Genomic DNA, 56,738 nt, shown 5'->3' on the forward strand with positions numbered 1-56,738 from the left:
GCCGGCCCCTGGCCGGCAGCCTGGTGGAGCTGGGGGAGTGCAGTTGCCGGCCAGCGGCCGGCACTACCAGGTCGCGCGGGCGATTGGCGGCGTCTCAGTTCTCTGCGTCCTGCAGTGCTGCATGCAGTTTGTCGGTGATCTGCTGCAGCGCGGCCAGGTCATCGGCTGAGAGATGGTCGAGGAAATTCCGGCGCACGCTGGCGACGTGTACCGGCCGCGCTGCGCTCAGCTGGGTGCGGCCTTCTGCGGTCATGCGGATCACCACCACGTTGTCACTGTCGGTGTCGCGCTCGATCAGGCCACGGCCGGCCATGCGGGTGAGCTGGTGCGAGAGCCGGGTTTTGTCCCATTCCAGGTAGTCCAGCAGTTCGCGCTGGCGGCGGCAGCGGTCCTTGGCCTTGCTCAGTTCCATCAGCACGACAAAGTCGGCACTGGAAAGCCCGGTGCTGCGGGTGATGTCGTGGACGATGCGGCCGGAGGTGATCTCGGCCATGCGCCGGAAGCCGCGCCAAGCGGCCCACTCGTCAGGGGTGATGGTGGGTGGGGTCATGCGCTCACGTTGCCTGCGGTTGGTTGACGTGTCAACTCGAACGTTCTACGGTTGATGTATCAACCGACCAGCAGGCCACCTCATGCCGCACCCTCCACGTATCGCCATCATCGGCGCGGGCCCCGCCGGCCTGACGGCTGCGCTCATCCTGCATCGCGGTGGCCACCGCTTGAGCGTGTACGAGGGCGAGTCGTCCGGGCAGCAGCGCACCCAGGGCGGCACGCTGGACCTGCATGAGGATTCCGGCCAGGTGGCGCTGCAGCGCGCTGGTCTGCTGGAGGCGTTCCGGGCGGTGGCGCGCCATGAGGGCCAGGAGGCGCGGATGGGGGATCCGTGGTCCGGGGCGATTACCGCGGGTGGGTTCGGGCCGGAGGGAAGCATGGACAAGCCGGAGATCGACCGTGGCGACCTGCGCCAGCTGCTGCTGGATGCGTTGCCGGCCGACGCGGTGCAGTGGGGCCATTGCTTGAGCGAGATGGAACCTGCAGATGCCGGCCGCCACAACCTGCGCTTCGCCAATGGCGTGCAGGCCGAGGCGGACATCGTGATCGGTGCCGATGGTGCGTGGTCGAAAGTCCGCGCTGCGTTGAGTGCGTGCCAGCCGCTGCCGACCGGCATTACCTTCTTCGAAGGATGGATCGCGCAGCCTGCGGCGGATATCGCGGGCATGGTGGGGCAGGGCAGCTTGTTCTGCTTTGGCGGCGAGGAAGCGCTGTTCGGTCAGCGCAACAGCGGCGATCGATTCTGCGTGTATGCAGCGCTGAAGCGGCCTTCTGATTGGCTTGATGCGCAGATCGCGCAGCAAGGCATGCGCGCGCTGGTGACAGGCAGCTACACCGGCTGGGCACCGAACCTGCGGCGGCTGCTGGAGGCGTGCACTGACTTCGTGCGGCGGCCGATCTACAGCCTGCCGGCGGATTTCCGTTGGACACCGCGCAACGGCGTGACGCTGATCGGCGATGCTGCCCATCTGATGCCGCCGGTGGGCGTGGGCGTGAACCTGGCGATGCTGGACGCGTCGGATGTGGCGACGGCGTTGTGTGCGCAGCCGGATGCAGTGGGTGCCATTCGCCACGCCGAAGCCATTGTCTGCGAGCGTGCCAGCGCGCTGATGCCGGACGCTATCAACGGGTTCCAGCGCTGGTTCACTACCGAGGCGACCGCTGACGGCGGTTGAGGCCGCTGGAAACGCGATGACAACAAGCACCTGCGTCACTGCGTCGCAGTCTCTCTGCAGGATGCGGTACATCGGTTCGGCGCTAGAGTGGGGGCTACCCCATCCAGGAAGGAGACGCGCATGTACTACAGCAGTGGCAACTACGAGGCCTTCGCGCGCCCGCGCAAGCCGCAGGGCGTGGACAACAAGACGGCCTGGTTCGTGGGTTCGGGCCTGGCTTCGCTGGCCGGTGCGGCGTTCCTGGTGCGCGATGGGCGCATGCCCGGTGAGCGCATCACCATCCTGGAACAGCAGCAGATTGCCGGTGGCGCGCTGGATGGCCTGAAGGTGCCGGAGAAGGGTTTCGTGATCCGTGGTGGCCGCGAGATGGAAGACCACTTCGAGTGCCTGTGGGATCTGTTCCGCTCGATTCCGTCGTTGGAAATCGACGATGCCAGTGTGCTGGACGAGTTCTACTGGTTGAACAAGGACGACCCGAACTATTCGCTGCAACGTGCCACGATCAATCGCGGCGAAGATGCACATACCGATGGCTTGTTCACCCTGAGCGAGCAGGCGCAGAAGGACGTGATCGCGCTGTTCCTGGCCACCCGGCAGGAGATGGAGAACAAGCGCATCAACGAAGTGCTTGGCCGTGATTTCCTCGACAGCAACTTCTGGTTGTACTGGCGCACGATGTTCGCGTTCGAGGAGTGGCACTCGGCGCTGGAGATGAAGCTGTACCTGCATCGTTTCATCCACCATATCGGCGGGCTGCCGGATTTCTCGGCGCTGAAGTTCACCAAGTACAACCAGTACGAATCGCTGGTGCTGCCGCTGGTGAAGTGGCTGCAGGAGCGCGGCGTGCGGTTCCAGTACGGCACTGAAGTGACCGATGTGGACTTCGCGCTGCAGACGGGCCGCAAGCAGGCCACGCGCATCCACTGGACGCGGGATGGACAGGCCGGTGGCGTGGACCTGGGCGCGGACGATCTGGTGTTCATGACGATCGGCTCGCTGACCGAGAATTCCGACAACGGCGACCATGACACCGCCGCACGCTTGAATGAAGGCCCTGCACCGGCGTGGGACCTGTGGCGGCGCATCGCGGCCAAGGATGCCGCGTTCGGGCGCCCGGATGTATTCGGTGCGCATATACCGGAAACCAAGTGGGAATCGGCGACGGTAACCACGTTGGACGCGCGCATTCCGGCGTACATCGAGAAGATTGCCAAGCGCGATCCGTTCAGCGGCAAGGTGGTGACTGGTGGCATCGTGAGCGTGCGTGACTCGCGCTGGCTGATGAGCTGGACGGTGAACCGGCAGCCGCACTTCAAGAACCAGCCGAAGGACCAGATCGTGGTGTGGGTGTATTCGCTGTTCGTGGATACGCCGGGCGATTACGTGAACAAGCCGATGCAGGACTGCACGGGCGAGGAGATCACCCGCGAATGGCTGTACCACCTGGGTGTGCCGGTGGAAGAGATCGACGAGCTGGCGGCGACCGGGGCGAAGACGGTGCCGGTGATGATGCCGTACATCACCGCGTTCTTCATGCCGCGCCAGGCCGGTGATCGCCCGGATGTGGTGCCGGAGGGCGCGGTGAACTTCGCCTTCATCGGCCAGTTCGCCGAATCGAAGCAGCGCGACTGCATCTTCACCACCGAGTATTCGGTGCGCACGCCGATGGAAGCGGTGTACACGCTGCTGGGCATCGAGCGCGGCGTGCCGGAGGTGTTCAATTCCACCTACGACGTGCGCAGGCTACTGGCAGCGACCGGGCGTCTTCGCGATGGCAAGGAACTGGACATTCCGGGGCCGGCGTTCCTGCGCAACCTGCTGATGAACAAGCTGGACAAGACCCAGATTGGCGGGCTGCTGCGCGAGTTCGGGCTGGTGCAGGAGGACTGAGCGAGCGGGGCGTCGGGGGGCGCCGGGCCATGCCCGGCGGCTTCTTTTGGCGCGGCTTCGCTCGCCGGGCATGGCCCGGCGCTACCGCAACGCCGCGTTGTCGGTGGAGCGGCTGAGGTTCTCCCAGGCATCGATGCGTTCTGTCATGGCGGCCAGCTTGCCGCGTACCAGTTGCAGCGCGTCGCTGCCCAACAGCAGATGCGTGGGTGGGTTGGGGGTGTCGATCACCTGCAGCATGGCTTGCGCGGCCTTGATCGGGTCGCCCAGCTGATGGCCGCTCTTTTCCTCGCGTGCGCTGCGGATCGGATCGAACAGCGCGTCGTAGTCGCCGATGCTGCGCGAGGCCCGCACCATCGAACGGCCAGCCCAATCGGTGCGGAACGAGCCCGGCGCGATCGCGGTCACGTGGATGCCGAACGGCGCCACTTCCTTGCCCAGCACCTCGCTGATGCCTTCCAGCGCAAACTTGCTGCCGCAGTACCAGGCGATGCCTGGCAAGGTGATGAAGCCGCCCATGGAGGTGATGTTGAGGATGTGGCCGCGGCGGCGCGCGCGCATGTGCGGCAGCACGGCTTTGATCAGCGCGGCGGGACCGAACACGTTCACTTCGAACTGATGGCGCAGTTCGTCCAGCGTGGATTCTTCGAGGATGCCTTCGTGGCCGTAGCCGGCGTTGTTGACCAGCACGTCGATGGCGCCGATGTCGGCTTCGACGGTGGCCACCAGTGCATCGATGGCCGCGTCGTCGGTGACGTCCAGCAGGCGGCCGAAGGCGCGACCGGGGGCGAGCGCCGCAAATTGCTGGCGGGCAGATTCGCTGCGCACGGTGCCGACCACGCGATGGCCGGCCAGCAGGGCCTGCTGGGCCAGGGCGCGGCCGAAGCCGCTGCTGACGCCGGTGATGAGGAGGAGGCGGGATACGGTCATGGCTGAGGGCTCGTGGCTGGGGAGTTGCACGTTAGTGATTGAGCGCGCGGCCGCCCAGGCCTAAGCTTCGGGCTTTCTTGCCTATTCCTCTGGGACGCCCGATGCGGTCGGCCGATGATCCGCTGCAACATCCCGCACAGGCGCGCATGGTCGGCCTGCTGCAGGCGTTGGCCGTGGACGAGGGCTACACGCTGACGGCAGTGCCCGGGGTGCGGCTGCTGCGCTCCAACCGTCCCTTGGCGCGCACGCCGGTGCTGTACGACCCCGGCATCGTGATCGTCTGCCAGGGCGTGAAGCGTGGCTATCTGGGCGGGCAGGTCTATCAGTACGACGCGCAGCACTACCTGGCGGTGTCGGTGCCGGTGCCCTTCACCATGGAAACCGAGGCCACGGCCGAGGCGCCGCTGCTGGCGATCTACCTGCATCTGGATCTGCAGCTGGCCGCAGATCTGCTGATAGAACTGGGCGAGCGCACTGCCAGCACCGAAGCGCCGGCAAGAAGCATGATGTCCAGCCCGATGCAGCCTGCGATGCAGGCCACGGTGCTGCGATTACTGGAAGCGCTGGCCGATCCATTGGAGGCCGACGTGCTGGGGCCCTCACTGGTGCGCGAGCTGTATTTCCGGGTGCTGACCGGCGCACAGGGTGGGGCGCTGCGCGAGGCGCTGGCGATGCGCGGGCGCTTCGGCCGCATCGGCAGGGTGCTGCGGCATATCCACGCGGCCTATTCGACGGCGCTGGATGTGGATGCGCTGGCAGCGCAGGCGGAGATGAGCGTGGCCACGTTCCATGATCACTTCCGCAGCATTACCGGTACCTCGCCGATGCAGTACGTGAAGTCCACGCGGCTGCACCAGGCGCGGCTGCTGATGTTGCGGCAGGGCATGACGGCTGAGGCGGCATCGCTGGCGGTGGGGTACGCCAGCCCGTCGCAGTTCAACCGGGAGTTCAAGCGTTTGTTCGGGTTGCCGCCGGCGGCCGAGGTGGCGCGCATGCGGCGAAGTTTTGCGCTGCCGCCGGCGCCGGCCGATGCGCTGTATGTGTCTTCGCACTGACCGCTGCGCTCGCCGGGCATGGCCCGGCGCTACCAGGGAAGACCGTGTCAGGTAGCGCCGGGCCATGCCCGGCGAACGAGTCGGTTGACAGGGTGTCTACCTACTAGTAGGTTTGTACCCATGAAAGAGTCACTGTCCCCCAAGGCCCACGAGATCCTGGCCCACGCCCGTTCGCTGCTGGAAGCTGGTGGCTACAACGGTTTCAGCTATGCCGACGTGTCCGCGCGGGTGAACATCAGCAAGGCCAGCATCCACCACCATTTCCCCAGCAAGGCGGATCTGGTGCGGACGGTGGTGGAGCTGTACCGGGCAGAGGCACGGGAAGGCCTGGCGCTGCTGGACCGGCAGCTGGGCGATCCTTTGTTGGCGCTCAACGCCTACGTGGATTACTGGTCCAGCTGCATTGCCGGTGGCACCTCGTCGTTCTGCATCTGCGCGATGCTGGCGGCCGAAGCGCCGATGATCCCCGACGAGATTGCCGATGAAGTGCGCGGGCATTTCGAGGATCTGAGCGGCTGGCTGACGATCACGCTGGAAAAGGGTGCGGCGCAGGGGCGGCTGAGGCTGCAGGGCACGCCTGCGGATGAGGCCAAGGCGTTCATGGCCTCGGTGCACGGCGCGATGCTGGCCGCGCGTGGGTTTGGTGATGCGGCGACGTTCGCGGCGCTCGCACGGTTGTCGATTGCCCGGCTGGTGCCGGCGGTCTGAATGTTTCGACGAAGGCCTGCGTGGAGCGGGCCTTCTTTTTGTCCGTATAACCTACCTACTAGTAGGTTCAGAACTCCAGCAGAGGTCGCCATGAGTCATCCGCTTTCTTCCTTGGGCATCGTGCACACCGCGATCAGCCTGGTTCCCATCGCTGCCGGCCTGTTCGGTTTCATCCGGTATCGGGCCATTGATCCGGCTACACGCGCCGGCAAGCTCTATCTGCTGGGGCTGGTGCTGTCGGTGGTGACCTCGTTCACCGTCTCCAGCACCGGGGGCCTCAATCCTGGCCACGCGTTTGGTGTGGTGATTCTGCTGATTGCGTTGGGTGGGGTGTTGGCGGCTCGGTTGCGGTTCCTTGGGCGGTTGGCGCCCTATCTGTCCACGTTCGCGCTGTCTTTCAGCTTCCTGCTGTCGCTGGTGCCAGGCGTGAATGAAACGCTGACACGCTTGCCGGTGGCGCACCCGATTGCGGCTGCACCGTTGGCGCCGGTGATCCTGCAGACGTTGCTGGGGTGCGCGGTGGTGTTTGCGATCGGATTCGTGGCGCAGTGCTGGCGGATTCGCGCGCGGACACGACTCTGATGCGGTCGAACAGACGCTGTGCCCATCGCGGCAACGCTCTACAATCCTGTCCAGGGAAGCTGCTTATCCACGGATCAGGTGATGAGAAAGAGCGAACGACTAAAGTTGGCCTTGGAATTGTTCGAAGGAATGCCGCCAGCGCAGGACGCAGCGGCTGCGATGAAGCAGCTTGGCGAAGCGCTTCGGAGTGTGGAGGTTGAGCACTCCGGGTTTGCTGACTATTCCATCCAGCGCGGGTATGCCAACGCGCAGCTCCATTTGTTTCCCTACTACGCGGAAAGTCCGTTCTGGCGGCATCACCCTGACGCGGAGCACACCTTGGTCTGCCAGTTGACGTCGCACTATGCGGTGTTCGGCAGCGAGGGCGGCGTCGCCATTTTCACGCGCGACAACTGCGTCGGGCGGGACTTGGTGTTCTGCAAGCCGAGGGGCATGCTCCCGGTTGGCACACGCGATGTGCGTCTGTGGCCTGAATAACCGGGCGGCGCTCAGCAACCCACCAGCCGGTCGGCGCTGAGGCCACTGCGGTGCTGGTTGCGGTATTCGATGGGGCTGGCGTCGACCATGCCGCGGAAGTGCCGGCGGAACGATTCCTGCGATCCGAACCCGGCCTGTTCGGCCACCCATTGCAGCGGACGGTCGGTGGTTTCCAGCAGTTCGCGTGCGTAGGCCACGCGTTCGCGGATGAGCCAATCGATGGGCGACAGGCCGGTGGCTTCGAGGAACTGCCGCTGCAGGGTGCGCTGGCTGAGTGCGGCCTGTTCGGCCAGGCTGCCCAGCGAATGCGGCTCGCGCAGGTTGCGGCGCATCCATTCCATCAGTTTCGCCAGCCGCGTGGGCTCGCCCAGCGGGATCGCGCGGCTGACCCGCTGGCTGCGTTCGGCATCGCGCCAGGGTGCCAGCACCAGCCGTTCGGCCACCAGATTGGCCACGCGTGCGCCGTAATCCTTGCGCACCATGTGCAGCATCATGTCCATGCCGGTAGCCGAGCCGGCCGAGGTGATGATGCTGCCGGCGTCCACGTACAGCACATCGTCGCGCACGTGGATACGTGGGAACTCGCGGGCGAGTGTGTCGGTGAGCCGCCAGTGGGTGGTGGCCTGGCGACCATCGAGCAGGCCAGCCCAAGCGAGCACGAATGCACCGGAGCAGATGGACGTGATGCGTGCGCCGCGCGCGTGGGCGCGGGTGAGGGCATCAAGCAACGCCTGCGGTGGGCGCTCGCTGGGTTCGCGCCAACCGGGAATGACGATGATGTCGGCGTCGTCGACGGCGCTCAGATCGTAGGGCAGCTGCACCTGCGCGCTGCCGAGCATGCGCAGTGCACCGGGCTCGCCAGCGCAGAGCTGGGTGCGGTACCAGGCCACGCCCAGTTCAGGGCGGATGGGTGCGAACAGGCCGACCGCGCAGCCGAATTCGAACAGGCCCTGGCCGTGGCAGGCCACGATGGCGACGGTGGGCGCGGTCGGATCGGCAGGCAGGGTGGGCATGGCTTGATGCTACCGACGCAGGCACGTGCCGCTGAGTGGCGCGCGGGCATGAGGTGATGCCCGCAGGGTATATGGAGGCCTGGGTCAGATCCTTTCCGCAGGAAGGGCTCTGACCCTGCGGATTCGCGTGTATGGGGTCAGAGCCCTTTCCTTTGGAAAGGAATCCGACCCGGTGTGTGCAGGCTGCGTAAGGTCATTACCAGCAGTCATGTGGCTGGCGCGATGTGACGGTCACATGACGCGATATCCGCTGTTGCGTGTTGGGCGTGGGCTCTTGAATGGAGGCGTGTCTCCGGCCCACCCCCACGAGCCCCCATGCCTGCTGCCCACATTCCTGCGCTGTCCACGCTCTCCCTGCTGATTGCCGCCACTCTTGCCGCTGCCCCGGCGTATGCGGCTGAGGCCGATGCACCGTCGGCGACCACCGCCACCTCCGCCAACCTTGCCGCGTCCACGCTGGATGCGGTGGTGGTAACCGGTTCACGCACCAGCACGCGCACGGTGAAGAACAGCTCGACACCGATCGACGTGATCTCTGCCGAGGATCTGGCCGCGACCGGCCAGGCCAACCTGCTGGAAGCGCTGCAGCGCAGCCTGCCATCGCTGAGCCAGATCGGCGGTTACCAGAGCGACCAGGAAAGCCTGATCCGCGGTTACCAGCTGCGCAACCTGTCGCCGGGTTACACGCTGGTGCTGGTGAACGGCAAGCGCCGCAACGCCAGCGCGTATGTCAGTGGCGCCAACGGTGGCGGCTATCCCGGCCATGCCTGGGCCGATCTGGCGCTGATTCCGGTGTCGGCCATCGACCATGTGGAGGTGCTGCGTGATGGTGCTTCGGCCATCTACGGTTCGGACGCGATCACCGGAGTGATCAACGTGATCCTGAAATCGCAGGCACACGGTGGCGATGTCTCGGTGGAGAGCGGGCAGAGCACCGACGGCGACGGCAGCCGCACCAGCGTGCGCGCCAACATCGGCCTGCCGTGGGGCGAGGATGGCTTCATCAACCTGTCCGGCGAGAGCACGCGCCAGCACCATGCGATCCGCACGCGGCGCTACATCGACGGCTACCTGAGTTATCCCGCCGTGGATGGCAACGGCAACCTGGTGGCGCTGCGTCCAAACAACCGCTTGCCGGCTGGAGCGACGCCGAACCCGGCCGAGGCCGGGCGCGATGCCGAGGCCAACATCATCCTCAGCTCGCCGTCGTATGCGCTGAAGGCCTTCGCGGTGAACGTGGGCCATGGCCTGGGCGAGAACGCCCAGTTCTACGCCAATGCGACCGCCAGCGACCGCACCGCGCAGGCGATCCAGAACTTCCGCCTGCCGGCGACGATCTTCACCACCTACAAGGCGCCGGGCGTGCTGAGCGTGTTTCCCGATGGCTTCCTGCCGGTGCTGGAAACCAAGGAGAAGCAGTACACCGGCACGGCCGGGGTGAAGGGCCAGGTTGCGGGGTGGGACTACGACTTCAGCCTGACCGGCAACCGCAACACGGTGCGCACCTACACCCGCAATTCGGTGAACTACTCGCTGCCGTACCCCGGCTCGCCGACCGACTTCTATGACGGCAAGCTGGATTACCAGCAGGGCATCGCCAACCTTGATCTGCGTCGCGGCTTCGAGGTGGCGGCCTTCGCATCGCCACTGGAAGTGAGTGCCGGTGCCGAGTACCAGCACGAACAATACGAACGCGGGGCAGGGCAGTGGGAGTCGTACACCGGCTTCGGTGCGGCCGCCTTCGTGGGCTATTCGACCGCCGATGCGGTGAAGGCCACCCGCAACAGCAAGGCGGTGTACGCAGGTGCAGCCACCAACATCACGTCGCGCTGGTACCTGGATGCCGCCGCGCGCTGGGAAGACCACTCGGACTTCGGCACGGTGTCGACCGGTCGGTTGACCACGCGCTTCGACTTCACCGATGCGCTGGGCGTACGTGCCACGGTCAGCAATGGCTTCCACGCGCCGAGCCTGGGCGCGCAGTTCTACCAGGCCACCGGCAGCTGCCCGTGCGGTACCACGCTGGTGGCGCAGGTCGCTTCGCCGGCGGCGGTGGCGCTGGGCGCTACGCCGCTGAAGCCGGAGAAGGCCACCAACTACAGCCTTGGCGTGACCTGGGACCCGAGCCCGGCCTTCCATCTGGCGGTGGATGCGTACCAGATCGACATCCGTGGCCAGCTGGGCCAGTCCAGCCAGATCGGCTACAACGCGCAGGACCCGGCGCGGGTGACCGACAACAGTGGCACCGTGCTGACCGCCGCGCAGAAGAACACCATCGACGCGCTGCTGGGCACGGCCGGTATCAGCATCCTGCCCGGTGATGCGTTCTACGCCAGCTACTTCACCAACGTGGGCGACACCCGCACGCGCGGCGTGGAGCTGACCCTGGAAGCCAACCAGGAAACGCAGTGGGGCAAGCTGCGCTGGAGCTACGCGGCCAATGTGGGCCGCACCACCATCCAGAAAGTGAGCGCGATTCCGCAGGCGTTGCAGGGGTTGCCGAACATCAACCTGCTGACCAAGTCGAGCGAGTACGCGCTGCGCTTCCGCACGCCGTCGTACACGCAGGTGGCGGGGCTGGGCTGGCAGAACGGGCGCTGGCGTTCGAACGTGGACTTCACTTACTACGGCCCGATCAAGCGCCTGAACAACGGCGTGGAGTACAAGCAGCCGCCGGTGCTGGTGACCAACCTGTCCGGTGGCGTAGAGCTGGGCGCGGGCTGGAGCGCGGCGCTGGGCATCAACAATCTGTTCGACAAGCGCACCCGCAAAGTGCCCGCGTACGCACGCAGCGCCACCGATGTGGCCAGCATCGAGACCACCTGGGACAGCGGTGATGTGCTGAGCAACGTCGGGACGTTCTGGTACGGGCGCGTCAATTACCGGTTCTGAGGTTCATGTGAAACGTCGCCGGGCATGGCCCGGCGCTACCGAGGAGGGGGTCATGTCTTCTGCATTGAAGGTGGTTGCATTGGTGGGGTCGCCGACCAGTTCGGCGACGTCGCGCACGTTGCTGCTGGTGCGGCATCTGCTGGAAGAACTGCGCGAGCGGATCAACGTCAGCGTGGAGCTGGTCGAGCTGGCGCCGATCGCGCGCTCGCTGGGGCAGGCGCTGCAGCGTAGTGAAGTAGAGCCGCAGGTGGAGCGCGCGCTGGCCACGATTGAATCGGCGCAGCTGCTGGTGGCGGCCGCGCCGGTGTATCGCGGGTCCTATCCGGGCCTGTTCAAGCACCTGATCGACTTCATCGGGCTGGACGCGCTGGTGGATACGCCAGTGCTGCTGGCGGCTACCGGTGGCAGTGAGCGCCACGCGCTGGTGATCGACCATCAGCTGCGGCCGCTCTTCAGCTTCCTGCAGGCGCATACGCTGCCGATCGGGGTGTATGCCACGCCGGCCGACTTCGACGGCGACCGGATCAACAGCGCTGCACTGCAGGCACGCATTCAATTAGCGGCCGAGCGTGCAGCGGGACACGTGGCGCACGTGGCGGCAGCGCTGCCCGCGCCGCTGCGCAGGATCGCCTAGGACGTGGCGGTGCAGCTGCGGCACCTGGCGTTCCTCACGCCGGGAAGCTATCTGCCGGAACAACCGCGCGCAGGCTTGGACGCGACGTTGGCGCTGATCGCGTTTGCCGAACAGCTGGGCTATGACGGCGCATGGGTGCGCCACCGCCACCTGGAACCGGGCATCAGCTCGGCAGCGGTGTTCCTGGCGGCGGCCAGCCAGCACACCACGCGCATCGAACTGGGCAGTGCGGTCATCCAGCTGGGCTACGAAACACCTTTCCGCCTGGCTGAGGATCTGTCATTGCTGGATGCGCTGGCCGGTGGCCGGCTGCAGGTAGGCGTCAGTACCGGCGCGCCGCCGCACGGGGAGCTGGTAGGGCCTTTGCTGTACGACAGCGACCCTGCGCGCATCGACTTTTCCCATGGCCGGGTGGCGCGGTTGCTGGAAGCGCTGCGTGGTGAACCGTTAGGCGCCGCCGATGCCGAAGTCGGCAACGCCGCCACGCGCTATCGCCCGCGTCTGCAGCCACATGCGCCGGGGTTGGTGGACCGGGTCTGGTATGGCGCTGGCTCCCTGCAGTCGGCGCGTTCGGCGGGTGAGCAGGGGCTGCATCTGCTGCTGGGCAACGTCAACCGTGCCGAGCTGAGTGATGACTTCTTTGGCGCCCAGCTGCAGCACCTGCAGGCCTATCGTGCGGCATTGCCAGTGGGCAGTCTGCGCCGGGTGGCGGTGGGACGGGTGCTGGTGCCCACCGAGGGTGTGGATGCGGCCACGCGGCAGCGGATCGAGGCCTTCAGTACGCAGCGGCATGCGCGCACCCTGGCCCCGCAAGGGCCGCGACGCACGATGTTCGCACCCGACGTGGTCGGCAGCACGGCGCAGATCATCGCGCGGTTGCAGGCCGATCCGCTGCTGCAGCAGGTGGACGAGCTGCGGGTGGAGCTGCCTTATGAACTGCCCGAGCAGGACTACCGGCGCATCCTCACCACGGTGATCGAGGACATCGCGCCGGCGCTGGGCTGGCGCGCACCTGCGCAAGCGGCGTGATGCCGCCCGCGCCCATAACGGCCGGCAGTCTGCTTATTGCCAACCTGCATCTGCATGGCCGGATCCGACCGTGGATTGTCGAGTTCCGGCGCTGGCATCGGGCCGTCCTTCTCTAGCATCGATATCGAAGCGGCAGTGCATTGCCGGCCCCTACGAGGACGATCCCGTGGCTGTAGACGCAACCCACAAACCCATCCTGTTCCTGCTGGACCGCGAGTTCGAGGACGGCCAGCTGCCCGGCCAACGCTTCTTCTGCCGGCACAGCCTGCTGCTGGAAGGTGCGCTGTCGAGCATCGATGGCCTGGACGCACAGCTGGATGTGCGCCGCATCGGCTTCAGCCGGCCGCGCCGCGAGGTGATCGCCGAGATCGGTGAGCAGGACCAGTCGCTGCCGAAGCTGGTGCTGCCGCAGGGGGTGGTCAACGAGCACGCCAGTGGTGAGTACCAGCAGCGCCAGTACATCTCCGGTGCCGAGCCGATCCTGGCGGCACTGAATGGCCTGCTCGGCATTCCCGTGGCCCATCCCTGAGCGAGGACGTGACGATGAGCTACCTCACCAGCGTGTTGGACAAGAGCCCGGTGGCCGACGGCAGCACGCCCGAACAGGCGCTGCGCAACAGCCTGCAACTGGCGCAGCGCGCCGAGCAACTGGGTTACCACCGCTACTGGTTTGCCGAACACCATGCCGCGCCGGCGCTGGCCAGCCCGGCACCGGAAGTACTGGCGGCGTGGGTGCTGGCGCAGACCCGGCGCATCCGCATCGGCAGTGGCGGGGTGATGCTGCGCCACTACGCCCCCTACAAGGTGGCCGAGAGCTTCAATCTGCTGGCCGCCCTTGCGCCCGGACGCGTGGATCTTGGCGTGGGCAAGGCGCCGGGTGGTCTGCCGGCATCGACTGCCGCACTGGCCGCCGGTCGCCCGGCATTCGCCGATTTCGACCAGCAGCTGCGCGACCTGGAAGGCTATCTGTCCGATGCGCAGGCAGACGCGCAGGCGCGGCCGATTCCGCAGACGCCACCGGAGCGCTTCCTGCTGGGTGCGAGTCCACAGAGTGCGCGGCAGGCCGCAGCGCTTGGCTGGCGCTTCGTCTACGCGGCGCACTTCGATGGCGACCCGAAGCACATCGAGGCCGCCTTCGAGGCCTATCGCGCGGTGTCCGCGCACGCCCCGTTGCTGGCAACGGTGGCCTTCGCCGCGCCCACCAGCGAGGCCGCCGCCCGCCATATCGGCGCGTTGCGGGTCTACAAGCTGCACCTGGGCCCAGGGCAGACGGTGAACCTGCCCAGCCCCGAGGCCGCTGCCGAGTACGCACGGCAGGTCGGGGTTGCTGATTTCCGCATCGAAGAAACACGCCCCAGCGTGCTCTCTGGCGATGCACAGCATGTACGCAGCGAGCTGGATGCGCTGCATCGACGCTTCGGCGTCGGTGAATTCATCCTCGACGCGCCGGTGGCCGACCTCGACGCACGCCTGACGTCCCTTGAACTGCTGTCGCCCGCGCCCCGCGCGGCGGTGGCCTGACTGCTGGAGCCACCCCATGAGCACGACCCCGCGTCCCATCCCCTTCGGCATCATGCTGCAGGGCCCCGGCAGCCACATGCATGCGTGGAAGCACCCGTCCAACGTGCCCGATGCCAGCGTCAACCTGGGCTACTACATCGACATCGCGCGTACCGCCGAGGATAACGGCATTGCCTTTGGCTTCGTTGCCGATGGGCTGTACATCAACGAGAAGTCGATTCCGCATTTCCTCAACCGCTTCGAACCGATCTCGCTGCTGTCGGCGCTGGCGACGGCGACGAAAAAGATCGGCCTGGCCGGCACGCTCTCCACCTCGTATAGCGACCCGTTCACCGTGGCGCGCCAGTTCGCTTCGCTGGATCTGCTCAGCGGTGGCCGTGCAGGGTGGAACGTGGTGACCTCGCCGCTGGAAGGCTCGGGACGAAATTACGGGCGTCCGCATCCGGAACACGCGCTGCGCTACCAGATTGCTGATGAGTACCTGGAGGTGGTGCAGGGGCTGTGGGATTCGTGGGATGACGATGCGTTCGTGCGTGACCGCGACAGCGGCACGTTCTTCGCGCCGGAGAAGTTCCGCCGGCTGGATCACAAGGGCCGCTTCTTCCAGGTGGAAGGCCCGCTCAACATCCAGCGCTCGCCGCAGGGGCAGCCGGTGATCTTCCAGGCCGGATCGTCGGACGATGGCATTGCGCTGGCCGGCAAGTACGCCGATGCGGTATTCACCCACGCGCCGTCGTTGGAGGAGACCCGTACGTTCACCCAGAAGGTGAAGAACTCGGCGATCGCCCATGGCCGCAGCGCCGGTGACGTCAAGATCTTCCCGGGCATCGGCCCGATCGTCGGCCGCACGGCGGAGGACGCCGAGGCCAAGTACCAGGCGATTGCCGCGCTGGCCGGGCTGGACGATGCCCTGGCGTATCTCGGCCGCTTCTTCGACCACCATGATTTCAGCCAGTACGACCCGGATGCGCCGTTCCCGGAGCTGGGCGATATCGGCGCCAACTCCTTCCGTTCCACCACCGACCGCATCAAGCAGGATGCGCGCGAGCAGGGCCTGAGCCTGCGCCAGGTGGCACTGCAGGCGGTGAGCCCGCGGCCGAACTTCATCGGCACGCCGGAACATGTGGCCGACGAACTGATCCGCTGGTTCGACGCCGGCGCCAGCGATGGCTTCATCCTCGGCTTCGCCGCGCAGCGCGAAGGCCTGGATGATTTCGTAACGCTGGTGCTGCCCCTGCTGGAAGCGCGCGGTTACCACCGCAGTGCGCTGGAAGGACAGACCCTGCGCGACCACCTGGGCCTGCCACGCAAGGCAAGCCGTTACAGCACCGACGCCGAGCCGGCGCGGAAGGTGGGATAAGGCGATGAGCGGAGACACTTCGGTAGCGCCGGGCCATGCCCGGCGGAATTCGCCGGCAACTGGCGTGCTGCCCGAAATCGCGGCACGTGCCGAACAGGCCATCGCGATCCGCCACGACCTGCATCAGCATCCGGAACTGGCCTTCGAAGAACACCGCACCAGCGCCCGCGTGGCCGAGCTGCTGCAGCAATGGGGCTACGCGGTCAGCACCGGCATCGGCGGCACCGGCGTGGTCGGTACGCTGCAGCGCGGGCAGGGCCGTCGCCGGTTGGGTCTGCGCGCCGACATCGATGCGCTGCCGATCCATGAAGAATCCGGGCTGGCCTATGCCAGCCAGCGCGAAGGCCTGATGCACGCCTGCGGCCACGATGGACACACCGCCATCCTGCTCTCGGCTGCCCACTACCTTGCGCACCACGGGCGTTTCGATGGCACGTTGCAGCTGGTGTTCCAGCCGGCCGAGGAAACCGGCTCGGGCGCTTCGAAGATGATCGCCGATGGCCTGTTCGAACGCTTCCCGGTCGATGCCATCTATGGCCTGCACAACTGGCCGGGCGTGCCGGTGGGGCACTTCGGCTTCGTCGACGGACCGGCGATGGCCTCGGTGGACTGGGCGCGTCTACGGGTGATCGGCAAGGGCGGCCACGGCGCCGAGCCGCAGGGCAGCGTCGATCCGATCCTGGCTGCCGCGCACATCATCACCGCGCTGCAGAGCGTGGTGTCGCGCAATGTCGATCCGCGGCAGATGGGCGTGGTCACCGTCGGCTCGATCCACGGTGGGCAGGCCGCCAATGTCATCCCCGATGTGGTGGAGCTGAAGCTGACCGTGCGCGCCTACCTGCCGGAGGTGCGCGATACGCTGCGCCGGCGGGTCACCGACATTGCCGAGCAGGCCGCCGCTGCCTTCGGTGCGCGTGCCGAGATCGAATTCCCGCGTGGCTTCCCCAGCGTGATCAACCACCCCGAGCAGACGGCCTACATCCGCGAGGTGGCGGTACAGGGGTTCGGTGCGCGGCAGGTGGTGGAGGCCTTCGCACCGCGTACCGCCAGCGAGGACTTCGCCTTCCTGCTGCAGGCACGGCCGGGCAGCTTCGTGTTCGTCGGCAACGGCGACAGCGCGCCGCTGCACAGCCCGCGCTATGTGTTCAACGACGCGGCCATCGCCCCGGCGGCCAGCCTGTGGGCGCGTCTGGCCGAGCACTATCTGGTGGAGGACGTGGCATGAGCGTGCGGTACGACAACGATCGGTTCCTGTACACCTCGGTGGACGACCCGCTGGCGCGTCCGTTGTTCGACGGCCTGGAGCAGGAGTACGACCACCGCTATGCGGACGTGCGCCGGCGTATCGGTGGCAGTGCCCGCGAGGAACTGCAGCGCTATCCGGCCGAAGCCTTCGCTGCCCCGGTCGGTGCGTTCGTGCTGCTGCTGCGCGACGGCGTGGCGATTTCCGGCGGCGCGTTCATGCCGCATCGCGATGAGGACACCGCAGAGTTCAAACGCATCTGGACGCTGCCTGGCCTGCGTCGGCAGGGCATCGCCCGGCGCGTGCTGCAGGAACTGGAAGACCAGGCTGCACGGCAGGGCTATCGGCGTGTGTTCCTGACCACCGGCTTCCGCCAGCCCGAGGCGGTCGGCCTGTACCTCAGCCACGGCTACACCGCGTTGTTCGATCTGGATGCGGACCCGGAAACCATCGCGCATCTGCCGTTCGAGAAACACCTGGTGCCACAGCCACAGCCACAGGCGGGCGACGCAGCCGCCCTCGCACTGCATGGAGCGGCGGCATGAGTACGCCTTCCACTGCCATCGAGGGCATTGTCCGCCAGCCGGCCACGGCGCTGAAGATCGTGCCGGCGCGGCATCCGCTGCAGGTGATCGGCACGGTGTTGGCACTCGCGCTGATCCTGATCGGCCTGCAGTCGGTGCTGGGCAATCCGCGCTGGGGCTGGGGCACGTTCGCCGAGTGGTTCTTTGCCCGGCCGGTACTGGAAGGGTTGGGGCGAACGCTGCTGCTGACCGCACTCGGTACCGGCCTCGGCTTCGCGCTGGGCACCTTGCTGGCCTTGGCCCGCGTCTCCGGTTCACCGCTGTTGTCGGCGGTGTCGTGGGGGTACGTGTGGCTGTTCCGTTCGATTCCGCTGCTGGTGCTGTTGCTGCTGCTGAACAACCTGGGTTACCTGTACAGCACCATCGAACTGGGCGTTCCATTCACCGGCATCAGCCTGTTCTCGTACCCGACCACGCAGCTGATCGGCGTGTTCACTGCCGCCGTGCTCGGCCTCACCTTGAACCAGGCGGCGTTCTCGGCCGAGGTGATCCGTGGTGGCATCCTGTCGGTCGACCACGGCCAGTACGAGGCGGCCGCAGCGTTGGGCCTGCCGCGTGGGCGCCAGGTGCGCCGCATCATCCTGCCGCAGGCGATGCGTTCGATCCTGCCTGCAGCGTTCAATGATGTGATCGGCCTGGCCAAGAGCACCTCGGTGGTCTACGTGCTGGCGTTGCCGGAGCTGTTCTACACCGTGCAGGTGATCTACCGGCGCAACCTGGAGGTGGTGCCGCTGCTGATGGTGGCCACGGTCTGGTACCTGGTGATCCTGACGGTGCTTTCGCTGCTGCAGCGGCGGGTGGAGCAGCGCTTTGCCCGCGGCCAGCTGCAGCACGAGCGCAACGTGTCGCGGGTATCGTCTGCAGCACCGCGGGCGGCGACCGCTGCACGCGTGCCCAGCCGGGCGGCATTTGCCGTGCCGATCGAGGCCGGAACGGGCGCGGCTGTGTCCCTGCAGGGCGTGGGCAAGGCCTTCGGCGAGCAGACGGTGCTTGATGACGTGCATCTGGAACTGAGGGCCGGCAGCGTGACCGTACTGATTGGTCCGTCCGGTGCGGGCAAGTCCACGCTGCTGCGGCTGATCAATCATCTTGAACGCGCTGACAGCGGCTTCGTCACCGTGGGCGGCCAGCTGATCGGTTACCGCCGCGACGGCGACACCCTGTACGAGCTGCCGGAAGGTGAGATCCGCCGTCGCCGCGCGGAAGTCGGCATGGTGTTCCAGGGCTTCAACCTGTTCCCGCACATGACCGCACTGGAGAACATCATCGAAGCGCCAATCGCGGTGCGCGGCATTTCGCGCGCCCAGGCCGAGCAGCAGGCACGCACCCTGCTGGAGCGGGTGGGGCTGGCCGACAAGGCCGATGCTTTCCCGCGCCAGCTGTCTGGCGGCCAGCAGCAGCGTGTGGCCATCGCCCGCGCGCTGGCCCTGCAGCCGAAGGTACTGCTGTTCGACGAGCCGACCTCCGCGTTGGACCCGGAGCTGGTGTCGGAGGTGCTGAGCGTGATCGAGGAACTGGCCAGTTCCGGCACCACGCTGGTGATCGTCACCCACGAACTGGGCTTCGCCCGCCGCGTGGCCGACCACGTGGTGATGATGGACCAGGGCCGGGTGATCGAGCAGGGCACGCCGGACGCGCTGTTTGAACACCCGCGCCAGCAACGCACGGCCGACTTCCTGGCCAAGACCCTGTAACTCCCTTTCGAGAACCGCCATGAGCCCAGCATCGCAGCGACGTCCCGCACGCAGCACCCTGTTGATCATCGGTGTGCTGGTCATCGGCATTGCCGGCATCGTCTATTCGCGCGTGCGCCAGGGCCCCGACGGCGTGCCCGTTGCGGCGACCTCGCTGGCGGCCAGCAACGCGCAGATACTGAAGGGCACGCCCGATCCGAAGGCGCAGGCGCTGATTCCGGCCGGCTATCGCTTCGTCACCCCGGGCGCGTTCACCATCGCCACCCATCCCGGCCAGCTGCCGTTGGCCGACTACGGTGCCGACAGCAAGGAAGTGGTGGGCGTGGAGCCGGACATCGCACGGTTGATCGCCGATGGCCTGGGCCTGAAGCTGGTGGTGGTGCCGGTGGCCTGGGCCGACTGGCCGCTGGGGCTGGAATCGGGCAAGTACGATGCGGTGCTGTCGAACGTGACGGTCACTGAAGAACGCAAGAAGAAGTTCGATTTCTCCAGCTATCGTTTCGACCTGCTGGGCATCTACACCCGCACCGATGGCCCGATCCAGAAGATCGCCACACCGGCCGACATTGCGGGGCTGAAAGTGGTGGTGGGGGCCAGCACCAACCAGGACCAGATCCTGCGCCAATGGGACAAGCAGAACATCGCCGCAGGCCTGAAACCGGTGGAGTACCAGTACTTCGATGATGCGGTGATCGGGCGGTTGGCAGTGATCACAGGCCGCGCCGACGTGTCGTTCGAGCCGAATGCCACCGGCGCCTATTCGGCGCGTGATGGCAAGGTGCGCCGGGTCGGCCTGTTCCCGGGTGGCTGGCCGGACGCAGCGGCGATTTCGGTGACCACCCGCAAGGGCAGTGGCCTGGCCGATGCGGTGACCCAGGCATTGAACACCCAGATCAGCAGCGGTACCTACGCAAAGGTGCTGGCGCGCTGGAATGTGGCCGAAGAAGCGGTGCCGCAGTCGCAGACCAATCCGCCGGGGTTGCCAGGGTTCTAGCGATGCCGCTTGGTAGGCGTCGCGCTTGCTCGACGGAAGGCGTGCCGACCAAGGTCGGCATCTACCGGAGGGCGTGCCAACCAACGGTTGGCACCCACCGGAATGCGAGGCGGGGCATGCCGACCAAGGTCGGCCTCTACCGGGGTCAGGGCTGCCAATCGATGTGTTCCAGGCGGGCGCCTCCATTGCCGTGAAAGAAACTGATCGCGGCGAAGCACGCCTCGATGCCGATGCACCACGCCAGGGGATAGCCATCCACCTGGCCATTGTCGAGGCGGAAATAGGCGTTGCCGGCGCGGTGTTCGTTTCCGCAGGAATGGAGGCCGTCGTCGCCGGGCTCGCGCAGGTACATCAGCCATGCATGCTCCGCATTGCGCAGCATGCACAGCGATGGACCGTCGGGCACCGATGCCCACAGCTCGAACTGGGGCATGGATGCGGCCAGCTCCAGTGCGCTGGCCAGCTGATCGTCGGTAGCGGCGGCGACAGGGCTGCCATCGAGTAGAAGTTCGATCACTTCGGTTCCTGCATCGGCATTACTGCCAACGTGCCTCCAAGGTTCGGAACGGGCCATCGAGCAGCACGCCGTCCTTGTCGAAGTTCCGTACCGATCGCCCATCCACGCGCACGTCCTTGGGCAGGGTACGGCTGGGCCACCATACGCGTACCGGCGTGCCCTTGCGCAGCCCCTTGCCGAGCGACACGGTCAGGTTGCCGTTGCGCTGCCGCGCCTGCATCTGCAGGGTGCCATAGGCAGTGGGCAAGCGTTCCACGGCCAGGCCCTCGCCAGCGACCCACGAAGGGGGCGTACCCGGCAGCAGCGACAACGCATCGTCGTCCTCGCGCATCAGCATGCCGAACAGGGTGCGGCCGTATTCGGCGCCGATCCAGGTGTGCGGCATGTCGCCCAGATAGCGTGGGAAGCGCAACCGCGAGTGCACGACCTCGGCCAGCACCTGCCATTCCAGCGGCCTGCGATCGTGCAGCAGGCCCTGCAGCAGCTCGTCGGCCGCTTCGGGCTGGCCCAGGTGCACGTAGCTCAGCACGTTGCGGATTTCATACGGCGTGTAGGCATACAGCGCACCAGGCTGGTTGCGCTTGCGCACATCGTCCAGGTAGCGGGCAAAGGTGGTGCGCAGGGCCTCGGCCGGCAGCACGCTCTGCGCACCGGTGGGATCCAGCGCGATCGATACACCGGTCGGGTCGCCATCGCCGAGGTCGGCCGATGATGGAATGAAGTCGATGCCCTTCCACGCCATCGTCGCGCGGATCGAGGCGTGCAGTGCGTCATACAGCGCCTTGTACTGTTCGCGCGCCCACGTGGCGGTTTCGTGGTCGCCCAGCGATTCGGCCAACCACGCGCCGTCATGCCAGCCCTTCAGGCCCCAGTAGTCGTCCCAGTAGCTGTGGGTGGGTGAGGGGTAGCCTTCGTGGCTGATCGACGGCGCAAGGATGCCGGCGAAGCGCTCCGGCGAGGGCTGGTCAGCCATGTAGCCCGGCACCAGCGTGCGTTCGCGCAGTTCCTGCAGGAAGCGCAGCGCGGCCTTCACCTTGGGCAGGTAGGCACGCACGCTTTCCGGCCCGCCATCGAGCCGGGCGACGTCGGCAACGAGGGTGACGTACTGGCCCTGGCTGTCGTACTCGATGTCCGAGCCGAAGCCGGTATTGACGCTGCCATCGTCGTTGAGGATGGGCGACACCAGGCCATTGCCGTGCACGCCGTGTTCGCTGTACCAGGCCAGGTAGTCGCGTGCCACTTTCGCTTCACCCATGCGCAGCAGCACGGCCGAGGTGGCCATGCCATCGCGGATGAAGGAGCGGTTGTAGTTGCGCGGACCGGGCTGCATGGCCGGGCCGGTCTGGTTGATCAGCATGTAGGCGGCCTGTGCGCGCAGCATGTCCACCAGCGAAGGGTCGGGCAGGCGCAGGCCGACCTGGCCCAGCCGCGCCTGCCAATCAGCGGAGGCGCGGCTGGCCAGCGTGTCGAACGCCTTGTCGCCGTCGCGCGGCAGCGAGGCGAGGTTGAGGGCCGGTGCTTCCGGCAGCGCGCCATTGGCATCGGCGGTGGCAGTACCGAGCGGGAAGACCACCACCACCGCATCGCTGGCACCGGGGGCCAGGGTGACGCGGTAGCTCAACGCCGCCGCTGCCAGGCCTGCGGCATCGCTGGACTGCTGTGCGGCAGGCAGTTTTCCGCTGGCGATGGCCGTGGTGATCTCGGTGTCACCTTCGTTGCCGAAGGGGGCGGTGCCAGCGGCATCCACTGCGCTGAGTGACTCCAGCAGCGTGCGGCCATTGACGCGCACGCTGTTGCCTTCGACGGCCACCTGGCGGATCGGCGACAGGCCGCCGTTCTGCCACGGCGGGTTCATCTGCATCGGTCGCACTGCGAGGGTCAGCGTGCCTTCGATGGCCGCGCTGCCGGTGTTGCGCAGGCGATGGCGCACGAAGGTGACCGGTTGCCCGTCGCGCTCGATGGCAAAGGCTTCGCTGCGCAGTTCCAGCCCGGGCTGCGGTGACCACGTGGCAGACGGCATCGGCTTCCATCCATCGCGCAGTGCGTGCTGCACCGGTTGTTCGGCGGCACCGGTCGCGCGGCCATCGGCACTGCGCCAGATCGGCTGCACCAGCGGTGCGCCCTTGTAGGCTTCGATGTTGCCGTATTCGTCGAAGATCGATTTCTGCCGGCCCGCATGCACGCCGACTGCGGTCCAGTAGGTCTGCTGCATGTGCAATGAGGCAGGGAACAACGCGCGCTGCGCGCCACTGGCGGCGATCTGGTAGCGCTTCATCGGCGTCATCACCGCCTTCGGGCCGAGCAGGCGGATGCGTTTGACCTGGGGTGCATCGCCTTCCACGGTCAGCCGCAGTGCCTTGATGTCCAGTGGCGCGTCGGCCGCCAGCCAGCTCTGCTGCCGGGTCGCTGCCTGCGCATCGCGCGCCAGTTCGTGCCAGCGGCCCTGTGCGTCCTGCGCCTGCAGGCGTGCAGCGCCGTGCACGTTGGCCCAGTCCACTGCCAGCCCGGTGCTGGGCTGGGCGCGGGGCAGGGTGATGTCGAGCGTGTGGATGCCGCCTTTGCCTGCGGGGATGGCAACCGTGCCGCCGCCCTGCCACAGCGCAGCGGACTGGGGGGCGTCCAGCCCGGTCACCCGTGCGCTGAGCGTGGTGTCGAGCGGTTCCATTTCGAAGATGGATACGCCCCAGTCGGAGGTGCGCTGCGGGCTGGCCAGACGCAGGTAGCGGGCCTGTCGCGGCGCGAAGTACAGGGTCTCGATGCCACCCAGCGAATCGCCCATCACGTAGGCGCTCTGCCACTGCTTGCCGTCGAGCGAGGTCTGCAGCGAATAGCCTTCGGGGTTGGAGACATCCCAGGTGAGGCGGGCACCGGCCAGCATCGCAGGCTTGCCGAGATCGACCTGGAACCAGTGGCCGGGGCTGAACGCGCCGCCGGTCACCGTCTTGGGATCGTTGTCGATCAGGTGGCTGATCGCCATCGCCGGAACCTGCTGCGACGACGCGCTGGCCTGCCATTGCGCGCGCGGTGGCAGGTTCTGTGCGGTGGCGGTGGCGGTGGCGGTGGCGGTGGCGGCCAGTGACAGGCCGAGCAGCAGGGCCGCGGCAAGGCGCCGGTTCGGCAGGCGGGGAGCGGTCCAGCGGTCAGCGCACAACGTCATTGCGAAGGCCTCACATCGGCAGGGCCCGGGAACGGGCGGGCCTACGCTAGCAAGGGATGTAACCGGTTACATGACGCGTCGCAATATTTCCCGGGCGGGTCCTGGCACGAGGTTTCATGAATGCGCACAGATACGCTCGCGCAGCCAGCGATGTGCCGGATCGCGATGCACGCGTTCGTGCCAGAGCATCACCATCTCGAACCCGGGCACATCAATGGGCGCGGCAACCGCCTTCAACGCCGGGTCCTGCGCGACCAGGCGCGAGGGCATCATCGCCACCAGGTCCGTGCGCAGCAGCACGCTGCGCAGGAACAGGAAGTGCGGCACCGACAGCACCACGTTGCGACGCGCGCCTACATGCGCCAACGCGCTGTCGGTGCCGCCATGGAAACCGCCGCCATCCGGTGACACGATCACGTGGTCCAGCGCGCAGAACTGCTTGAGCGTCGGCCGCCGCTTCAGTCGTGGATGGTCGCGACGCCCGGCCAGCACGTAGCGTTCCTGGAACAGCGGACGATGGTGCAGGGAGGCAGGCGCGTCGGAGGTGATGTGGAGGGCGAGATCGATCTCGCCGCGTTCGCTCTGCGCCACCATCTGCGCCGGCGCCAGGCTGACCACGGCCAGGCGCGTGCCGGGTGCGCGCACGCGCAGGTCGGCCAATGCCGGCAGGACGATCGTGGTTTCGCCAAAGTCCGACGCCATGATCCGCCAGGTCTGCGTGGCCTGGGCCGGATCGAACGCCTGCACCGGTGCGACCGCACGCTGCAGTGCAGCCAGTGCGTCGGCCAATGGTTCGCGCAGCGCATCGGCACGTGCGGTGGCACGCATGCCGCGTGGCCCCGGCAGCAGCAACGGATCATCGAACAGGTGGCGCAGGCGCGCCAGCTGCACGCTGACCGTGGGCTGGGCCAGATGCAGGCGTTCGGCCGCGCGGGTGACGTTCTGCTCTTCCAGCAAGGCCTGCAGGGTTACCAGCAGGTTGAGGTCGATGCGACGCAGGGTATTGTCCATGGCAATGCCGGGGATTGCAGGAATTCATTTCAACTATAGCGTGGCGGCACCCAACATGGCCGGCATTCCCTCCCTGGTGCCACCATGAACGTTCTGCTTGTCTACGCCCACCCCGAACCCACCTCGCTCAATGGCAGCCTGAAGGCCTTCACCGTCGAGCACCTGCAACGCGCCGGCCACACCGTGCAGGTGTCCGACCTGCATGCCATGCAATGGAAGGCGCAGATCGATGCCGACGATCACCCCGGGCGGGATCCTTCGGTGCCGTTCCACGCGTCACTGGATTCGCGCGACGCCTTCAGGACGGGCCGGCAGAGCGCCGACATCGCCGCCGAGCAGGAAAAACTGCGCTGGGCCGACGCGGTGATCCTGCAGTTCCCGCTGTGGTGGTTCTCGATGCCGGCCATCCTGAAGGGTTGGGTGGATCGCGTGTACGCCTATGGTTTTGCCTATGGCGTGGGCGAACATTCCGATCGGCATTGGGGCGACCGCTATGGCGAGGGCGCGATGTCCGGCAAGCGCGCGATGCTGGTGGTCACCACCGGTGGCTGGGAGTCGCATTACGGTCCGCGCGGCATCAATGGGCCGATCGACGATGTGCTGTTCCCGATCCAGCACGGCATCCTGTTCTATCCCGGCTTTGACGTGCTGCCCGCGCATGTGATCTACCGCAGCAGCCGTATCGATGAGGCGTCGTTGCCTGGCGTGCTGGAGGGGCTGGGCGCGCGGCTGGATGGGCTGGCGAGCGATCCGGTGATTGCCTACCGGCGGCAGAACGGCGGTGATTATCTGATCCCTGCACTGAGCCTGCGGCCTGAGTTGGCCGAGGGTGAGGCAGGGTTGGGAGTTCACCTCGAACTGTGAGTGGCGCATTCGCCTCTGGAAACGCGACGGAGATTCTGTAGGTTCGGCAGTCTGGCGGCGCTCGCGGTAGCCGCCCTTGCTGACTCAGGGAGACGCAGGTCCTTTGAAGACGGAATTCAACTTCACCCTGAGATACCGCCTGCCCGATACCTCGGGTGATCCTGGCGTCCTCGAACGGCACCTGCTCGATGCGGGATGTGGAGATGCACTGTTGGGCGTAGGGAGCCCGGCAAGGCTGGCGCTGGAATTCTGTCGTGAGGCGAGCAGTGCCGCTGAGGCGATGCGCTCCGCGCTGGGAGACGTCCAGCGTGCCGTACCCGATGCAGAGCTGATCGAAGTCAGTCCCGATCTGGTTGGGCTGACGGATGTCGCTGATCTGCTGGGCATGTCACGGCAGAACATGCGCAAGTTGCTGCTCGCGCACCCGCAGACGTTTCCGGCACCGGTGCACGAAGGGAGCGCGTCGATCTGGCATCTGGCCGATATTCTTTCGTGGATGCAGGCGCGCGGCAGCCAGAAGGTCAGCAGCGAGCTGGCGGAGCTCGCTGCTGCGGCGCTGCAGATCAATGTGGCGAAGGAGCAGGAACGGCTGGTTCAGCATCCCGGCTGAGGGTCGCTGCGCGACAGGCCGTTACAGTTGCACACGCTCCCACCAGCGCGTACCAGCGGTCGGTGATTGCATGTCCAGTGCCTCGCCCATCATCGGCGTGGCCACCGGCACGTTCTTTGCGGCAGCCAATGCGCTGATGCGTTCGAACGGTTGCTGCCACTCGTGCAGGGCCAGGTCGAAGGTGCCGTTGTGGATCGGCAGCAGCCACTTGCCACGCAGGTCCAGGTGCGCCTGCAGGGTCTGTTCGGGCTGCATGTGCACGAATGCCCAGCGTTGATCGTAGGCACCGGTTTCGATCATCGTCAGGTCGAACGGACCGTACTTCTCGCCGATGGCCTTGAAGCCGTCGAAGTAGCCGGTGTCGCCGCTGAAGAAGATGCGGAAGTCGCCGTCCTGGATCACCCACGATGCCCACAGGCTGCGATCGCTGTCACCCAGGCCGCGGCCGGAGAAATGCTGGCCGGGGGTTGCGGTCAGGCGCAGGCCAGCGGCTTCTGTGGACTGCCACCAGTCCAGTTGTTCGACCTTGGCCGCATCCACGCCCCAGGCGATCAGCTGGTCGCCTACACCCAGCGGTGCGATGAAGCGCGCGGTCTTGCCAGCCAGCTTCATTACCGCCGCGTGGTCGAGGTGGTCGTAGTGGTTGTGCGAGAGGATGACACCGGCGATCGGCGGCAGTTCGTCGATGCTGATCGGCGGCGCATGGAAGCGCGCCGGGCCCATCCATTGCACCGGTGAGGCGCGTTCGGAGAAGACCGGATCGGTCAGCCAGTACTGGCCGCGCAGCTTCAGCAGGATCGTCGAATGCCCCAGGCGGAACAGGCTGCGGTCGGGCGCCGCGTCCAGGGTGGCGCGGTCCAGCGCCTGCACCGGGATGGGGTGGTCGGGCACGGTGCCCTTGGGCTTGTTGAACAGGAAGGTCCACCAGATCTCCAGGCCATCACGCAGGCCCATTGCCGGTTTCGGCAGGGCATTGCGGAACTTGCCTTCGCGGTACTGCGGCGAATCGGGGAAGTCAGGGAGGGACCAGGATTTGCAGAAGGTATAAGCGGTCACGGCGAGGATTCCGAGCAGGAGGACAAGGAGCAGGCGCTTCATGGGTGACGTCCGCAGGGTACACTGCACAGTGTAGTTTCCGGATTTCAGAAAGTACACTGCTGGGTGTAAAATGGTGGCATCCGTTCAGCTGTCTGGTTCCGCCATGCCCCGTACCCCGCAACGCCTTACCGACCGCAAGCGCGAGGCCATCGTCCGCGCGGCGGTGGAAGAGTTCCGTTCGGCCGGCTACGAGGCGACCAGCATGGACCGCATCGCGGCGGTGGCTGGTGTCTCCAAGCGCACCGTCTACAACCACTTCCCGAGCAAGGAAGAACTGTTCGCGCTGATCCTGGAAGAGCTGTGGCAGAGCAGCGTGGCCAGCGTCGAGCTGCCGTACCGCGCCGACCAGCCGCTGGATGTGCAGCTGCTGCAGCTGCTGCGGCAGAAGCTGGACCTGCTGGGTGATGCCAACTTCATCGATCTGGCGCGGGTGGCGATGGCCGAGATCATCCATTCACCCGAGCGCGCGCAGGCGATCGTCTGCCGCATGGGCGAGAAGGAGAGCGGCGTCAGCGCATGGATCCGTGCGGCGATTGCCGATGGGCGGCTGCGCCAGGTCGATCCGGAATTCGCCGGCCATCAGCTGCAGGGCCTGGTGAAGAGCTTCGCGTTCTGGCCGCAGGTGACGATGGGCCAGGCGCCGCTGGCGCAGGCCGAACGCACGCGCGTGGCCGAGTCGGCGGTGGCGATGTTCCTGGGCTTCTACGCGGTGTAAGCCGGCGGCCGCACGTCAGTGCGCGCCCAGCTGCCTGAGATAGGCGCAGAACATATCCGCGACCGCATCGGCATAGACGCGCATCTCGGCGGCAGTGCGCGGTTCACTGGAAAATTCGCGACCGGTGGCACCCAGCGTGGTATCGATCAGATCCACCGCCAGCTGGCGCGTGCCCGCCGAGGCCTGCGGCAGCAGCTCGGCCATGAACACGAGCATCGCTTCGTCGGTCTCGCTGCGTGCTTCCTGCGCTTCCGGCGCATCGCGGTACAGCGGCGCGGCATCGTTCAACGCGCCACGGGTCTGCGCTTCTTCGCATTCCGACACGATGAAGGCATGCACCAACGTGCGCAGGCGCTGCAGGTGCGGTTGTCGTGTGTCCTGCAGGATGTCGCGCAGCATCGCGCCGGTCTGCTGCCACTCGTCGCGCTGCAGGCGGAACAGGATTGCCGCCTTGTTGGGAAAGTACTGGTACAGCGAACCGACGCTGACACCGGCGCGTTCGGCCACCCGCGCGGTGGTGAACCGGGGGGCGCCTTCGTGCTTCAGAACCTGAGCAGCGGCTTCGAGAATGGCCGCGACCAGGTCGTTCGATCGTGACTGGCGAGGCTGTTTTCTCGAGGAAATCTGCGGCGGACGACGTTCGGACATGGGGCTTTTCCAATGCGAATAGGCGGAGCCGGGGATCGTCCGTATTCTTGATTGCGACGAATCATTCGCATTCTAACCCCGTCATCGCAAGGAACACCCGCCCATGTCCACCCTGATCTCAACCCCGGTCGCGCCCCTGCTGGCACGCCTGTTCACCGAAGCCGACAGCGCGCTCAGCCCGGCCTTGACCTCCGTCTCCCCCGAAGAGCGGCAGCGCCTGCTGGGCAGCCGCACCGAATACCGGCGCCTGTATGGCGAGCTGCTGAAGGACCTGTGGCTGCCGGTGTCGCCGGAAACCGGCCGCCTGCTGTACCTGCTGGCGCGCAGCAGTGGCGCGCGCAGCATCGTTGAGTTCGGTACGTCGTTCGGCATCTCCAGCATCCATCTGGCTGCGGCGTTGCGTGACAACGGCGGCGGCCGCCTGATCACCACCGAGTTCGAACCGGAGAAGGCGCGCCGTGCCGCCGGCCACCTGCGTGAAGCGGGCCTGGACGATCTGGTCGAGATCCGCGTGGGCGACGCACTGGAGACCCTGGCGGTGGACCTGCCCGATACGATCGATCTGGTGCTGCTCGATGGTGCCAAGGTGCTGTACGACGATGTGCTGGAGCTGCTGCACGAGCGGCTGCGCCCGGGCGCAGTGGTGATCGCCGACAACGCCGACGACAGCCCGCGCTACCAGCAGCGCATGCGCTCGGGCAATGCAGGCTATCTGTCCGTGCCCTTCGCCGACGATGTGGAGCTGTCGATGCGGCTGGCCTGAAGGCCGCTCAGGCCAGCTGCCGGAACTGCTCCGGTGGCAGGGCCCGTGCATACAGATAGCCCTGGCCCACATCCACCCCCAGCGCACGCAGCAGCTGCTCCTGCGCCGGGGTCTCGGTGCCTTCGGCAACGACGATGGCACCGCAGCGGTGGGCTACTTCCACGATGAAGCGGACGATGGACTGCGACTTGGCATCGGACAACGTGGCGATCAATGCCCGCTCGATCTTGACCTCGGCCACCGACAGCTGCGACAGCAGGATCAGGGTCGAATAGCCGGCGCCGAAGTCGTCCAGTGACAGGCTCATGCCAGCGGCCAGCAGGACGACGACGTTGGCATCGACAACGTCGCGCTCGACGATTTCGGTCCACTCGACGATCTCCAGCCGCAGCATCGCGCCGGGTATGCGTTGCTGCTCCAGCAAGGTGCACAGGCGTGCGCCGAAGCCGGGTTGGCGCAGCGATTCGGCGGACACGTTCACTGCGATCGTCAGCGTATGCCCGTCATCCCTGCAGTGGCCAAGGAAGGCGGTGGCCGCCTGCAGCGTGGCCCATTCCAGTTCGGCAAGGCGTCCGCGACGGCGCAGCAGCGAAACCACCCGCATCGGTGCAATCAGGTGGCCATCGCCATCGCGCATCCGCAGCAGCGCCTCGGCGCCGACCAGGTGGCGGTCCTGCAGGCGGAACTTGGGCTGGTAGTACAGTGGTGCATCGGCGTGCTGCAGCCAGTGGTCCAGCGCGGTCTCGATCAGGGCATCCACTTCGCTGTCGCGCTGGATAGGATCATCGAAGAACACCACACCGGACTCGATCGCGTTCAAGGCCAGGGTGACCGCGCGGAACGGGATGGAGCTGTCGTCCTGCGTGGGCGGCTGCAGCTCGACCACCGCGCAGCGGAACACCGGGCGGAAGCCCGGCCAGTCATCGCCGATCACCGTGGACAGGCGGTCGGCCAACGCAGGCAGTTCGGTATCGGCGCGGAGATCGGCAAGGCTAGCGTCCGGCAGCAGGATCGCGAGCGCGCTGTCACCGAACTGATAGATCTCCATCGCATCGGTCGGTCGCGCATGCAGCAGGGTGCGACGCACGGCCTCGGCGTTGTGCGGGTTCCACAGGCCGCTGTCATTGAGCGGGCCATAGCGCAGCAGCAGGTCCTGCAGGTTGCCCATCTCGGTCACGATCAGGCACGCATTGCCGCGGTCTTCGCTGCTGCGCCAATGACGCTGCAGACGCTCGTCGAGGGCGCGCAGGTTGGGCAGGCCGCTCACCGGGTCGATGCGCATCCACGCATGTTCGCGTTGGCGCTGGGCATCGATCTGCGCATCGTTGTAGACCAGCGCGAATACGGCCACCAGCACCAGCAGTGACACCGGCAGGGCCAGCACGCGCTGGGTGGCCAGTTCCAGCAGGGGCAGCTGCGCGCTGCCGATGATCGCCACGCCCAACACCAGCCCGATCAAGGTCACTGCGATGCGCACCGCCCAGGCCTGCAGGATCAACCGCAGCGAGAAGTGGGTGAGCATGCGCGGGTATATCCGCCCGCGCAGCCAGATGCCTGCCAGCACCTGCAGCGCCGCTTCCAGGCTGGCGGGCAGGAAATACTGCGTGCCGGAGAACTGGTAGCGCGCCAGCAGGCTGGCCAGCAGGCAGGTCACGCCGCCGCGCCAGCCGCCCAGCAGACCGCTGATCAGCAGGATGTCGATGCCGAGGTTGAGCTTGACCACGCCCTGCGCGTAGCCGGCCACGAACCATGAATTGAACAGGTAGATCAGGCCGAGGATCGCGCCGATGTAGACGCGGCGTCCTTCCATGGCATGGCCGCCGCGGCGGGTGGCGATCAGGAACACGCCGATCATGCCGATCACCGCAGTGGCCTGCAGCAGGTACAGCGGCAGGCTGGGCAGGGCGCTGTCCAGAACCCGGGTCGAGAGCCTCGATAGCGCATCGATAGCCATAGCCGGTCCTGTGTGCGGCCAACTGCCAGTAGACGCAGAGTAAACCACGGCCGCGTGTACGGCCAAACCGGGGCTGCCAGTGTGTGCTGAGCGCTGGTCTAGTAACGCGGATCGGCGATGGCGGGCAGCACCAGCTCGCGCACGAAGCTGGACGGTGACAGCTGCAGCAGGGCGTGCACCATCGACACCACGTCGTGCACCGGCACGTACTCGCCATTGCCGCGTGCGGCCGCCTGCTGCAGCGGCACCGACAGTGCATCTTCGGTATTGAGGTAGCCCAGCTGCAGCGTCGTCACGGCCAGCCGCTGCTGGCGGAAGCCTTCGCGCAGGGCATCGGCAATCCCGTTGAGCGCGAACTTGGACGCGCCGAAGGCCACCTCGGGGCGGCCACTGCGCGGCAGCGCCGAGGTCGAGCCGGTCAACACCAGTTGCGGGCGGCGCCCGCCGAGCACGCGCGGCAGCAGCTGCTTGAGCAGCAGCAGGGTGGCGGTGATGTTGACGTCCACCAGCTGCGCCAGCGCGCTGTCACTTTCGTTGAGGAAATCGTAGTCGTCACTGAATGCGGTCTCCTCCCAGATGCCAAGGTTATGGATGAGCACATCGAGATCCGACGGCGCCTGCGCTGCGATGCTGGCAGCGGCCCGTACCGGCTGGCTCAGGTCTGCTTCAATCCAGTGCAGGTCGACGCCCTCGCTGCAGTCCAGCTGCGTGGGGCGTGTGCGCGATACGCCGATGACGGTATCGCCGGGCCGGCAGAGGCCTTCCACGAAGGCGCGGCCAAGACCTTTGCTGGCGCCGATGACCATGAGTTTCATGCAGTGTCCTTTGCTGTGGGGTGTCCGATTCGGAGAGAATCCAGGCTGTGACCGGGGCCGGAGCGGTGGGGATGGAAGCAGGATCGAGTGATGGCGGTGTAATGCCCTTGCCGTCGCAATGGCGCAGCGTGCTGCGCGATGCAGATATCGAGATGCAGGGCATCGGCGTGTCGCGCGCCGATGTGGCGCGGGTGCGACGCCCGGGAACGCCGGATGCGTTCCTGAAATCGGAAGTGATCGATGCCTTCAGCGAACTGGAGGGCGAAATCCTGCGTCTGCGTTGGCTGCGGGCACAGGGACAGCCGGTGCCAACGGTGTTGGATACGGCGGAGGAGGGCGGCCGGCGTTGGCTGCTGATGAGCGCGTTGCCCGGCCATGACCTCGCGTCCTCGCCGACGCTGGCGCCCGACCAGGTGGTCGTGCTGCTGGCTGACGCGCTGCGCGCCCTGCATGCGCTGCCGGTTGCCGGTTGTCCGTTCGATCATCGCCTTGCATCGCGCTTGCCGGAGGTCGCTGCGCGCGTTGCCGCAGGGTTGATCGATGCGGATGATTTCGACGATGAGCGCCTGGGCCAGAGCGCCGAGCAGGTGCATGCCGAGCTGATCGCAACGTGCCCGGCGGATGAAGATCTGGTGGTAGCGCACGGCGATGCATGCCTGCCGAATCTGATGGCGGTCGACGGCCGCTTCAGCGGTTTCATCGATTGCGGACGGCTGGGTGTGGCTGATCGTTGCCAGGACCTGGCGTTGGCCGCACGCAGCCTGGTCCACAACTATGACGACACCCGCTGGGTTGCGCCCTTGCTGGCCCGCTATGGCATCGGTGCCGATGAACGCCGACTCGCGTTCTACCGCCTGCTGGACGAGTTCTTCTAGGTGCATGCAGGGTCCGCAGTTGCAGCAGGGTGCGGCAGGATCGGTCCTCAACAGCGGTTGAGGTCAAGCGCGACGCGCTGAACGGCGACTGGCCGAAGGCTTGGATTCGGCTTTTAAATGGACGAACGTTCGTTCATTGTTTGCCGCATGAACCGCACCGACCGCAATGAGCAACGCGCCTCGCAGATCCTGCAGGCGGCCCTGCAGTGCTTTCTGTCCAAGGGCTTCCACCAGACCAGCATGCGCGACATCGCGCGGGCGGCCGGGGTGAGCCTGGGCAATCTCTACAACCACTTTCCCGGCAAGGAGGCGCTGATCCTGGCGACGGCCGAGGCCGAACAGGACGAACTGCAGCCGTTGCTGCAGCGGTTGGCGGGATGCAATGGCGAACGTGCGCAGGTGCAGGGGTTCCTGCGGGACTTCCACACCCTGTGCCGGCAGCCGGAATGGGCGCTGTTGAGCGTGGAAGTGCTGGCCGAGAGCGCGCGCAATCCGGCGGTGGCGGCGGCATTCGCTGGCAACCGCGCGCAGTTGCAGAGCGGTCTTGCCGAGGCTTTGCAGGAGGTCGCACGTCGTGAGCGCCGCCGGCCCGTGCTGGCGCCCGCGCTGCAGGCGCAGGTGCTGCTGGATGCGATCGAGAGCGCTGCGCTGCGAAAGGGATTGGGTGAGGCGAGCGATGCCGATACCGACGTGCTTGATCCCGCTCTGCTGGCAGCTCTGCTTGGGGCGCGTGCGTGAGCACTGACGATCGGCGGCTGCATGGGCTGGACCTGGCGCGCTACCTCGCCCTGGCCGGCATGGTGCTGGTCAACTTCCGCCTGGCGATGGCCGTCGAGACCGATGGCGGCGGCTGGCTTGCTGGATTCTTCCACCTGCTGGAAGGCAAGGCTTCGGCGACCTTCGTGACGCTGGCCGGGGTGGGCCTGATGCTGGCCACACAGCGACTGGCGTGGTGGCAGGCAAGCGTGCAGACCTGGCGGCGGGCCGTGTTCCTGGCCGTGCTCGGCCTGCTCAACCTGACCGTGTTTCCTGCCGATATCCTGCATTACTACGCGGTGTACTTCGCGCTGGCGGTGCTGTGGCTGCGCGCGTCGCCCCGTGTTCTGCTGGGCAGCATGGTGGCTCTGGCGATGGTCGCGTTCTGGGCCCTGCTGCGCTGGGACTACAGCCAGGGCTGGAACTGGCAGACGCTGGCTTACGAGGGGCTGTGGCAAGGGCCGGGTGCGATGCGCAACCTGCTGTTCAATGGCTTCCATCCGGTGTTGCCGTGGCTGTGCTTTTTCCTGCTGGGCATGCTGCTGGCGCGGCTGCCGCTGTCGCAACCCCGGGTGCAGCGTGCCTTGCTGCTGCTTGGCCTGCTGCTGATGGGCGCCGGCCAGGTGTTGCAGCAGTGGGGCCACGGCACGATGTGGCAGGTGTGGCTGGCGACGCAGCCGATGCCGCCCGGTCCGGCCTATCTGCTGACCGGCGCAGGCGCGGCGTGTGCACTGATCGCGGCTTGCCTGTGGCTGGTGCGGCTGCATCCTGGCGATTGGCTGGAACCGTTCACCGCGGCCGGACGGATGACGCTGAGCCTGTACGTGGCGCACATCCTGATCGGCATGGGCGTGCTGGAATCGCTTGGACTGCTTGATGGCAGTGCCAGCCTGTCGTGGGTGCTGATGGCCGCGTTGTTGTTCGTGATGCTGGCGACCGCGGCGGCCTGGTTGTGGTCGTGGCAGTTTGCGCGCGGTCCGTTGGAAGCGGTCATGCGACGCATCGCCGGCTAGTTCTTTTGTCGCAGGAGAGCGATGTTGTGACCAGTTTGCCTGTGCGGATGCAAGGCCATCTGCGATAGTAGGTGTCGTCACCAAAGCACGCCTGCATCCATGTCATTCGCTTCGGCGCAGCAGATCGTTGAAGTCCTGCAGCAGTCCTACGACATCAACGCGACCGCGGTGGTGCCGCGTCCGGTGGGCGCCGACGCCAATGCGTGCGTGTTCCGTATCGATGCCCGCCACGACCATTGGTGGTTGAAGTGCCGCAACTTCCAGGTGGCACCCGCGGTGTGGGACAGCCTGCATTGGCTGCGTGGCACCTTGGGCATCGAAGAGATTGTTGCGCCGTGGCCGGCATTGACCGGCGGCGCATCGGTGCAGCGCTGGGGCCTGCAGTTCACGTTGTTCCCCTACATCGAAGGGCAGTCGGGCTTCGAGGCACCGCTGAGCCGTGCGCAATGGCGCCAGCTGGGCGGAGTGCTGCGTCGCCTGCATGAGGCCGAGATTCCGCCGGCGTTGCGCCAGGCCCTGCCGACGCTGCGGCTTGAAACCGCAGCGGTCGACACGGTGGGGACATGGTTGCGCGATCCCTCGACGCTGGCGCAGGCGCAGGATCGGTCCGGCAGTGCGTTCCTGGCGCTGTGGCAGCAGCAGCGGCCGCGCATCGCCGAGCTTCACCAGCGTGCAGAAGCGCTGCATCGCCAATTGCAGGGTGAGGCACCGGCGCTGCGCCTGTGCCACACCGACCTGCACGCGGGCAACCTGCTGATGGGGCAGGACGATGCACTGCACCTGATCGACTGGGACGGACTGGCACTGGCCCCGCGCGAGCGCGACCTGATGTTTGTCGGCGCCGCGGTAGGTGGTCGCTGGGGGCGCGAGCATCCACTCGGCTTCGCCGAAGGCTATGGCAGCGACCTGGGCGATCCGCGCTGGATTGCGTGGTATCGGCACTGGCGCATCCTGCAGGACCTGATCGAATTCGAGCAGATGCTGCTGGGCCCCGGCGCGGCGCAGCGCTCGTTGCAGCAGCACCGGCAAGCACTGCATTACCTGGGCGAGCAGTTCGCGCCGGGCAATGTGTTCGATGCGGCCGAGCGCGCGTACCAGGTGCTGTAGGGGGTCCGGCCGGGCTGCGCCCGGCACCTGCGGTAGTGCCGGCCGCTGGCCGGCAACCTCAACAGCAACAGCCGAAGCAACAGCAACAGCCGGCTCTGCACTATCTGTGGGTTTGGCGGGGCGGTGTCGGATTGCGGGGACGCCGTAAACCCATCCATGGGGGCTTGGCCGCGGCATCCATGCCGCGGACACCCCGCAATCCGACACCGCCCCGCCTTCGACAATTCCCAGCTGCTGTTGGTGGGTGTCGACCTTGGTCGACGCGTAGATCCACGCCATGCGTGGATGCTCTTCGATCATTTGATCAATTGTCGAAATATTCGATTTCGATGGAGATTCATCCACGCATGGCGTGGATCTACCAGACACCGGGAAACTGTCAAAGGTGGGGCGGTGTCGGATGGCGGGGTGTCCGCGGCATGGATGCCGCGGCCAAGCCTACAAGGACGTACTTGCGGCGTCCCCGCCATCCGACACCGCCCCGCCATCCCACGGAACGCCCGCTGTTGCTGTTGCTGTTGCTGTTGAGGTTGCCGGCCAGCGGCCGGCACTACCACGGGTGCCGGGCGCAGCCCGGCCGGACCTCTTACTCCGCCGGCTTGGCCGCTGCGCTCGCGGCGACGCTCGCTGCACGCCGTGACAGCACCGCTTCGCGATGGGCGATGTAGGCGTTGGCGGCGAGGATGATGCCGGCGCCGACGATCGTCCAGCGATCCACCGTCTCGGCGAACAACAGCCAGCCACACAAGGTCACCAGCGGCAGTTGCAGGAAGCTGATCGGGGTCAGCGCGGAGACTTCGCCCAGGCGCAGTGCGCGTGTCCACAGCAACTGGCCGATGGTGCCCAGCACGCCGGTGGCCAGCAGCCAGAGCCAGGCGATGCCGGTGGGCCAGACCCACACGAACAAGGCCGGTATCAGCGACAGCGGTACCCAGAACACGTAGGTGTAGAGCACCACGGTGTCGGCGCTGTCGATACGGGTGAGCTGCTTGATCTGGATCGCCACCAGCGAGCTGAGCACGGCGGCGGCCACGGCGATCAGGCTGCCGGACGTGAAGCCGGCCGTGCCCGGCCGCACGATCACCAGCACGCCGATGAAGCCGACCACCACCGCTGCCCAGCGCCGTACGCGTACCGTTTCGCCCAGCCACAGCACCGCCGCGATGGTGACGAACAACGGGGTGGAGTAGGACAGCGAAACGGCCTGTGCCAGGGGCAGGTGGCCCAACGCCCAGAACGCGCACAGCATCGAGCCCAGGCCGATCGCGCTGCGCAGGAAATAGCGCGGCAGCTGCTGGGTCTTCAACGGGGCATGGCCTGGGCGCAGCAGCATCGGCAGCAGGGCGAGCAGGCCGAAGGCATTGCGGAAGAACGCCACTTCCTGGGTCGGCACGTAGCGGGTGGCGTAGCGGATCGCCACCGCCATCAGTCCAAACGCCATGGTGCTGCCGAGCATCAGCAGCGCCGCCCGCAATGGGGTGGCGCTGGCGGGTAGGGCGGGTGTGCTCACCACTGTGCGCCGAGCAGGCGGGGCTCCGGTTCGATCGGCACGCCGAACTTCTCCAGTACCGAGGCGGAGATCCGCCGTGCCAGCGCCAGCAGTTCAGTGCCGGTGGCGTTGCCGTGGTTGACCAGCACCAGCGCGTGGCTGGGCGCAACGCCGGCATCACCTTCGCGGAAGCCCTTCCAGCCACAGGATTCGATCATCCAGGCCGCCGAGACCTTGCGGCGGTCATCACGGTCCGCCGGGAACACCGGCAGCTCGGGGAAGTGCTGCAGCAGCACCTCCACCTGTTCCAGCGGCAGCACCGGGTTCTCGAAGAAGCTGCCTGCGTTGCCCAGTACGTCGGGGTCGGGCAGCTTGCGGCGACGGATCGCGATCACCGCATTGGCCACGTCCACCGCGCTCGGCAGTTCCACGCCCTGCGCCTGCAGTTCTTCGCGGATGCCGGCGTAGCCCATGCGCAGGTCGTGCAGCAGCGGCAGTTTCAGTTCAATGGCGGTGATCAGGTAGCGGTCCGGCTGCTGCTTGAACACGCTGTCGCGGTAGGCGAAGCCACACTGTTCGTTGTCCATCCGTACCCAGGCTTTTTCCTGGCAGTCCCAGGCCTCTACGGTCTGGATGAACTCGCCGACCTGCGCGCCATAGGCGCCGATGTTCTGGATCGGCGATGCGCCGGCGGTGCCGGGAATCAGGGCCAGGTTTTCCAGGCCGGACAGGCCTTCCTGCAGCGACCACATCACAAGCCCGTGCCAGGACACGCCGGCTCCAGCGCGGATCACGGCGTGGTCGGCACGGTGTTCGAGGAAACTGATTTCGCGGTTGCCGAACACGAGCACGGTGCCGGGCAGGTCTTCGGCGATCAGCACATTGCTGCCGCTGCCAAGCACCAGCAGCGGGCCATTGGCCACTTCCGGCAACGCCAGAACCTCGGGCAGCAGCGCGGCGTCGTGCAGTTCCAGCAACTGCGCTGCGCTGGCCTGCACGTGGAACGTGTTCAGGGCCTGCAGTGGCGCGTTGTGGGTGAGGGTCCAGCGCAGCGGTGCTGCAGCGTTGTTGGTGTCGTCCATGGGCGTGCTCACAGGGGTGCCACCGCGCCGCGACTGGGCGCCTCGCGTCGGCGGCGGATCGCCTCCACGCAGTCGGCGACCAATGCCGGGCCCTTGAAGATCAGGCCGCTGTAGCACTGCACCAGCGCCGCACCGGCGGCCATCTTGGCCACGGCGTCGGCACCGGACAGGATGCCGCCGACACCGACCAGCGGCACTGATTCGGGCAGGCGTGCACGCAGGCGGCGCAGTACCAGGGTGGACTGTTCCAGCACCGGTGCGCCGGACAGCCCGCCGGCTTCATTGGCCAGCGGATCGCCGGCAACCCGGCTGTGGTCGATGGTGGTGTTGGTGGCGATCACGCCGTCCACCTGCAGTTCGCCAAGTACGCGCGCGGCGGCGTCGATGTCGCGCTCGCTGAGGTCCGGGGCCACCTTCACCAGCATTGGCACGCGCCTGCCATGCTGCGCGGCCAGCGCTTCCTGGCGCTCACGCAGCTGGCTGACCAGCTGCCGCAGCGCGGTCTCTTCCTGCAGCTCGCGCAGGCCGGCCGTGTTGGGCGAGGAAATGTTGACGGTGATGTAGTCGGCCAGCGGGTACACCTTGTCCATGCAGGCGATGTAGTCATCGGCCGCCTGTTCGTTGGGGGTGTCCTTGTTCTTGCCGATGTTGATGCCGAGCAGGCCGCGCCGGTTGCGCGCGCGTTCGACGTTGCGCACCAGCGCATCCACGCCGGCGTTGTTGAAGCCCATGCGGTTGATGATCGCGTTGTGCGCAGGCAGCCGGAACAGGCGCGGCTTGGGGTTGCCGGCCTGCGCTCGCGGCGTGATCGTGCCGATCTCCACGAAGCCGAAGCCCAGCGCGAACAGTGCATCGATGTGCTCGCCATTCTTGTCCAGGCCGGCAGCAAGGCCGACCGGATTGGGGAACGTCAGCCCGAACACCGTGCTGGGCATCGGCGCGATGCGTGCGGCCACCAGCGGCGTGGTGCCGGTGCGATAGGCCAGGTCCAGAGCGGACAGGCCGAGACCGTGGGCGCGTTCGGCGTCGAGCGAGAACAGGAAGGGGCGGGCAAGCGAATACATGCGTTGGTTTCAGTCCAGCGTGCCGAGGAAGGCTCGGGTTCGATATTCAAAAGCGACCTGGCCGTCGACCGCGTGGGCGGCGAACAGGTCCTGCAGCGCAGCCAGCATCGGCGCGTGGCGCGGATGGCCGGGCTGCGGCGCGTAGGAAGAAGACAGCAGGCGCCCGCGCAGGGCGTCCAGGTCCAGGTGCTGCACGTTCGGCAGCTGCACCATGCCGCGCAGGCCGGAGCCGAACCAGGCCTGCATGGTGGCGTCGTCCTGGTAGCGTTCGGCCACGGCGGTGTAGTCGGTGCCGTAGTCCAGCAGCAGTTGTTCGTAGCCGACCAGGAACGGGCTGGCATCGAGCAGGCGCGAATTCCAGTAGATCAGCGCCAGGCCGCCCGGGCGCAGGATGCGCTGCCACTCGGCGCGCACGGCCACGGTGTCGAACCAGTGGAAGGCCTGCGCGGCGCCGACCAGGTCCACGCTGGCGTCGGCCAGACCGGTGGCCTCTGCGCGCCCGTCGACGGCGGAGAACTGCGGATACTGCGGCGCCAGCCAGTGCTCGGCGGCGGCGCGCATCGCCGCGTTGGGTTCGACGGCGACCAGTGGATGGCCGGCGGCCAGGAACTGCCGGCTGGAGATGCCGGTGCCGGCGCCGATGTCAGCGACACGCGCGCTGGTTGCCACGGCCATGGGGCCATGCAGCCAGTCCATCAGGGCAGGCGGATAGTCCGGGCGGTAGCGGACATGGTCCGCGACGCGGCTGCTGAAGCGTTCAGTGCTGTCGGCGGAGGTCATCGTGCTTTCACCAGCGCAGTCCAGGTTTGGCGTCGGCGCCGGCGGCCACCATCGCGAAGATCAGGATCGCCACCAGGCCCACCGCAGCGAGGATGTTGAGCCAACCCATGATCAACCCGGCCAGGGCCATGCCATCGCCGTCCTGTTCGCCGGCGCGGCGGCGGATCTCGGCGCGGGCCAGGTGCCCGGTGATGATGGCAACAAGGGCGGCGACACCCGGCAGCACGGTCCAGCTGCAGATGCCCGCGATCAGGCTGACCACGGCCAGGGCGTTGCTCTGTCGGGGTGGCACGCTCATCGAGTCCTCCGTGGCAGTGCCGACATGATAGTGCGTCTGCCCCGGCAATCCCATGGTCCGGCCAATGCAAGGCTGCCAGGCAAGGTTGGCAACCATCGGAGCCGAGCGCGGGGTGGCTTTGGCAGGCGTCGACCTTGGTCGACGAATGCGGCGCCAACCAAGGTTGGTAGCTACCGAGGGATCGGCGCTAGCCCATCAGCACCTGGCCGCCATCGACATTGAGCACGTGGCCGGTGATCCAGCGCGCCAGCGGCGAACACAGGAACAGCGCGGCATCGGCGATCTCGCGCGGCTGCCCGAAGCGGCCGAACGGAATCTTCGCCAAGGTGCCGTGGTACAGGGCGGGATCTTCGACACGACGTCGATCCCAGAGGCCATCGGCAAATTCGATCGAGCCCGGTGCGATGGCGTTGACCCGGATCCGGTCCGGCGCAAGCGCCAGGGCCTGCGACGTCGTGTAGTGCGACAGCGCGGCCTTGGCCGCCGCATACGGTGCGCCGCCGGGACGCGGTTGCTGCGCGGCGATCGAGGACAGGTTGAGGATGCAGGCGTCGGACGAGGCGCGCAGCCACGGCAGCGCAAGGCGCGATGCGCGGACCGCCGCCATCAGGTCGATCTGCAGGCTGGCGGCCCAGCCGTCTTCGTCATCGGCCATGCCGTAGCCGGTGGCGTTGTTGACCAGCACATCGATGCCGCCGAGCGCGTCGGCAGCGGCCTGCAGCCAGGCGCCGATGCGGCCGAGGTCGCCCAGTTCGGTGGCGAAGGCGTGCAGCTGCGTGCCCTGGGCCTGCGCATCGGCCTGCAGGGCGTCAAGCCCGGCCTGGCCGCGGGCGCAGGCCGAGACCTGCGCACCGGCGCGGGCGAAGGCCAGCGCCAGTTCGCGGCCGATGCCCTTGCTGCCACCGGCGATCAGCACCCGGCGGCCGGTGAACTCGAGGGTCGGAGCCCCTGTGGGGATCCGACCCTGAGTGGTCGGCACGGCATGGGTCGGATCCCCGGAGGGGCTCTGACCCATGTGCATGGCCGGACCGTTTGCCATCACAGGTCGAACTTGATGCCCTGGGCCAGCGGCAGCGAATCCGAATAGTTGATGGTGTTGGTCTGGCGGCGCATGTAGACCTTCCATGCATCCGAACCGGACTCGCGACCACCGCCGGTGTCCTTCTCGCCACCGAAGGCGCCACCGATTTCCGCGCCCGAGGTGCCGATGTTGACGTTGGCGATGCCGCAGTCCGAACCGGCCGCCGACAGGAAGCGCTCGGCAGTCTTCAGGTTGGTGGTGAAGATCGACGAGGACAGGCCCTGCGGTACGCCATTCTGCATGTCGATGGCTTCGTCCAGCGTGCTGTACTTCATCACGTACAGGATCGGCGCGAAGGTCTCGTGCTGCACCACTTCATCGCTGTTCTTCAGGCCGGTGACGATGGCCGGCAGCACGAAGTTGCCGGGGCGGTCGATGCGCGTGCCGCCGGTTTCGATGGTGCCGCCGCTGGCCTTGGCCTTTTCGATGGACGCCAGGAACTGCTGCACGGCACCGTCGCTGTTGAGCGGGCCCATCAGGTTGGCCGGGTCGGTCGGATCGCCGATCTTGCCTTCCACCTGCTTGTACGCCTTGACCAGCGTGGCCAGCACGTCGTCATGGATGGATTCGTGCACGATCAGGCGGCGGGTGGTGGTGCAGCGCTGGCCGGCGGTGCCGACAGCACCGAACACGATGCCGGGAATGGCCAGCTTCAGGTCGGCGGTTTCGTCGAGGATGATCGCGTTGTTGCCGCCCAGTTCCAGCAGGCAGCGGCCAAGGCGGTGGGCGACCTTCTCGGCGACCGTGCGGCCGACCTGGGTCGAGCCGGTGAAGCTGATCAGCGGCACGCGCTTGTCGGCCACCATCTTTTCCGACAGCGCGGTGCCGGCGTCGTTGATCAGGAAGAACAGGTCCGGGAAACCGGCATCGCGCAGCGCTTCATTGCAGATGCGCATCGAGGCGATGGCGGTCAGCGGCGTCTTGTTGGACGGCTTCCACAGGCAGATGTCGCCGCAGATCGTGGCCAGGAACGAGTTCCATGCCCACACCGCCACCGGGAAGTTGAACGCGCTGATGATGCCGACCAGGCCGAGCGGCTGGTACTGCTCGTACATGCGGTGGCCGGGGCGTTCGGAATGCATGGTGTAGCCGTACAGCATGCGGCTCTGACCCACGGCAAAGTCGGCGATGTCGATCATCTCCTGCACTTCACCGTCGCCTTCAGGCTTGCTCTTGCCCATTTCCAGCGCGACCAGCGAACCCAGCGCATCCTTGTGCTTGCGCAGCGCTTCGCCGCACAGGCGCACGGCTTCACCGCGACGCGGGGCCGGCGTGGTGCGCCAGACCTTGAAGGCTTCCTGGGCGCGCGCGATGACGGTTTCGTACTCGGCTTCGGTGGTGGCGCGGACCTGCGCGATCGGCTCGCCCGTGGTCGGATTGATCGGGGTGATCAGTTCACCACCGGTAGCGCTCGACCACTCCCCGTTGCCCAGGTAGGTGCCAGCGTTGATCGCGTCCAGACCAAGGGACTTGAGCAGCTCGGAAGACATGCAGACTCCTGTGTTTCGTTACGTTGTGTTTGGTGCCGTCGCGGGTAGGTGGGGGGCGCGACGAACTGAGCCGCCGATGGTAGCAGAGCGCCCGGACTGGCCATGGTGCGCCGCGCCAGTGGCGGTGGCGTGGCAGATGAATGCTTGGAGGGCAGGGCGGCTTGCCTGTAAACTTGGCGGCTGCATGGCCCCGTAGCTCAGCTGGATAGAGCGTTCCCCTCCTAAGGGAAAGGTCGCCCGTTCGAATCGGGCCGGGGTCACCATAATCAATGGCTTAGGCCATTCGGCGCATAGCCATTCGGCGCATAGCGTCTACTCCACTGTTTTCGGCATATCCATGCCGTTTGGTCACAGTAGTCACAGTCGGTCTGCGTCTGCGAATCTATCTGGCAGGAAGCCGAGCGCGCGGGGTGTCCTTCATGAGCGTGGCGCGAATGACGGCGAGCCTTTCCGCCGACGTTCGGGCGGAGCGCATCACGGCATCGATGCCAGGCTTCCAGCGGGTCAGCTTTTCGGTTTCGTGGTTCCAGTGGAGGATGTCCCGTATCGCGACGCCGTCCACAACCCGCATCACCAGATGGTTGCCGGTTCCATTCGACGCGAGCGCCACAAGATCAAGTGATCGAAGGTGCATTCCCCACGCACCGCGCAGGTTCTCATACGTGACCGATCCGGCCGTCTTCCGCGGGTTGCTAGGGTCAAAGACCGGGAAAAATCGCCACCCACCCGGTAGCTCGGTGCCGTTGTGCGTGAGCCAGACGGCCCTGAGTTCAACTGGAAACACAACGCACAGCTCCCGCTCTGCCTCATCAATGAGCGCCGCAGTGGCAACGGTGGTACCTCCCTGCATCGTCGTCTCCTTTGTTCGGGACTGCCGATTGTACGAAACGAGCATCGGGCCGGGGTTACCAAAATCAATGAGTTAGGCAAGCGCAGTGGCGTGCAATTCCCACTGTTTCCCGCATATCCACAGGATTTGGTCCCAATGGTCCCAGCGGCGCCGGTCAGTACCGGAGCTTCGCCACGGCGCCATCATCGCCTTCAGGCGTCAAATGGGCGTAGTACTTCTCGGTCGTGGCGTAATCAGCGTGCCCGGCCAGGATCTGCACCCTTCGCAACGGCACCCCGGCCATGACCATGTGGGCGCAGAAGGTGTGCCGTAGCCGGTGGAGGCTGCCGCCGATTCCCGCACGCTTGGTATCCGAGGCGAACCAGTCGGATACCGTGTCCTTGTGCACGGCGACCAGCGTATCGGGTAGGTGGCGCAGCGCCCAGCGCGCATACCGATTCAGTGGCACCTCGCGCCACTTGCCCGACTTCGTGCGTCCCTGGCCATCTTCGTCCGGATCGCTCTCGACCCTGAGCCTGCGCCCGGCCACCGAGTCCTTGCCCAGTCCGACCAGCTCCCCGCGGTACAATCCCGTGTGGGCCATGAACAGCCACAAGGGGCGCCCGGCGGGAGTTCGCACGGTACAGCTTGCGCATCGCCGCCCGGTCGTAGATCCGCGGCGAGCTGAAGCAGCCGCGCGACGGCAGCCAGCACTATCTGATTCACAAGATCGGCCATCTGATGATCGACAACGTGGAAGGTTGGGAGCAGCTGGACCCGCATGACGCGGTGAAGCGTCTGCCCACGTCGGGCGCATCGACGCGTGCCCGCAACAGCGCCGGCGCCATGGATTACGTCCTGCAGCCTGTCCAGCCTTCGCACTTTGCCGTTGTTGCCGGCTGGCTCGACTCACCTGAGGCGACCCTGCGCTGGGCAGGTCCCGGCGTTCCCTTCCCCTTGCCTGCCGAAGCCTTCGCCGCTGCATTGGCGTTGCCTTCGCGTCCAGGCTGGACACTGCAGGATGCCGACGGCGCCTGCCTGGGCTTCGGCCAGTATTGGCAGACAACACCTGACAGCATGCACATCGGGCGCATCATCGTGTCGCCGCAGGCGCGCGGCCGTGGCCTGGGCCGGGAATTGATGACCGCATTGTGCGCCGAAGCCCTTCGCAGCAGCGCTGCCGTGCAACTGACGTTGAAGGTCTATAGGGACAATCAGGCGGCCGTGGCGCTGTACCGCGACCTCGGCTTCGTCGCCAGCGAAGACGCCTCCACGCCTGAGCTGCTGTTCATGGCATGCCGTACAACCTGAGCGGGAAAGGGCAGGGCTCTGCACTCCCGCTGCACATCCTGTGCACGCGCTGCTGCAAGCGGACTCGGCAGTCTGGTGCCGTCCCCATCGGTTGCCTAGGAGCGCCCCCATGAATACCCCCGGCACCCCCAAGCCTTCCTGGCGCCAGCGCAACGTGCTGCTGACCGTCGCCGCCGTGCTGCTGGTGATCGTGCTGATCCTGCTCTTCGTGCCCTGGTAGAAGCCTGGCTGCCGCCAAGCGCGGCGCGATCCCCCTTCCACTTCAGCTCCCGCCGGTAGCCCATGGCCCGGCGGTTTTTCTGTGTGCGCCCCACGCCGGATGCATCGCGCCGGCTCCGAAAATGCGTGACGAATTGCCGGAAAGGGCGGTGCGGCTGCCGGATCCGTGCACGAGGCCCCGGGGGCCGGTTGCTACAACTGTGTTCGTGGGGCCGGCGCCAGATTTGGCAAACTTAAATGTGACCGTCATCACACAATTGTTTTTATTGTGTTATCTTCGTCACAGTTTTGCGAACCTGACCAACAGGGTCCAGGGACGGTTGTAGTCGCCACGGAATCGGCAGACACGCATTCGTACGCGTCTCCGGGTCCGGCAGAACCCTCCCCGGTACCCACTGAACAGCGGCTCCCTTGTGGGGCTGATGACGGGGAAAAACCAACATGTGGCAGTCGACGACGTCGCGCATCAGCGCGGGCGGTGAATCCGTTCATCCTGAAAAAAGTGCACATCCCGGCCGGACCGGGCGATGGCTGGCCGCCGGTCTGCTGTTGCTGCTGCTGTCGGTGGTGCTGCCATCGTCGGCCTGGGCTGCGGCCTACGCGACCGGCGGCACCAGCCCGTACCGCAACACGGTGCTGTGGCTGACCTGGGGGGGCGGCACGGACCTGGGCACTGCCGGGGTCACGCTCAACAATGGTGATACCTCGTCGATCTCGATGCCGGTGGCCGCGGGCATCAACCTCAGTGTCAGCTGCAGTCTGGCCAACATCAGTGGCGGCGGACTCCTGCAGAGCTATCGCCCGGGCAACTTCAGCGGCGACAGCCTGGACGACCTGTACAACGTCGGTGGCACTGGCGGCGCGAATCAGCTGATCGCGGGCATCTCGCGCAGCACGGGCACCTCCTCGTTCGAAATCAACTGCGTCTCGACCCTGGGCGGCGCACCGTATCGCCTGCGCGGCGTGGTGATGGCCGACGCCGAGTCGATCAACAACAGCGGCGAGTTCGTCGAAGCCAGTGCACTGGGCACCTGGAACGTGGTGGAGATGCGCAAGAACCTCAGCGCAGGTGCCTACAACGTGACCAAGTCCAGCAGCGGCGGCAACAGCGTGATCCGCTTCGGGCCGGGCAACGACAACAACACCGCTGCGGTCACCTTCCTCAATTTCGACAACGCCGCACACGCGCCGGGCAACCTCGCGGTGAACATGGGCTTCTCGATGCGCGGTGGCGGCACCACCGCCATCGCCATCGGCCTGCTGGTGCCGTATGCCGACTTCGGCGATGCGCCGCAGAGCTACGGCGACGCCATGCATGTGGTGGACGATCTGCAGTTCCGCCCGGATGGCCTGCCGGTCAACGCCACCCCCACCAACATCAACACCGCAGGCTATACGCCGGGTGGCCTGGCGCCGCCGCTGACCGATTTCCTCGGCACGATGGGTCCGGATACCGAGCAGAAGAGCAGCTACAGCGCCGATGCGAAGGGTGACGACAACTTCCCTTCGGGCAATCCCAACGAAGAGAACGCCTGGCCGGCGAGCTATGTGCTGACGGTGATGCAGGCCGGTACCCAGATCAGCCAACCGGTGGCATGCGTGGGCAGCGGCAGCGTGGCCGGCTGGATCGACTTCAACCGCAACGGCACATTCGACCCGGGCGAGCGCAGCAACATCGCTGCATGCAGTGGTGGCGGGGCCAACCTGAGCTGGACCGTGCCCGCGCAGGTAAGCGCAGGCAGCAGTTACGTGCGCCTGCGCTATGCGACCAACGCGGCGCAGATCCAGCAGCCGACCGGCGTGGCCGACGACGGCGAAGTGGAAGACCACCTGATCACCATCACCGCACCCGCGCTGAAGGTGGTGAAGAGCAACAATGCCACCGGCGGAATCTGGAACTACGGCCAGGCCGGCACCCAGTACACGCTGACGATCAGCAACACCACCAACGTGCCGACCGGCAATCCGCCGAACGTGCCGGCGGGTGTCATCACTGTGCGCGACCAGTTGCCGGCGGGGATCGTGCCGAACTGGACCGGTACCCTCAGCAGTGGCAGCTGGAGCTGTACGGCGAGCGGCCAGGCGGTGAGCTGCACCAGCAGCCAGGTACTGTCGGCAGCCGGCACCGCCGGTGACAGCAGCAGCTTCACCCTGCCGGTGACCGTGTCCGCATTGGCAAGCGGCCTGTTGCGCAACCACGCCAGCGTCGGCGGTGGCTACGATCCATTCAATGGTGGCAATCCGCCCGCACCGGGCGAGGCCTGTACCGATGCCAACCATTGCACCCGCAGCGATGTGACCGTTCCGGTTACACGGGTGAGCTACGCGAAACGCTCCAACACCACCGGTCCGGTGGCGGTGGGGGCGACGGTGAGCTACACCGTGGATGTCACCATTGCCGACGGCAACAGCCGCGACGTGCTGACCCTGACCGATACCCTCGGCACCGGTCTGGATTTCGCCAGCGTGACCAACGCCGGCGCCTTTACCTGCAATGCGGCCAATCCGCTGGTGTGCACGCTGCCAGCGGGCACCGTACCGGGTACCTACAGCCTGACCTATGCGGCCACCGTCAACGCGCAGGCCAGCGGCCAGGTGGTCAACACGGTGGTGGGCACCGGCACCGACACTCCCACCTGCAGCAGCAACTGCACCACCACCACGCCGGTGGCGGCGCCGCGCATCTCGGTGTCCAAGGCCAGCGCTACGGCCGGCCCGGTCGCGGTGGGCGACAGCGTTGCCTACACGGTGAGCGTGGTCGTGGCCGATGCGCGCACCACCGCTGCCGTCACATTGACCGATACCCTGGGCACTGGCCTGGACTTCGGCAGCATGACCAATGCCGGCGGCTTCATCTGCGTGCCCGGCAATCCGCTGGTATGCACGCTGCCCACCGGCACCGTGCCCGGCAGCTACGCGTTCTCCTATACCGGCATCGTCAACGCACAGGCGGTTGGCCAGGTACGCAATGCCGTAGTGCCGAGCGGTCCGGACAATCCGTCGTGCGTCGGCAGCTGTGATACCACCACGCCACTGGCCAGCCCGCAGGTGAGCTACGCCAAGCTGGCCTCCACCGGTGGACCGGTGCGGGTGGGCGACAGCATCGGCTATACGCTGAGCGTGACCGTTGCGCGTTCGCGCACCACCGATGTGGTCACCCTGACCGATACGCTGGGCAGCGGCCTGGACTTCAGCAGCGTGACCAGCGCGGGCATCTTCACCTGCAATGCGGCCAACCCGCTGGTGTGCACGCTGCCTGCAGGGACGGTGCCGGGCACCTACAGCCTGAGCTACTCCGCCACGGTCAATGCGCAGGCCAGTGGCACGGTGCGCAATGCCGTGCTCGGCACCGGCACCGACACGCCCTCGTGCACGACCAACTGCGATACCACCACGCCGGTGGCGACGCCGGGCGTGAGCTATGCCAAGTCGGTGAACAGTGCCGGCCCCGTGTCGGTGGGTGACAGCCTGGCCTACACCTTGACCACGGTGGTGACCAACTCGCGCACCACCGACGTGGTGACGCTGACCGATACGCTGGGCAGCGGCCTGGATTTCGGCAGCGTGACCAGTGCCGGCGCCTACACCTGCAACGCGGCCAACCCGCTGGTGTGCACGTTGCCGGCCGGCACTGCGCCAGGCAGCTACAGCCTGTCGTACACCGCAGTGGTCAATGCCCAGGCCACCGGCCAGGTGACCAACGCGGTGCTCGGCAGCGGTGGCGACAACCCGAGCTGCACCGTCAACTGCGATACCACCACGCCGGTGGCTGGCAGCCAGATCGACTACCGCAAGACCTCGGCTGCGGCCGGCGCGGTCAAGGTGGGTGACAGCATCGCCTACACCCTGACCGCCGTGGTCAGCCGCTCGCGCACGACCGCTGTATTCACCCTGACCGACACCCTGGGGCAGGGCCTGGACTTCGGTTCAGTCACCGCCACCACCGGCTTCACCTGCAATGCCGCCAACCCGCTGGTGTGCACGTTGCCGGCCGCCACCGCACCTGGCACCTACACGGTGAACTACACCGCGACGGTGAACGCGCAGGCCAAGGGCAGCGTCAGCAACGCCGTGCTTGGCAGCGGCACCGGTACCAACACCTGTGCCACCGACTGCACCACCACCACCCCGGTGCTGGCGGCGACGGTCACCTACCGCAAGTCCTCCAGCACGGCATCGCCGGTCAACATCGGCGATGCGGTGGACTACAGCGTCGAGGTGGTGGTCGCCAACTCGCAGACCACCGATGTGCTCACCCTGACCGATACCCTGGGCGCAGGCCTGGACCTGCAGTCGGTGACCCAGCCGGGCGCCTTCACCTGCAATGCCAGCAATCCGCTGGTGTGCACGTTGCCGGCAGGTACCGCACCCGGCACCTACACGCTGGGCTACCGCGCGCAGGTCAACGCGCAGGCCAGTGGCAGCGTCCGCAACGCGGTGCTGGGCAGTGGCGGCGATACCCCCAGCTGCTCGGGAACCTGCAGCACCGAGCACGTGCTGGCCGAGCCGCGCGTGGTGCTGGAAAAATTGTCCGGCCCTGCAAGTGGCAGTGAAGTGCGTCCGGGTGACCGGTTGCGCTACACCCTGCGGGCCACCGTCGAGCGCGCCTCGCTGCGCCAGCCGTTGCAGCTGCTGGATACGCCCGATGCGGGCCTGAGCGTGGACACGCTGCCGGCAGGCTGCGTGCAGCAGGGCACCGACATCGTCTGCACGCTGCCGACCGGTACTCCCGTTGGGCAACATGAATTCGTCTACCAGGCCATCGTCAACCAGGAAGCACGCACGGAAGTGCTCAACCGCCTGCGCGGCCAGTACCCGGATGGCTCGCCGCCACCGGAATGCACCACCTGCGAAACGCGGCACAAGGTGATCTCGGACTTCGCGCTGCGCATCACCAAGACCGCCAACCCGCGGCTGGTGAAGGTGGGCGACCTGGTGCGCTACCAGCTGGTGGTCGAGAACGTCGGCAGCAGCCATTGGCGCGACGGCGTGGTGGTCGATACGCCGCCGCCGGGCTTCAGCTATGTGGATGGCTCGATGCGCGTGGCCGACGACGACGGCGCGTTCTCGCTGGGCGGTAGCCAGACCCCGCTGCGCATCGGCGCGGTCGACATCGCCGTGGGCCGCAGTGCCACCATCACCTACCTGTTGCGGGTGGGCGCGGGCGTGCGTGCCGGCAACCACATCAACCAGGCCGTGGCTACTGCCGGCGACGGCACGCCGCTGTCGAACGTGGCGACCGCAGAGGTGCGCATGGATGCCGATCCGCTGCTGGAAGACAGCCTGGTGTTCGGCACCGTGTTCGATGACCGCGATGGCGACGGCTGGCAGGACAGTGCGGAACTGACCGGTGTTCGCGTGCAGGGCGGTTTCGCGCCTGCCGCGTACGTGCCGGGTTCGACAACGCTGGATCGTGGCGATGGACCGCAGCCGTTGGCCGATGCCAGCGCGCCCCTGCTGCATGGCGTGCAGGTGGGCGTGGTACACGGCCTGGCGTCTACGTCGGACACGGTCGAGAGCCATCAGGTGGTGATCCGCCAGCGCCTGCGCGAACTGTCCTTCACCGATGATTTCGTGCTGGAAAGCGCCCAGGGCCATCGCCTGCAGCTGGATGCGCAGGGTGTGGCAACCGTGCAGCGCAGTGGCGAGGCGGCCAAGGGCCTGACCGCAGCCGAGCCGGCCGTGCATCGCGAGATCGCGCGGGTGGCCGAGGGCTATGAAGTGGCCTACGTGATCCGCAACAGCGGCATCCAGGAGCAGGGCATTCCCGGCGTGCGCCTGGCCACCGTAGAGGGCCTGCTGATCGAAACCGATCCGTTCGGTCGTTACCACCTGGCCGATGTGCACGGTGGCGATGCGCGGTTGGGCCGCAACTTCATCGTCAAGCTGGACCCGGCAACGGTACCGGCGGGCTCCGGACTGACCACCGAGAATCCGTTGCTGCGCCGGGTTACCCAGGGCGTGCCGACCCGCTTCAGCTTCGGCGTGCGCCTGCCGCCGTCGCCGCAGGCGGCCGCCGAGCGCGCCGAACTGGCGTTGGGCGAAGTGTTGTTCGCCCCGGGCAGCAGCGAGCTGCGTGCCAGCTATCGTCCGGTGCTGGCGAAGATGGCCGAGGTGGTCGATCGCTACCAGGGCGGTGACGTGGTGATTGCCGCCAACGGCGAAAGCCAGGCGTTGGCCTTCGCCCGTGCGGTGGCCGTGCGTGATGCGCTGCAGGCCGAAGTGGCTGAGGGTTCGCGCGCTGGCCTGACGGTGCAGCTGCGTACCGACGTGCGCGATCCGCACTCGCTGGTCGCTGGCGTAGATGCCGGCGGCGCGCTGCTCGGCAACGTGCTGTTTGACACCGACAAGGCGGTGATCCGCGAGGAGTTCAAGCCGCTGCTGGCTGCCATCGCCGCGCGCCTGGAGCAGATGGGGGGTGGCCAGGTCAGCCTGGTCGGCCATACCGATGTGCGTGGCGGCCACGCCTACAACCAGGCGTTGGGCCTGCGCCGTGCCAATGCCGTGTTCGAAGCGTTGCGCGTGCAGCTCAGCCCTGCCGTGCAGCAACGCCTGCGCGTGCGCAACGAGGAGACCGCCGCCACCCGCGCGGCGGCCCACCAACAGGAGGCCCGCCGATGAGCGCCCATCACTCTGTCGTCCGGCGTCCCGCCCGCCTGCACCGCGCTACGTTGTACCAGGCACTGCTGCTGGGTCTGGCAGCAACCGCACAGGCCGCGCCGCCGCCGGCCAACGACGCGTCCATCGATGGCGCGCCCATCCACTGCGAGGGCAACCAGTGCAGCGCCGCGGGCGACCTGCTGTTCACCCTGCGCTCGCGCAGCTTCGATGCGCCGGTGACCGAAGGCACGTCGACGCGCTCGTCATCGCAGGTACTGCAGCCGGACCGGCGCGTAAGCGTGGCGCTGGACGAGCCGGGCAAGGCGACCGTCCGCGGTGAATTCATGATCCGCCTGCCGGAAGGTGGCGCGATCTGGGCCACCGAAGACCCGGCCATGGGCCAGCCCGAGCTGTCGATCTCGGCGCCGGGCATGGTGGCGTTCGACCAGGGCCGCATCGTGCGTCCGGTCGAATTCTTCGTGCGTGGCAACTACACCGCGTTCATCAAACGTCTGGAGGTCAGCCTCTACCGCGGCAGCGACAGTGACCGGGTCGCGCCATTGGCGACCTTTGAACTGCCTGTGGCTGCGGTCGGGCAGGGCAGTTGGGACGGTACGCTGCCGGCGTCCACGCCGCTGCGTCGCGGTGACCGCCTGGTCTATGTGCTGCGCGCGTACGATGCCGAGGGCAATGTCGATGAGACCTCGGCACAGTCCATGCAGCTGGTGACGCTGGCCGAAGTGGAGCGTGGCAACCAGCAGCTGCGTGACGCCCTGGAAGATCGGCGCGGCACGGCCGCCGATGCCAACCAGGCCGCTTCGTTGTCGCTGCTGGAGCAGGTGTTCGACAGCAACGGTCTTCGCCAGCAGAACATCCCGGTGTACGGCTCGCGCGTGCGCCTGCGGGGTCGTGACCTGCCGCTTGGCGCGGCACTGAAGATCAATGGCGAAAGCTACCCGCTGGACCAGGACCGCAAATTCGCCGCTGAATACCTGATGCCGATCGGTCACCACGTGTTCGACGTGCGGGTCGAGCGGCCCGACGCGCCGGCGATCGCACGCACGCTGGAGGTGGATGTCAGCGGCAGCTATCTGTTCGGTGTGGGCCTGGCCGATGTCACGGTGTACCAGAACAAGGCCAGTGGTGCGGGCCGCGATGTCGCCCGTGGCGAGCGCGATGACGATGTGCTCAGTGACGGGCGCCTGGCGTTCTATCTGAAGGCCAAGACCCGTGGCCGCTATCTGTTGACGGCGCAGGCCGATACCCAGAACCGGCCGCTGGACGAGCTGTTCACCGGTTTCACCACCGCCGATCCGCAGGACCTGTTCCGCAGCCTGGACCCTGACCTCTATTACCCCACCTATGGCGACGATTCGCTGACCCAGCGCGACGTCGACAGCATGGGCCGCTTCTACCTGCGCATGGACTGGGACAAGAACCAGGCGCTGTGGGGCAACTACAACACCGGGCTGAGCGGCACCGAGTACGCCCAGTACGTGCGTTCGCTGTACGGTGCGGCGCTGTCGTGGCGCTCACGCGGCGCCAATGCGTGGGGCGATGCGCAGACCGAACTGCGCCTGTTCGGATCGCAGGCCGAGACCGCGCCGGGCCACAGCGAGTTCATCGGCACCGGCGGCAGCCTGTATTACCTGCGCCACGCCAGCATCCTGCGCGGCTCGGACCAGGTGGTGCTGGAGATCCGTGACCGCACCACCGGCCGTGTCGAACAGCGGGTGTCGCTGGTGCGCGGTGCCGATTACGAGATCGACGCGTTGCAGGGGCGCATCCTGCTGACCCGGCCGCTGGCCCAGGTCAGTCGCGAGAACCTGCGCCGGATCAGCCGCGACGTGCCGCTGGATGGCTACGAGCAGCGCCTGATCGTCGACTACGAATGGGTGCCGACCGGCTTCGACAATGACGACATCACCGCTGGCGTGCGTGGCAAGCACTGGTTCGGCGATCACGTGGCGGTGGGCGCCACCTATGTGGACGAACAGCGCGCTGGGCAGGACTATTCGCTGCGCGGTGCGGACCTGACCCTGCAGGCCGGGCGTGGTACCTACCTGAAGGTCGAGCACAGCCGCAGCGAGGCGACCAGTGCGCCGGTGTTCTTCTCCGACAATGGTGGCCTGAGCTTCACCCGCCTCAATCCCGAGGGGCCGCGCGAAGGCGAGGCGACCGCGGTGGAGGCACGGGTGAACCTGCGCGAGCTGGGCTGGACCCAGCGCGACTGGAGTGCCGGCGCCTGGTGGCGGCAGGTCGAGGGAGGCTATTCGGTGGGTCGCTTCGACACCGGCCAGCGCGTACGCGAACAGGGCGCCGAACTGCTGGGCTACGTGACCGACGATTTCAGCCTGTATGCGCGTTACAGCGAAGCACGGCGTGGCAATGAATCGTTGATCCAGGCCCAGGCCACCGCCGAATGGCGGATCGGTGACAACGACCGCGTGTCGGCCGAGCTGCGACGGGTGCAGGAAGACCGCGGCATCGGCAGCAACGCCGGTGTGCTGGCGGCAGCGCGCTACACCCATCGCATCGGCACCGCGCTGGACATCTATGGTGGCGGCCAGCTGACCGTCGATGACGATCATGGCCGCTACGCGGACAATGATGCGGTGGTCGCCGGTGGTACCTACACCTTCGCCAACCTGTCCACGATCGGCGCGGAGGTGAGCGATGGTGATCGGGGCAGTGCCGCGCAGGTCAATGCCGAGTACAAGCTGACCCCGCAGCACAGCTTCTATGGTGCGTTCACCCAGTCCACCGATCGCAGTGAATACGACCCGCTGTTCAGCCCGAATGCGCAGGACGGCTGGACGCTGGGCCAGCGCTGGCGCCTGTCCGACCAGGTCAACGTGTTCAACGAGAGCCAGTTCCTCAAATCCGGCCAGGAATCCGGCCTGGCCAACACGTTCGGCATGGATTTCTATCCGGCGGTGGGCTGGAACGCGGGCTTCACCCTCAGCGACGGCAAGCTGGATGCGAGCAGTGGCCAGGTCGACCGCAAGGCCGTCAGCCTGTCCGGCGGCCGCACGTCGCCGGGTACCGACTGGCAGAGCAAGCTGGAGTGGCGTCGCGATACCGGTGCCGAGCGCCGCACGCAATGGGTCAGCACCAACCGCCTCAGCCACCGTCTCAATGACAGCTGGCGGATCGCTGCGCGGTTCAACTACGCCGACACCGACGATGCGATCAACCCGGTGGCCGGCGCCCGCTTCATCGAGGGCAATCTCGGCTTTGCCTACCGCCCGTGGGACAATGACCGCTGGGCGCTGTTCGGCCGCTACAGCTATCTGTACGACCTGTCGACGATGGGCCAGGTCAACGGCGTGGACTACGACCAGCGTACCCAGGTGTTGTCGCTGGAAGGCGTGTACCGCATCGACCAACGCTGGGAAGTGGCGGCCAAGCTGGCCCGACGCGAAGGCGAGGTCCGCTATGGCCGGGGCACCGGTCCATGGTTCGATTCAGCCACGAACTTCGGCGCCGCGCAGCTGCGCTATGACCTGTACTACCAATGGCATGGCCTGCTGGAGTACCGCCTGTTGGACGTGCGTGATGGCGGTCGTCGGCAGGGTTGGCTGGCCGGCGTGGACCGCGACGTCGGCCGCAACTTCCGGGTTGGCGTGGGCTACAACTTCACCGATTTCAGTGACGACCTGACGAAGTTCGACTACACCCACCGCGGCTGGTACCTGAACCTGGTGGGTCGCTATTGAGGACTGGGCAACGCCAGGCCATGCCTGGCGGGGCCGCGGCGGTCGCCACCCAGCCATGCCTGGCGGGGCCGCGGCGGTCGCCACCCAGTAGTGCCAGGCCATGCCTGGCGGGGCCGCGGCGGTCGCTACCCAGTAGTGCCAGGCCATGCCTGGCAGGGCGGCAACAGCTCACGCCTGCCTGAGCAGCTCCACCAGCTGCCGCAGCCGGTAAGGCTTGGGCAGGAATTCCACCTGCTCGGGCAGCGGCGGCAACTGCGAGCGTGCGTAGCCGGAAGAAAGGATCATCCGCGCCTGCGGCTGGTCGCGCGCCACATGCTCGCTCAGCTCGATGCCCGACATGCCGTTGGGCATGCTGATGTCACTGAACACCACGTCGAAACGCGTATCGCCCTGCAGCAGTGCGACCGCTTCCTGCGCATCGGCCGTGGTGGCCACGTCGATGCCGAAGTCGCGCAGGGCCAGGCCGATCATTTCGCGCAGATCGGTCTGGTCCTCCACCATCAGTACGCGGATCGGATCATCGGTCATGGGTTGGGTTCCTCT

Annotated in this window: 48 protein-coding genes and 1 tRNA gene (1 of these 49 running past the window's edge); 28 read left to right on the top strand and 21 right to left on the bottom strand. The window is 66.9% G+C overall.

From position 1 onward, the window contains the following. Positions 1-94: 94 nt before the first annotated feature. Entirely contained in the window at positions 95-550 is a 456-nt protein-coding gene (locus tag AC3WTC_RS12640) for a MarR family winged helix-turn-helix transcriptional regulator (RefSeq protein WP_099783733.1), read from the bottom strand. Between the two features lie 82 nt (positions 551-632). On the opposite strand from AC3WTC_RS12640, the gene AC3WTC_RS12645 reads away from it, so the two are divergent. Beyond that, positions 633-1,727 carry an FAD-dependent oxidoreductase gene (locus AC3WTC_RS12645; protein ID WP_492711555.1) on the top strand — a complete coding sequence of 365 codons (1,095 nt, stop codon included), beginning with the start codon at positions 633-635 and terminating at the stop codon, positions 1,725-1,727. 120 nt (positions 1,728-1,847) lie between these two features. Then, on the top strand, positions 1,848-3,617 hold the full coding sequence (locus AC3WTC_RS12650; protein ID WP_492711556.1) for an oleate hydratase: 1,770 nt from the start codon (positions 1,848-1,850) through the stop codon (positions 3,615-3,617). 81 nt (positions 3,618-3,698) lie between these two features. Here AC3WTC_RS12650 and AC3WTC_RS12655 read toward each other — a convergent pair whose 3' ends face one another. Next, positions 3,699-4,544, bottom strand: coding sequence for an oxidoreductase (locus AC3WTC_RS12655; protein WP_154880131.1), 846 nt, complete (start codon positions 4,542-4,544; stop codon positions 3,699-3,701). A gap of 101 nt (positions 4,545-4,645) precedes the next feature. Between AC3WTC_RS12655 and AC3WTC_RS12660 the strand changes: the two genes are divergently transcribed. The 4 genes from AC3WTC_RS12660 (at position 4,646) to AC3WTC_RS12675 (ending at position 7,366) form a co-directional block, all read left to right on the top strand. Then, positions 4,646-5,599: an AraC family transcriptional regulator gene (locus AC3WTC_RS12660; RefSeq protein WP_223482308.1), complete on the top strand. Its 954-nt coding sequence runs from the start codon at positions 4,646-4,648 to the stop codon at positions 5,597-5,599. A gap of 120 nt (positions 5,600-5,719) precedes the next feature. Next, positions 5,720-6,307, top strand: a complete 588-nt coding sequence (locus AC3WTC_RS12665) for a TetR/AcrR family transcriptional regulator (RefSeq protein WP_088100651.1) — start codon at positions 5,720-5,722, stop codon at positions 6,305-6,307. A 90-nt stretch (positions 6,308-6,397) separates the two neighbouring features. Next, on the top strand, positions 6,398-6,889 hold the full coding sequence (locus AC3WTC_RS12670) for a hypothetical protein (RefSeq protein WP_492711558.1): 492 nt from the start codon (positions 6,398-6,400) through the stop codon (positions 6,887-6,889). Between the two features lie 81 nt (positions 6,890-6,970). Beyond that, positions 6,971-7,366 (top strand): hypothetical protein, encoded by a 396-nt coding sequence (locus AC3WTC_RS12675; RefSeq protein WP_033830936.1) that lies wholly within the window; start codon positions 6,971-6,973, stop codon positions 7,364-7,366. A gap of 11 nt (positions 7,367-7,377) precedes the next feature. Here the strand turns inward: AC3WTC_RS12675 and AC3WTC_RS12680 are convergent, their stop codons facing one another. Next, entirely contained in the window at positions 7,378-8,379 is a 1,002-nt protein-coding gene (locus tag AC3WTC_RS12680) for a helix-turn-helix domain-containing protein (protein WP_336027550.1), read from the bottom strand. A gap of 315 nt (positions 8,380-8,694) precedes the next feature. Here AC3WTC_RS12680 and AC3WTC_RS12685 point away from each other — a divergent pair, with 315 nt between their 5' ends. From AC3WTC_RS12685 to AC3WTC_RS12730, 10 genes are all read left to right on the top strand, one after another. Continuing rightward, positions 8,695-11,271, top strand: coding sequence for a TonB-dependent receptor plug domain-containing protein (locus tag AC3WTC_RS12685; protein ID WP_492711561.1), 2,577 nt, complete (start codon positions 8,695-8,697; stop codon positions 11,269-11,271). 52 nt (positions 11,272-11,323) lie between these two features. Further along, positions 11,324-11,905 (top strand): FMN reductase, encoded by a 582-nt coding sequence (gene msuE, locus AC3WTC_RS12690; protein ID WP_134832429.1) that lies wholly within the window; start codon positions 11,324-11,326, stop codon positions 11,903-11,905. 3 nt (positions 11,906-11,908) lie between these two features. After that, positions 11,909-12,934: an LLM class flavin-dependent oxidoreductase gene (locus tag AC3WTC_RS12695; RefSeq protein ID WP_032976121.1), complete on the top strand. Its 1,026-nt coding sequence runs from the start codon at positions 11,909-11,911 to the stop codon at positions 12,932-12,934. A gap of 166 nt (positions 12,935-13,100) precedes the next feature. Continuing rightward, positions 13,101-13,463, top strand: coding sequence for a DUF3088 family protein (locus AC3WTC_RS12700; RefSeq protein ID WP_089240600.1), 363 nt, complete (start codon positions 13,101-13,103; stop codon positions 13,461-13,463). 14 nt (positions 13,464-13,477) lie between these two features. Next, positions 13,478-14,455 (top strand): MsnO8 family LLM class oxidoreductase, encoded by a 978-nt coding sequence (locus AC3WTC_RS12705; protein ID WP_492711564.1) that lies wholly within the window; start codon positions 13,478-13,480, stop codon positions 14,453-14,455. Between the two features lie 16 nt (positions 14,456-14,471). Continuing rightward, positions 14,472-15,815 (top strand): LLM class flavin-dependent oxidoreductase, encoded by a 1,344-nt coding sequence (locus AC3WTC_RS12710; RefSeq protein WP_049465722.1) that lies wholly within the window; start codon positions 14,472-14,474, stop codon positions 15,813-15,815. Between the two features lie 4 nt (positions 15,816-15,819). Continuing rightward, positions 15,820-17,040 (top strand): M20 aminoacylase family protein, encoded by a 1,221-nt coding sequence (locus AC3WTC_RS12715; protein ID WP_492711565.1) that lies wholly within the window; start codon positions 15,820-15,822, stop codon positions 17,038-17,040. Then, positions 17,037-17,603, top strand: coding sequence for a GNAT family N-acetyltransferase (locus tag AC3WTC_RS12720; RefSeq protein ID WP_127564564.1), 567 nt, complete (start codon positions 17,037-17,039; stop codon positions 17,601-17,603). Before AC3WTC_RS12715 ends, AC3WTC_RS12720 begins: the two co-directional genes overlap by 4 nt. After that, complete coding sequence (locus AC3WTC_RS12725; RefSeq protein ID WP_099783756.1) at positions 17,600-19,336, top strand: amino acid ABC transporter permease/ATP-binding protein; 1,737 nt, start codon at positions 17,600-17,602, stop codon at positions 19,334-19,336. The genes AC3WTC_RS12720 and AC3WTC_RS12725 overlap by 4 nt, the downstream gene beginning before the upstream one ends. A 19-nt stretch (positions 19,337-19,355) precedes the next feature. Further along, a complete protein-coding gene (locus AC3WTC_RS12730; protein WP_033830944.1) occupies positions 19,356-20,330 on the top strand; it encodes an ABC transporter substrate-binding protein in 975 nt (324 codons plus the stop codon). 145 nt (positions 20,331-20,475) lie between these two features. Here the strand turns inward: AC3WTC_RS12730 and AC3WTC_RS12735 are convergent, their stop codons facing one another. The 3 genes from AC3WTC_RS12735 to AC3WTC_RS12745 all read right to left on the bottom strand — a co-directional run bounded on the left by AC3WTC_RS12735 (position 20,476) and on the right by AC3WTC_RS12745 (position 25,015). Then, a complete protein-coding gene (locus AC3WTC_RS12735) occupies positions 20,476-20,904 on the bottom strand; it encodes a hypothetical protein (RefSeq protein ID WP_492711567.1) in 429 nt (142 codons plus the stop codon). Beyond that, positions 20,867-24,004, bottom strand: coding sequence for a discoidin domain-containing protein (locus AC3WTC_RS12740; RefSeq protein ID WP_492711568.1), 3,138 nt, complete (start codon positions 24,002-24,004; stop codon positions 20,867-20,869). Before AC3WTC_RS12740 ends, AC3WTC_RS12735 begins: the two co-directional genes overlap by 38 nt. Before the next feature lie 114 nt (positions 24,005-24,118). Then, positions 24,119-25,015, bottom strand: a complete 897-nt coding sequence (locus tag AC3WTC_RS12745; RefSeq protein ID WP_140226000.1) for a LysR family transcriptional regulator — start codon at positions 25,013-25,015, stop codon at positions 24,119-24,121. Between the two features lie 84 nt (positions 25,016-25,099). Between AC3WTC_RS12745 and AC3WTC_RS12750 the strand changes: the two genes are divergently transcribed. Together AC3WTC_RS12750 and AC3WTC_RS12755 are read left to right on the top strand one after the other, a co-directional pair. Beyond that, entirely contained in the window at positions 25,100-25,879 is a 780-nt protein-coding gene (locus AC3WTC_RS12750; RefSeq protein WP_492711570.1) for an NAD(P)H-dependent oxidoreductase, read from the top strand. A 103-nt stretch (positions 25,880-25,982) separates the two neighbouring features. Further along, entirely contained in the window at positions 25,983-26,489 is a 507-nt protein-coding gene (locus AC3WTC_RS12755; protein WP_100436179.1) for a helix-turn-helix transcriptional regulator, read from the top strand. Between the two features lie 21 nt (positions 26,490-26,510). On the opposite strand, the gene AC3WTC_RS12760 is transcribed toward AC3WTC_RS12755, so the two are convergent. Further along, the gene (locus AC3WTC_RS12760) at positions 26,511-27,587 is read right to left on the bottom strand and encodes an MBL fold metallo-hydrolase (protein WP_140227073.1); all 1,077 of its coding nucleotides are present in this window, start codon (positions 27,585-27,587) and stop codon (positions 26,511-26,513) included. A 103-nt stretch (positions 27,588-27,690) separates the two neighbouring features. Between AC3WTC_RS12760 and AC3WTC_RS12765 the strand changes: the two genes are divergently transcribed. Then, positions 27,691-28,302 carry a TetR/AcrR family transcriptional regulator gene (locus AC3WTC_RS12765; protein WP_032976163.1) on the top strand — a complete coding sequence of 204 codons (612 nt, stop codon included), beginning with the start codon at positions 27,691-27,693 and terminating at the stop codon, positions 28,300-28,302. A gap of 15 nt (positions 28,303-28,317) precedes the next feature. On the opposite strand, the gene AC3WTC_RS12770 is transcribed toward AC3WTC_RS12765, so the two are convergent. Continuing rightward, positions 28,318-28,950 carry a TetR/AcrR family transcriptional regulator gene (locus tag AC3WTC_RS12770; protein WP_025874904.1) on the bottom strand — a complete coding sequence of 211 codons (633 nt, stop codon included), beginning with the start codon at positions 28,948-28,950 and terminating at the stop codon, positions 28,318-28,320. A gap of 103 nt (positions 28,951-29,053) precedes the next feature. Here AC3WTC_RS12770 and AC3WTC_RS12775 point away from each other — a divergent pair, with 103 nt between their 5' ends. Continuing rightward, the gene (locus AC3WTC_RS12775) at positions 29,054-29,713 is read left to right on the top strand and encodes an O-methyltransferase (RefSeq protein ID WP_032951763.1); all 660 of its coding nucleotides are present in this window, start codon (positions 29,054-29,056) and stop codon (positions 29,711-29,713) included. Positions 29,714-29,720: 7 nt separating this feature from the next. On the opposite strand, the gene AC3WTC_RS12780 is transcribed toward AC3WTC_RS12775, so the two are convergent. Continuing rightward, positions 29,721-31,661, bottom strand: a complete 1,941-nt coding sequence (locus tag AC3WTC_RS12780) for an EAL domain-containing protein (RefSeq protein WP_492711590.1) — start codon at positions 31,659-31,661, stop codon at positions 29,721-29,723. 104 nt (positions 31,662-31,765) lie between these two features. Then, entirely contained in the window at positions 31,766-32,482 is a 717-nt protein-coding gene (locus tag AC3WTC_RS12785; RefSeq protein ID WP_492711571.1) for an SDR family NAD(P)-dependent oxidoreductase, read from the bottom strand. Between the two features lie 71 nt (positions 32,483-32,553). Here AC3WTC_RS12785 and AC3WTC_RS12790 point away from each other — a divergent pair, with 71 nt between their 5' ends. The 4 genes from AC3WTC_RS12790 to AC3WTC_RS12805 all read left to right on the top strand — a co-directional run bounded on the left by AC3WTC_RS12790 (position 32,554) and on the right by AC3WTC_RS12805 (position 36,233). After that, positions 32,554-33,357, top strand: a complete 804-nt coding sequence (locus AC3WTC_RS12790; protein WP_492711573.1) for an APH(3')-II family aminoglycoside O-phosphotransferase — start codon at positions 32,554-32,556, stop codon at positions 33,355-33,357. A gap of 147 nt (positions 33,358-33,504) precedes the next feature. Beyond that, complete coding sequence (locus AC3WTC_RS12795) at positions 33,505-34,095, top strand: TetR/AcrR family transcriptional regulator (RefSeq protein ID WP_492711575.1); 591 nt, start codon at positions 33,505-33,507, stop codon at positions 34,093-34,095. Beyond that, positions 34,092-35,126: a DUF418 domain-containing protein gene (locus tag AC3WTC_RS12800; RefSeq protein WP_492711576.1), complete on the top strand. Its 1,035-nt coding sequence runs from the start codon at positions 34,092-34,094 to the stop codon at positions 35,124-35,126. The genes AC3WTC_RS12795 and AC3WTC_RS12800 overlap by 4 nt, the downstream gene beginning before the upstream one ends. A gap of 99 nt (positions 35,127-35,225) precedes the next feature. Next, positions 35,226-36,233, top strand: coding sequence for an aminoglycoside phosphotransferase family protein (locus AC3WTC_RS12805; protein ID WP_218789176.1), 1,008 nt, complete (start codon positions 35,226-35,228; stop codon positions 36,231-36,233). A gap of 586 nt (positions 36,234-36,819) precedes the next feature. Here the strand turns inward: AC3WTC_RS12805 and AC3WTC_RS12810 are convergent. The 7 genes from AC3WTC_RS12810 to amaB form a co-directional block, all read right to left on the bottom strand. Beyond that, entirely contained in the window at positions 36,820-37,707 is an 888-nt protein-coding gene (locus AC3WTC_RS12810; protein ID WP_088100673.1) for a DMT family transporter, read from the bottom strand. Positions 37,708-37,739: 32 nt separating this feature from the next. Beyond that, a complete protein-coding gene (murB, locus tag AC3WTC_RS12815; RefSeq protein WP_492711577.1) occupies positions 37,740-38,804 on the bottom strand; it encodes a UDP-N-acetylmuramate dehydrogenase in 1,065 nt (354 codons plus the stop codon). Between the two features lie 8 nt (positions 38,805-38,812). After that, positions 38,813-39,868 carry a quinone-dependent dihydroorotate dehydrogenase gene (locus AC3WTC_RS12820; protein WP_032976098.1) on the bottom strand — a complete coding sequence of 352 codons (1,056 nt, stop codon included), beginning with the start codon at positions 39,866-39,868 and terminating at the stop codon, positions 38,813-38,815. A 9-nt stretch (positions 39,869-39,877) separates the two neighbouring features. Beyond that, a complete protein-coding gene (locus tag AC3WTC_RS12825; protein WP_492711578.1) occupies positions 39,878-40,648 on the bottom strand; it encodes a class I SAM-dependent methyltransferase in 771 nt (256 codons plus the stop codon). A gap of 7 nt (positions 40,649-40,655) precedes the next feature. Beyond that, positions 40,656-40,946: a DUF4190 domain-containing protein gene (locus tag AC3WTC_RS12830; RefSeq protein ID WP_025874887.1), complete on the bottom strand. Its 291-nt coding sequence runs from the start codon at positions 40,944-40,946 to the stop codon at positions 40,656-40,658. A 187-nt stretch (positions 40,947-41,133) separates the two neighbouring features. Beyond that, complete coding sequence (locus tag AC3WTC_RS12835) at positions 41,134-41,985, bottom strand: SDR family NAD(P)-dependent oxidoreductase (protein ID WP_492711580.1); 852 nt, start codon at positions 41,983-41,985, stop codon at positions 41,134-41,136. Beyond that, positions 41,985-43,517 carry an L-piperidine-6-carboxylate dehydrogenase gene (gene amaB, locus AC3WTC_RS12840; RefSeq protein WP_032976092.1) on the bottom strand — a complete coding sequence of 511 codons (1,533 nt, stop codon included), beginning with the start codon at positions 43,515-43,517 and terminating at the stop codon, positions 41,985-41,987. The genes AC3WTC_RS12835 and amaB overlap by 1 nt, the downstream gene beginning before the upstream one ends. A gap of 186 nt (positions 43,518-43,703) precedes the next feature. On the opposite strand from amaB, the gene AC3WTC_RS12845 reads away from it, so the two are divergent. Continuing rightward, positions 43,704-43,780 (top strand) — tRNA-Arg (locus AC3WTC_RS12845). Between the two features lie 119 nt (positions 43,781-43,899). Here AC3WTC_RS12845 and AC3WTC_RS12850 read toward each other — a convergent pair. Together AC3WTC_RS12850 and AC3WTC_RS12855 are read right to left on the bottom strand one after the other, a co-directional pair. Continuing rightward, entirely contained in the window at positions 43,900-44,367 is a 468-nt protein-coding gene (locus tag AC3WTC_RS12850; protein WP_492711581.1) for an SMI1/KNR4 family protein, read from the bottom strand. 154 nt (positions 44,368-44,521) lie between these two features. Next, positions 44,522-44,950, bottom strand: a complete 429-nt coding sequence (locus AC3WTC_RS12855) for a tyrosine-type recombinase/integrase (protein WP_263292176.1) — start codon at positions 44,948-44,950, stop codon at positions 44,522-44,524. Between the two features lie 242 nt (positions 44,951-45,192). Here AC3WTC_RS12855 and AC3WTC_RS12860 point away from each other — a divergent pair, with 242 nt between their 5' ends. The 3 genes from AC3WTC_RS12860 to AC3WTC_RS12870 all read left to right on the top strand — a co-directional run bounded on the left by AC3WTC_RS12860 (position 45,193) and on the right by AC3WTC_RS12870 (position 56,195). After that, a complete protein-coding gene (locus AC3WTC_RS12860; RefSeq protein WP_223482394.1) occupies positions 45,193-45,657 on the top strand; it encodes a GNAT family N-acetyltransferase in 465 nt (154 codons plus the stop codon). A gap of 660 nt (positions 45,658-46,317) precedes the next feature. Then, a complete protein-coding gene (locus tag AC3WTC_RS12865) occupies positions 46,318-52,497 on the top strand; it encodes a CshA/CshB family fibrillar adhesin-related protein (RefSeq protein ID WP_492711582.1) in 6,180 nt (2,059 codons plus the stop codon). After that, a complete protein-coding gene (locus AC3WTC_RS12870) occupies positions 52,494-56,195 on the top strand; it encodes a TonB-dependent receptor (RefSeq protein WP_492711583.1) in 3,702 nt (1,233 codons plus the stop codon). Before AC3WTC_RS12865 ends, AC3WTC_RS12870 begins: the two co-directional genes overlap by 4 nt. A 168-nt stretch (positions 56,196-56,363) precedes the next feature. Here the strand turns inward: AC3WTC_RS12870 and AC3WTC_RS12875 are convergent, their stop codons facing one another. Continuing rightward, complete coding sequence (locus AC3WTC_RS12875) at positions 56,364-56,723, bottom strand: response regulator (protein WP_025874874.1); 360 nt, start codon at positions 56,721-56,723, stop codon at positions 56,364-56,366. Next, positions 56,720-56,738, bottom strand: the 3' portion of a protein-coding gene (locus AC3WTC_RS12880; protein ID WP_425599289.1) for a two-component system sensor histidine kinase NtrB. Its footprint extends 1,136 nt past the window's final position; only the last 19 of its 1,155 coding nucleotides appear in the window; the start codon falls outside the window, past its right edge; the stop codon is at positions 56,720-56,722. Before AC3WTC_RS12880 ends, AC3WTC_RS12875 begins: the two co-directional genes overlap by 4 nt.

It is taken from the genome of Stenotrophomonas sp. FW305-C-20-S1, assembly GCF_058783335.1.

Excerpts from the sequence above, each read along its gene's own strand:
- msuE (WP_134832429.1), top strand. The coding sequence starts at position 11,324 with ATGTCTTCTGCATTGAAGGTGGTTGCATTGGTGGGGTCGCCGACCAGT.
- AC3WTC_RS12855 (WP_263292176.1), bottom strand. The coding sequence starts at position 44,950 with ATGGCCCACACGGGATTGTACCGCGGGGAGCTGGTCGGACTGGGCAAG.
- AC3WTC_RS12865 (WP_492711582.1), top strand. The coding sequence starts at position 46,318 with ATGTGGCAGTCGACGACGTCGCGCATCAGCGCGGGCGGTGAATCCGTT.
- AC3WTC_RS12790 (WP_492711573.1), top strand. The coding sequence starts at position 32,554 with ATGGAAGCAGGATCGAGTGATGGCGGTGTAATGCCCTTGCCGTCGCAA.
- AC3WTC_RS12870 (WP_492711583.1), top strand. The coding sequence starts at position 52,494 with ATGAGCGCCCATCACTCTGTCGTCCGGCGTCCCGCCCGCCTGCACCGC.
- AC3WTC_RS12830 (WP_025874887.1), bottom strand. The coding sequence starts at position 40,946 with ATGAGCGTGCCACCCCGACAGAGCAACGCCCTGGCCGTGGTCAGCCTG.
- AC3WTC_RS12655 (WP_154880131.1), bottom strand. The coding sequence starts at position 4,544 with ATGACCGTATCCCGCCTCCTCCTCATCACCGGCGTCAGCAGCGGCTTC.
- AC3WTC_RS12640 (WP_099783733.1), bottom strand. The coding sequence starts at position 550 with ATGACCCCACCCACCATCACCCCTGACGAGTGGGCCGCTTGGCGCGGC.
- murB (WP_492711577.1), bottom strand. The coding sequence starts at position 38,804 with ATGGACGACACCAACAACGCTGCAGCACCGCTGCGCTGGACCCTCACC.
- AC3WTC_RS12720 (WP_127564564.1), top strand. The coding sequence starts at position 17,037 with ATGAGCGTGCGGTACGACAACGATCGGTTCCTGTACACCTCGGTGGAC.
- AC3WTC_RS12685 (WP_492711561.1), top strand. The coding sequence starts at position 8,695 with ATGCCTGCTGCCCACATTCCTGCGCTGTCCACGCTCTCCCTGCTGATT.
- AC3WTC_RS12660 (WP_223482308.1), top strand. The coding sequence starts at position 4,646 with ATGCGGTCGGCCGATGATCCGCTGCAACATCCCGCACAGGCGCGCATG.
- AC3WTC_RS12665 (WP_088100651.1), top strand. The coding sequence starts at position 5,720 with ATGAAAGAGTCACTGTCCCCCAAGGCCCACGAGATCCTGGCCCACGCC.
- AC3WTC_RS12795 (WP_492711575.1), top strand. The coding sequence starts at position 33,505 with ATGAACCGCACCGACCGCAATGAGCAACGCGCCTCGCAGATCCTGCAG.
- AC3WTC_RS12730 (WP_033830944.1), top strand. The coding sequence starts at position 19,356 with ATGAGCCCAGCATCGCAGCGACGTCCCGCACGCAGCACCCTGTTGATC.
- AC3WTC_RS12725 (WP_099783756.1), top strand. The coding sequence starts at position 17,600 with ATGAGTACGCCTTCCACTGCCATCGAGGGCATTGTCCGCCAGCCGGCC.
- AC3WTC_RS12805 (WP_218789176.1), top strand. The coding sequence starts at position 35,226 with ATGTCATTCGCTTCGGCGCAGCAGATCGTTGAAGTCCTGCAGCAGTCC.
- AC3WTC_RS12785 (WP_492711571.1), bottom strand. The coding sequence starts at position 32,482 with ATGAAACTCATGGTCATCGGCGCCAGCAAAGGTCTTGGCCGCGCCTTC.
- AC3WTC_RS12715 (WP_492711565.1), top strand. The coding sequence starts at position 15,820 with ATGAGCGGAGACACTTCGGTAGCGCCGGGCCATGCCCGGCGGAATTCG.
- AC3WTC_RS12820 (WP_032976098.1), bottom strand. The coding sequence starts at position 39,868 with ATGTATTCGCTTGCCCGCCCCTTCCTGTTCTCGCTCGACGCCGAACGC.
- AC3WTC_RS12740 (WP_492711568.1), bottom strand. The coding sequence starts at position 24,004 with ATGACGTTGTGCGCTGACCGCTGGACCGCTCCCCGCCTGCCGAACCGG.
- amaB (WP_032976092.1), bottom strand. The coding sequence starts at position 43,517 with ATGTCTTCCGAGCTGCTCAAGTCCCTTGGTCTGGACGCGATCAACGCT.
- AC3WTC_RS12670 (WP_492711558.1), top strand. The coding sequence starts at position 6,398 with ATGAGTCATCCGCTTTCTTCCTTGGGCATCGTGCACACCGCGATCAGC.
- AC3WTC_RS12680 (WP_336027550.1), bottom strand. The coding sequence starts at position 8,379 with ATGCCCACCCTGCCTGCCGATCCGACCGCGCCCACCGTCGCCATCGTG.
- AC3WTC_RS12745 (WP_140226000.1), bottom strand. The coding sequence starts at position 25,015 with ATGGACAATACCCTGCGTCGCATCGACCTCAACCTGCTGGTAACCCTG.
- AC3WTC_RS12825 (WP_492711578.1), bottom strand. The coding sequence starts at position 40,648 with ATGACCTCCGCCGACAGCACTGAACGCTTCAGCAGCCGCGTCGCGGAC.
- AC3WTC_RS12735 (WP_492711567.1), bottom strand. The coding sequence starts at position 20,904 with ATGGCCCGTTCCGAACCTTGGAGGCACGTTGGCAGTAATGCCGATGCA.
- AC3WTC_RS12770 (WP_025874904.1), bottom strand. The coding sequence starts at position 28,950 with ATGTCCGAACGTCGTCCGCCGCAGATTTCCTCGAGAAAACAGCCTCGC.
- AC3WTC_RS12860 (WP_223482394.1), top strand. The coding sequence starts at position 45,193 with ATGGATTACGTCCTGCAGCCTGTCCAGCCTTCGCACTTTGCCGTTGTT.
- AC3WTC_RS12760 (WP_140227073.1), bottom strand. The coding sequence starts at position 27,587 with ATGAAGCGCCTGCTCCTTGTCCTCCTGCTCGGAATCCTCGCCGTGACC.
- AC3WTC_RS12775 (WP_032951763.1), top strand. The coding sequence starts at position 29,054 with ATGTCCACCCTGATCTCAACCCCGGTCGCGCCCCTGCTGGCACGCCTG.
- AC3WTC_RS12705 (WP_492711564.1), top strand. The coding sequence starts at position 13,478 with ATGAGCTACCTCACCAGCGTGTTGGACAAGAGCCCGGTGGCCGACGGC.
- AC3WTC_RS12675 (WP_033830936.1), top strand. The coding sequence starts at position 6,971 with ATGAGAAAGAGCGAACGACTAAAGTTGGCCTTGGAATTGTTCGAAGGA.
- AC3WTC_RS12650 (WP_492711556.1), top strand. The coding sequence starts at position 1,848 with ATGTACTACAGCAGTGGCAACTACGAGGCCTTCGCGCGCCCGCGCAAG.
- AC3WTC_RS12875 (WP_025874874.1), bottom strand. The coding sequence starts at position 56,723 with ATGACCGATGATCCGATCCGCGTACTGATGGTGGAGGACCAGACCGAT.
- AC3WTC_RS12835 (WP_492711580.1), bottom strand. The coding sequence starts at position 41,985 with ATGGCAAACGGTCCGGCCATGCACATGGGTCAGAGCCCCTCCGGGGAT.
- AC3WTC_RS12765 (WP_032976163.1), top strand. The coding sequence starts at position 27,691 with ATGCCCCGTACCCCGCAACGCCTTACCGACCGCAAGCGCGAGGCCATC.
- AC3WTC_RS12850 (WP_492711581.1), bottom strand. The coding sequence starts at position 44,367 with ATGCAGGGAGGTACCACCGTTGCCACTGCGGCGCTCATTGATGAGGCA.
- AC3WTC_RS12645 (WP_492711555.1), top strand. The coding sequence starts at position 633 with ATGCCGCACCCTCCACGTATCGCCATCATCGGCGCGGGCCCCGCCGGC.
- AC3WTC_RS12710 (WP_049465722.1), top strand. The coding sequence starts at position 14,472 with ATGAGCACGACCCCGCGTCCCATCCCCTTCGGCATCATGCTGCAGGGC.
- AC3WTC_RS12750 (WP_492711570.1), top strand. The coding sequence starts at position 25,100 with ATGAACGTTCTGCTTGTCTACGCCCACCCCGAACCCACCTCGCTCAAT.